57 protein-coding genes (1 of these 57 only partly in view) are annotated in these 57,671 nt (G+C 37.1%); 32 read left to right on the plus strand and 25 right to left on the minus strand.

Translation table 11 applies throughout. The annotated features are described in order from the left end of the window. Nucleotides 1-81: 81 nt before the first annotated feature. Together ABXZ36_RS05600 and ABXZ36_RS05605 are read left to right on the plus strand one after the other, a co-directional pair. The gene (locus tag ABXZ36_RS05600; protein WP_354614505.1) at nucleotides 82-222 is read left to right on the plus strand and encodes a hypothetical protein; all 141 of its coding nucleotides are present in this window, start codon (nucleotides 82-84) and stop codon (nucleotides 220-222) included. A 22-nt stretch (nucleotides 223-244) separates the two neighbouring features. Further along, entirely contained in the window at nucleotides 245-583 is a 339-nt protein-coding gene (locus ABXZ36_RS05605) for a tRNA-binding protein (RefSeq protein ID WP_354614506.1), read from the plus strand. 66 nt (nucleotides 584-649) lie between these two features. Here ABXZ36_RS05605 and ABXZ36_RS05610 read toward each other — a convergent pair whose 3' ends face one another. The 3 genes from ABXZ36_RS05610 to ABXZ36_RS05620 all read right to left on the minus strand — a co-directional run bounded on the left by ABXZ36_RS05610 (nucleotide 650) and on the right by ABXZ36_RS05620 (nucleotide 5,465). After that, complete coding sequence (locus ABXZ36_RS05610; protein WP_354614507.1) at nucleotides 650-3,169, minus strand: M14 family metallopeptidase; 2,520 nt, start codon at nucleotides 3,167-3,169, stop codon at nucleotides 650-652. A gap of 88 nt (nucleotides 3,170-3,257) precedes the next feature. After that, entirely contained in the window at nucleotides 3,258-3,629 is a 372-nt protein-coding gene (locus ABXZ36_RS05615) for a PUR family DNA/RNA-binding protein (RefSeq protein ID WP_354614508.1), read from the minus strand. A 78-nt stretch (nucleotides 3,630-3,707) separates the two neighbouring features. Beyond that, entirely contained in the window at nucleotides 3,708-5,465 is a 1,758-nt protein-coding gene (locus ABXZ36_RS05620; RefSeq protein ID WP_354614509.1) for an ABC transporter ATP-binding protein, read from the minus strand. A gap of 179 nt (nucleotides 5,466-5,644) precedes the next feature. Here ABXZ36_RS05620 and nusB point away from each other — a divergent pair, with 179 nt between their 5' ends. The 3 genes from nusB to yajC are packed head-to-tail and all read left to right on the plus strand — an operon-like array spanning nucleotide 5,645 to nucleotide 7,461. Next, entirely contained in the window at nucleotides 5,645-6,592 is a 948-nt protein-coding gene (nusB, locus tag ABXZ36_RS05625; protein WP_354614510.1) for a transcription antitermination factor NusB, read from the plus strand. A gap of 51 nt (nucleotides 6,593-6,643) precedes the next feature. Continuing rightward, on the plus strand, nucleotides 6,644-7,123 hold the full coding sequence (locus ABXZ36_RS05630) for a DUF1573 domain-containing protein (protein ID WP_354614511.1): 480 nt from the start codon (nucleotides 6,644-6,646) through the stop codon (nucleotides 7,121-7,123). Between the two features lie 8 nt (nucleotides 7,124-7,131). Then, complete coding sequence (gene yajC, locus ABXZ36_RS05635) at nucleotides 7,132-7,461, plus strand: preprotein translocase subunit YajC (RefSeq protein ID WP_354614512.1); 330 nt, start codon at nucleotides 7,132-7,134, stop codon at nucleotides 7,459-7,461. 132 nt (nucleotides 7,462-7,593) lie between these two features. Here the strand turns inward: yajC and ABXZ36_RS05640 are convergent, their stop codons facing one another. Further along, complete coding sequence (locus tag ABXZ36_RS05640) at nucleotides 7,594-8,127, minus strand: YdeI/OmpD-associated family protein (RefSeq protein WP_354614513.1); 534 nt, start codon at nucleotides 8,125-8,127, stop codon at nucleotides 7,594-7,596. Between the two features lies 1 nt (nucleotide 8,128). Continuing rightward, a complete protein-coding gene (gene pepT / locus ABXZ36_RS05645) occupies nucleotides 8,129-9,358 on the minus strand; it encodes a peptidase T (RefSeq protein WP_354614718.1) in 1,230 nt (409 codons plus the stop codon). A 171-nt stretch (nucleotides 9,359-9,529) separates the two neighbouring features. Between pepT and ABXZ36_RS05650 the strand changes: the two genes are divergently transcribed. Both ABXZ36_RS05650 and ABXZ36_RS05655 read left to right on the plus strand, forming a co-directional pair. Continuing rightward, a complete protein-coding gene (locus ABXZ36_RS05650) occupies nucleotides 9,530-9,949 on the plus strand; it encodes a hypothetical protein (protein ID WP_354614514.1) in 420 nt (139 codons plus the stop codon). Nucleotides 9,950-10,036: 87 nt separating this feature from the next. Continuing rightward, complete coding sequence (locus ABXZ36_RS05655) at nucleotides 10,037-11,077, plus strand: quinone-dependent dihydroorotate dehydrogenase (protein ID WP_354614515.1); 1,041 nt, start codon at nucleotides 10,037-10,039, stop codon at nucleotides 11,075-11,077. On the opposite strand, the gene ABXZ36_RS05660 is transcribed toward ABXZ36_RS05655, so the two are convergent. Beyond that, on the minus strand, nucleotides 11,055-11,495 hold the full coding sequence (locus tag ABXZ36_RS05660) for a Dabb family protein (protein WP_354614516.1): 441 nt from the start codon (nucleotides 11,493-11,495) through the stop codon (nucleotides 11,055-11,057). The genes ABXZ36_RS05655 and ABXZ36_RS05660 overlap by 23 nt on opposite strands. Nucleotides 11,496-11,570: 75 nt before the next feature. Between ABXZ36_RS05660 and ABXZ36_RS05665 the strand changes: the two genes are divergently transcribed. The 8 genes from ABXZ36_RS05665 to guaB all read left to right on the plus strand — a co-directional run bounded on the left by ABXZ36_RS05665 (nucleotide 11,571) and on the right by guaB (nucleotide 21,488). Then, a complete protein-coding gene (locus ABXZ36_RS05665; protein WP_354614518.1) occupies nucleotides 11,571-12,197 on the plus strand; it encodes a LysE family translocator in 627 nt (208 codons plus the stop codon). 32 nt (nucleotides 12,198-12,229) lie between these two features. Continuing rightward, complete coding sequence (locus ABXZ36_RS05670) at nucleotides 12,230-13,096, plus strand: hydroxymethylglutaryl-CoA lyase (protein WP_354614519.1); 867 nt, start codon at nucleotides 12,230-12,232, stop codon at nucleotides 13,094-13,096. A 122-nt stretch (nucleotides 13,097-13,218) separates the two neighbouring features. After that, the gene (locus ABXZ36_RS05675; RefSeq protein ID WP_354614520.1) at nucleotides 13,219-14,439 is read left to right on the plus strand and encodes a DUF4856 domain-containing protein; all 1,221 of its coding nucleotides are present in this window, start codon (nucleotides 13,219-13,221) and stop codon (nucleotides 14,437-14,439) included. Between the two features lie 100 nt (nucleotides 14,440-14,539). Further along, a complete protein-coding gene (locus tag ABXZ36_RS05680) occupies nucleotides 14,540-15,664 on the plus strand; it encodes an imelysin family protein (protein ID WP_354614521.1) in 1,125 nt (374 codons plus the stop codon). 3 nt (nucleotides 15,665-15,667) lie between these two features. Further along, nucleotides 15,668-17,035: an HTTM domain-containing protein gene (locus ABXZ36_RS05685; RefSeq protein WP_354614522.1), complete on the plus strand. Its 1,368-nt coding sequence runs from the start codon at nucleotides 15,668-15,670 to the stop codon at nucleotides 17,033-17,035. Continuing rightward, complete coding sequence (locus tag ABXZ36_RS05690; protein ID WP_354614523.1) at nucleotides 17,016-19,487, plus strand: TonB-dependent receptor domain-containing protein; 2,472 nt, start codon at nucleotides 17,016-17,018, stop codon at nucleotides 19,485-19,487. The genes ABXZ36_RS05685 and ABXZ36_RS05690 overlap by 20 nt, the downstream gene beginning before the upstream one ends. A 9-nt stretch (nucleotides 19,488-19,496) precedes the next feature. Further along, the gene (locus tag ABXZ36_RS05695; protein WP_354614524.1) at nucleotides 19,497-19,964 is read left to right on the plus strand and encodes a heme-binding domain-containing protein; all 468 of its coding nucleotides are present in this window, start codon (nucleotides 19,497-19,499) and stop codon (nucleotides 19,962-19,964) included. A gap of 51 nt (nucleotides 19,965-20,015) precedes the next feature. After that, nucleotides 20,016-21,488 carry an IMP dehydrogenase gene (guaB, locus tag ABXZ36_RS05700; protein ID WP_354614719.1) on the plus strand — a complete coding sequence of 491 codons (1,473 nt, stop codon included), beginning with the start codon at nucleotides 20,016-20,018 and terminating at the stop codon, nucleotides 21,486-21,488. 74 nt (nucleotides 21,489-21,562) lie between these two features. Here guaB and ABXZ36_RS05705 read toward each other — a convergent pair whose 3' ends face one another. Both ABXZ36_RS05705 and lysA read right to left on the minus strand, forming a co-directional pair. Further along, complete coding sequence (locus ABXZ36_RS05705) at nucleotides 21,563-22,096, minus strand: thioredoxin family protein (RefSeq protein WP_354614525.1); 534 nt, start codon at nucleotides 22,094-22,096, stop codon at nucleotides 21,563-21,565. Between the two features lie 61 nt (nucleotides 22,097-22,157). Next, on the minus strand, nucleotides 22,158-23,399 hold the full coding sequence (lysA, locus tag ABXZ36_RS05710; protein WP_354614526.1) for a diaminopimelate decarboxylase: 1,242 nt from the start codon (nucleotides 23,397-23,399) through the stop codon (nucleotides 22,158-22,160). Nucleotides 23,400-23,560: 161 nt separating this feature from the next. Here lysA and ABXZ36_RS05715 point away from each other — a divergent pair, with 161 nt between their 5' ends. The 3 genes from ABXZ36_RS05715 (at nucleotide 23,561) to ABXZ36_RS05725 (ending at nucleotide 26,034) form a co-directional block, all read left to right on the plus strand. Beyond that, nucleotides 23,561-24,199 (plus strand): LON peptidase substrate-binding domain-containing protein, encoded by a 639-nt coding sequence (locus ABXZ36_RS05715; RefSeq protein WP_354614527.1) that lies wholly within the window; start codon nucleotides 23,561-23,563, stop codon nucleotides 24,197-24,199. Between the two features lie 82 nt (nucleotides 24,200-24,281). Further along, nucleotides 24,282-25,475: an ADP-forming succinate--CoA ligase subunit beta gene (sucC, locus tag ABXZ36_RS05720; RefSeq protein WP_354614528.1), complete on the plus strand. Its 1,194-nt coding sequence runs from the start codon at nucleotides 24,282-24,284 to the stop codon at nucleotides 25,473-25,475. Between the two features lie 211 nt (nucleotides 25,476-25,686). Then, complete coding sequence (locus ABXZ36_RS05725; protein ID WP_354614529.1) at nucleotides 25,687-26,034, plus strand: hypothetical protein; 348 nt, start codon at nucleotides 25,687-25,689, stop codon at nucleotides 26,032-26,034. A gap of 42 nt (nucleotides 26,035-26,076) precedes the next feature. On the opposite strand, the gene ABXZ36_RS05730 is transcribed toward ABXZ36_RS05725, so the two are convergent. Next, entirely contained in the window at nucleotides 26,077-26,460 is a 384-nt protein-coding gene (locus tag ABXZ36_RS05730) for a DUF1456 family protein (protein WP_354614530.1), read from the minus strand. A gap of 145 nt (nucleotides 26,461-26,605) precedes the next feature. Between ABXZ36_RS05730 and ABXZ36_RS05735 the strand changes: the two genes are divergently transcribed. Both ABXZ36_RS05735 and ABXZ36_RS05740 read left to right on the plus strand, forming a co-directional pair. Beyond that, a complete protein-coding gene (locus ABXZ36_RS05735) occupies nucleotides 26,606-27,007 on the plus strand; it encodes a TerB family tellurite resistance protein (protein WP_354614531.1) in 402 nt (133 codons plus the stop codon). A 125-nt stretch (nucleotides 27,008-27,132) separates the two neighbouring features. After that, a complete protein-coding gene (locus ABXZ36_RS05740) occupies nucleotides 27,133-27,558 on the plus strand; it encodes an Hsp20/alpha crystallin family protein (protein ID WP_354614532.1) in 426 nt (141 codons plus the stop codon). Between the two features lie 152 nt (nucleotides 27,559-27,710). On the opposite strand, the gene uvrB is transcribed toward ABXZ36_RS05740, so the two are convergent. The 3 genes from uvrB to ABXZ36_RS05755 all read right to left on the minus strand — a co-directional run bounded on the left by uvrB (nucleotide 27,711) and on the right by ABXZ36_RS05755 (nucleotide 31,644). Then, nucleotides 27,711-29,699, minus strand: a complete 1,989-nt coding sequence (gene uvrB, locus ABXZ36_RS05745; protein ID WP_354614533.1) for an excinuclease ABC subunit UvrB — start codon at nucleotides 29,697-29,699, stop codon at nucleotides 27,711-27,713. A gap of 147 nt (nucleotides 29,700-29,846) precedes the next feature. Continuing rightward, on the minus strand, nucleotides 29,847-30,680 hold the full coding sequence (locus ABXZ36_RS05750) for an ABC transporter permease (RefSeq protein ID WP_354614534.1): 834 nt from the start codon (nucleotides 30,678-30,680) through the stop codon (nucleotides 29,847-29,849). 46 nt (nucleotides 30,681-30,726) lie between these two features. Beyond that, nucleotides 30,727-31,644: an ABC transporter ATP-binding protein gene (locus ABXZ36_RS05755; protein ID WP_354614535.1), complete on the minus strand. Its 918-nt coding sequence runs from the start codon at nucleotides 31,642-31,644 to the stop codon at nucleotides 30,727-30,729. A 92-nt stretch (nucleotides 31,645-31,736) separates the two neighbouring features. On the opposite strand from ABXZ36_RS05755, the gene ABXZ36_RS05760 reads away from it, so the two are divergent. Beyond that, the gene (locus ABXZ36_RS05760; protein WP_354614536.1) at nucleotides 31,737-32,816 is read left to right on the plus strand and encodes a hypothetical protein; all 1,080 of its coding nucleotides are present in this window, start codon (nucleotides 31,737-31,739) and stop codon (nucleotides 32,814-32,816) included. Between the two features lie 97 nt (nucleotides 32,817-32,913). Here the strand turns inward: ABXZ36_RS05760 and ABXZ36_RS05765 are convergent, their stop codons facing one another. From ABXZ36_RS05765 to ABXZ36_RS05790, 6 genes are all read right to left on the minus strand, one after another. Further along, a complete protein-coding gene (locus tag ABXZ36_RS05765; protein WP_354614537.1) occupies nucleotides 32,914-33,972 on the minus strand; it encodes a nucleoid-associated protein in 1,059 nt (352 codons plus the stop codon). Between the two features lie 95 nt (nucleotides 33,973-34,067). Next, entirely contained in the window at nucleotides 34,068-34,562 is a 495-nt protein-coding gene (locus tag ABXZ36_RS05770; RefSeq protein ID WP_354614538.1) for an IS1096 element passenger TnpR family protein, read from the minus strand. 27 nt (nucleotides 34,563-34,589) lie between these two features. Beyond that, nucleotides 34,590-35,624 (minus strand): COX15/CtaA family protein, encoded by a 1,035-nt coding sequence (locus ABXZ36_RS05775; RefSeq protein ID WP_354614539.1) that lies wholly within the window; start codon nucleotides 35,622-35,624, stop codon nucleotides 34,590-34,592. Nucleotides 35,625-35,745: 121 nt separating this feature from the next. Continuing rightward, nucleotides 35,746-37,170 (minus strand): CCA tRNA nucleotidyltransferase, encoded by a 1,425-nt coding sequence (locus tag ABXZ36_RS05780; protein ID WP_354614540.1) that lies wholly within the window; start codon nucleotides 37,168-37,170, stop codon nucleotides 35,746-35,748. A 1-nt stretch (nucleotide 37,171) separates the two neighbouring features. After that, on the minus strand, nucleotides 37,172-37,762 hold the full coding sequence (locus tag ABXZ36_RS05785) for an L-threonylcarbamoyladenylate synthase (RefSeq protein WP_354614541.1): 591 nt from the start codon (nucleotides 37,760-37,762) through the stop codon (nucleotides 37,172-37,174). Nucleotides 37,763-37,791: 29 nt separating this feature from the next. Continuing rightward, a complete protein-coding gene (locus ABXZ36_RS05790; RefSeq protein ID WP_354614542.1) occupies nucleotides 37,792-38,862 on the minus strand; it encodes a hypothetical protein in 1,071 nt (356 codons plus the stop codon). 96 nt (nucleotides 38,863-38,958) lie between these two features. Here ABXZ36_RS05790 and ABXZ36_RS05795 point away from each other — a divergent pair, with 96 nt between their 5' ends. Beyond that, nucleotides 38,959-39,780 carry a glycosyltransferase family 2 protein gene (locus ABXZ36_RS05795; RefSeq protein WP_354614543.1) on the plus strand — a complete coding sequence of 274 codons (822 nt, stop codon included), beginning with the start codon at nucleotides 38,959-38,961 and terminating at the stop codon, nucleotides 39,778-39,780. Here the strand turns inward: ABXZ36_RS05795 and ABXZ36_RS05800 are convergent. Both ABXZ36_RS05800 and ABXZ36_RS05805 read right to left on the minus strand, forming a co-directional pair. Continuing rightward, the gene (locus ABXZ36_RS05800; protein WP_354614544.1) at nucleotides 39,759-40,553 is read right to left on the minus strand and encodes a glycosyltransferase family 2 protein; all 795 of its coding nucleotides are present in this window, start codon (nucleotides 40,551-40,553) and stop codon (nucleotides 39,759-39,761) included. The two genes, ABXZ36_RS05795 and ABXZ36_RS05800, sit on opposite strands and share 22 nt — an antisense overlap. A gap of 97 nt (nucleotides 40,554-40,650) precedes the next feature. After that, nucleotides 40,651-41,466 (minus strand): 2,3,4,5-tetrahydropyridine-2,6-dicarboxylate N-succinyltransferase, encoded by an 816-nt coding sequence (locus tag ABXZ36_RS05805; RefSeq protein ID WP_354614545.1) that lies wholly within the window; start codon nucleotides 41,464-41,466, stop codon nucleotides 40,651-40,653. Between the two features lie 100 nt (nucleotides 41,467-41,566). Between ABXZ36_RS05805 and ruvX the strand changes: the two genes are divergently transcribed. The 5 genes from ruvX to ABXZ36_RS05830 all read left to right on the plus strand — a co-directional run bounded on the left by ruvX (nucleotide 41,567) and on the right by ABXZ36_RS05830 (nucleotide 47,277). Next, nucleotides 41,567-41,983: a Holliday junction resolvase RuvX gene (ruvX, locus tag ABXZ36_RS05810; RefSeq protein WP_354614546.1), complete on the plus strand. Its 417-nt coding sequence runs from the start codon at nucleotides 41,567-41,569 to the stop codon at nucleotides 41,981-41,983. Then, on the plus strand, nucleotides 41,983-42,666 hold the full coding sequence (locus tag ABXZ36_RS05815; RefSeq protein WP_354614547.1) for a DUF1919 domain-containing protein: 684 nt from the start codon (nucleotides 41,983-41,985) through the stop codon (nucleotides 42,664-42,666). The genes ruvX and ABXZ36_RS05815 overlap by 1 nt, the downstream gene beginning before the upstream one ends. 6 nt (nucleotides 42,667-42,672) lie before the next feature. After that, the gene (gene def, locus ABXZ36_RS05820) at nucleotides 42,673-43,263 is read left to right on the plus strand and encodes a peptide deformylase (protein ID WP_354614548.1); all 591 of its coding nucleotides are present in this window, start codon (nucleotides 42,673-42,675) and stop codon (nucleotides 43,261-43,263) included. A gap of 60 nt (nucleotides 43,264-43,323) precedes the next feature. Next, nucleotides 43,324-43,749, plus strand: a complete 426-nt coding sequence (locus ABXZ36_RS05825; protein WP_354614549.1) for a DUF5606 family protein — start codon at nucleotides 43,324-43,326, stop codon at nucleotides 43,747-43,749. Between the two features lie 111 nt (nucleotides 43,750-43,860). Next, nucleotides 43,861-47,277: an amidohydrolase family protein gene (locus tag ABXZ36_RS05830; RefSeq protein WP_354614550.1), complete on the plus strand. Its 3,417-nt coding sequence runs from the start codon at nucleotides 43,861-43,863 to the stop codon at nucleotides 47,275-47,277. 93 nt (nucleotides 47,278-47,370) lie between these two features. Here ABXZ36_RS05830 and ABXZ36_RS05835 read toward each other — a convergent pair whose 3' ends face one another. From ABXZ36_RS05835 to ABXZ36_RS05845, 3 genes are all read right to left on the minus strand, one after another. Continuing rightward, nucleotides 47,371-48,960, minus strand: a complete 1,590-nt coding sequence (locus tag ABXZ36_RS05835) for a beta-N-acetylhexosaminidase (RefSeq protein ID WP_354614551.1) — start codon at nucleotides 48,958-48,960, stop codon at nucleotides 47,371-47,373. A 27-nt stretch (nucleotides 48,961-48,987) separates the two neighbouring features. Next, on the minus strand, nucleotides 48,988-49,632 hold the full coding sequence (locus ABXZ36_RS05840) for a GDSL-type esterase/lipase family protein (RefSeq protein WP_354614552.1): 645 nt from the start codon (nucleotides 49,630-49,632) through the stop codon (nucleotides 48,988-48,990). 224 nt (nucleotides 49,633-49,856) lie between these two features. Beyond that, nucleotides 49,857-50,687, minus strand: a complete 831-nt coding sequence (locus ABXZ36_RS05845) for a sulfurtransferase (RefSeq protein WP_354614553.1) — start codon at nucleotides 50,685-50,687, stop codon at nucleotides 49,857-49,859. A 191-nt stretch (nucleotides 50,688-50,878) separates the two neighbouring features. Here ABXZ36_RS05845 and ABXZ36_RS05850 point away from each other — a divergent pair, with 191 nt between their 5' ends. Beyond that, a complete protein-coding gene (locus tag ABXZ36_RS05850; RefSeq protein ID WP_354614554.1) occupies nucleotides 50,879-51,523 on the plus strand; it encodes an SDR family oxidoreductase in 645 nt (214 codons plus the stop codon). 77 nt (nucleotides 51,524-51,600) lie between these two features. On the opposite strand, the gene ABXZ36_RS05855 is transcribed toward ABXZ36_RS05850, so the two are convergent. After that, on the minus strand, nucleotides 51,601-51,939 hold the full coding sequence (locus tag ABXZ36_RS05855) for a hypothetical protein (protein WP_354614555.1): 339 nt from the start codon (nucleotides 51,937-51,939) through the stop codon (nucleotides 51,601-51,603). Between the two features lie 127 nt (nucleotides 51,940-52,066). Here ABXZ36_RS05855 and mazG point away from each other — a divergent pair, with 127 nt between their 5' ends. Continuing rightward, nucleotides 52,067-52,840 (plus strand): nucleoside triphosphate pyrophosphohydrolase, encoded by a 774-nt coding sequence (gene mazG / locus ABXZ36_RS05860; RefSeq protein WP_354614556.1) that lies wholly within the window; start codon nucleotides 52,067-52,069, stop codon nucleotides 52,838-52,840. Nucleotides 52,841-52,914: 74 nt separating this feature from the next. Here the strand turns inward: mazG and ABXZ36_RS05865 are convergent, their stop codons facing one another. Further along, entirely contained in the window at nucleotides 52,915-55,410 is a 2,496-nt protein-coding gene (locus ABXZ36_RS05865) for a cation-translocating P-type ATPase (protein WP_354614557.1), read from the minus strand. Between the two features lie 218 nt (nucleotides 55,411-55,628). Here ABXZ36_RS05865 and ABXZ36_RS05870 point away from each other — a divergent pair, with 218 nt between their 5' ends. The 3 genes in view from ABXZ36_RS05870 to ABXZ36_RS05880 are tightly spaced (at most 16 nt apart) and all read left to right on the plus strand, a layout consistent with a single transcriptional unit that may run on beyond the window. Then, nucleotides 55,629-57,014 (plus strand): MATE family efflux transporter, encoded by a 1,386-nt coding sequence (locus tag ABXZ36_RS05870; protein WP_354614558.1) that lies wholly within the window; start codon nucleotides 55,629-55,631, stop codon nucleotides 57,012-57,014. A 16-nt stretch (nucleotides 57,015-57,030) separates the two neighbouring features. After that, nucleotides 57,031-57,258, plus strand: coding sequence for a DUF8828 family protein (locus ABXZ36_RS05875; protein WP_354614559.1), 228 nt, complete (start codon nucleotides 57,031-57,033; stop codon nucleotides 57,256-57,258). Between the two features lie 2 nt (nucleotides 57,259-57,260). Continuing rightward, a protein-coding gene (locus ABXZ36_RS05880; protein WP_354614560.1) for a phosphatase PAP2 family protein crosses the window boundary here: on the plus strand, nucleotides 57,261-57,671 show its 5' portion. The gene runs 165 nt beyond the window's last position; only the first 411 of its 576 coding nucleotides appear in the window; the start codon lies at nucleotides 57,261-57,263; its stop codon lies off the right edge, out of view.

The raw sequence follows: 57,671 nt of genomic DNA on the forward strand, positions 1-57,671 counted from the left end.
GAAGGTTATACAGAGAGTTTTAATCAGAGTGATGTGGGTATAGAGAATAAGAAAAAGATTTACCCTGCCTAGGATTTGAACGTGATTGCCTATTATCGTTTTGAAGGGGCAAGCAACCCTGATGATAATGTGGTGCTCTATGTTATTGAAACTTCCCGTGGCGAAAAAGGTCTGCTTTTGGATGCCTACGGGCCTATTCCGGTAATGTTTCAGATGAGATGATGCAAAAATTAAAAATAAAAGGATGAACGAAACCCTTACCTGGCCCGAATTCACTAAAGTGGATATGAGGGTAGGAACTATTTTAGAAGTATATGATTTTCCGGAGGCAAGAAAACCGGCCTATCAATTGCATATTGATTTTGGGAAGGAGCTTGGTGTTAAAAAGACCTCTGCCCAAATTACCAAACGATACCAAAAGGGTGATCTCTTAGGGCGTCAAATTATTGCAGTGGTAAATTTCCCCAAAAAACAGATTGCTAATTTCATGAGTGAATGTTTGATATTGGGTGCTGCAGAAGGAGAAGACGTTATTTTATTAAAACCTGACAGTGGGGTCCCGAACGGACTTAAGGTGTCGTAATAAAAAAAGCATCCACCAAGAGTAAATGCCTTTGGTGGATGCTATCTGATTTGTATTTAGGCTTTGCTACATGCTTTGTCCGAAGAAAATGGCATTCATTAGTAACTTATTGGTTCCATACCAAAATGCTCTAAAATTGGTGTTGTCCGTTAAAACAATGACCCTTCCTTGGCCCATTCTGTTCACCTGAAAGGGAACACTATTTTTAAGAAGCTTCAAATTTTCTTCAGAAATATAGCCGCTCAGTAAGGGGGTATTTGTGTATTGGATGGGATTGTTGTAGCTCTCCTTTGCAGGTTCTATATATACATTGGTATCCCTAAACATGGGTAATGTGTTGTTCTTATACCCAAAATTGATAGGGTGGGAGCGGTCCAATTTTGCTTCAAAAATTGCCCCACCAGTTTCTTGTGCCCCAAAGAATTTTTCTTTTTGTTCAAAGGATATGTTTTTGGCCAACAAAGAATCTTTCTTAAGGGTTAATTTGATGAGTTCATTTTTGTTAAACCATTCTACAGAATTTTTATAGCCAATAGCAGTACCGCCATTTTTTACCCATTCCTTTATTTTTTCTGCAATTTTTTTGTCTAAACTTCCACGTGCGCTCGGTACAATAATAGCGGTATATCTGCTCAGATCTACTCTAGAGAAATATTCTGTATCTATCTTGGTGATTTTCATGTCATAGCGCTGATCAAACAAATGCCATATTTCCCCAGCATCGTAAGGCGAAATCCCATCACCGACTAGGATAGCCACTTCTTGCTTCTTAATAGGATCAAAGTCGTTACTTCCCAAATCAATACCCTTTGTAAGTCCTGTGCCCACACCGGTTATTTTAAGTCTACTTTCTTGGGCGACTTCGTTCAAAAAGTCATAAAGGGCTTTTGCGTCCAATTCTTGATTTTGAACAGGTACCATAATCGTCCCGTAGTCATATTGCTTGCCTTCAACACTAAAAGGAGCTTTTGCTACCTTTGCTCTAATACCCTTATTTAAAATGGTGTTCAGTGCCTTCGGAGTATAATACTCGTTCCACTCGAATAGGTAGGCATAGTTGCTCATGGCATCTGCACCACCGGCTAAAGGGTTAAAATCAGTGATCTCAGGACCGGCATTAGTTAGTGAACTTAATTCAGAATAATCTACATTGAATGCCATTGGAAACGTCCATCCTGAAATGTCATAGAATAGACTATCCGTGAAACTCGTGCGTTTTTCGAACATAGCCTGAATTAGTCTATTGTTCTTTTGGTCCATAGGAATAACATAACTGTTCCCTTTTTTGTAAGAAATACCATTGATGGTTGCATCATTGGAAAGCTCATGGAATTTTATTTTCTGTCTCTTAAGAATTTCTGCTAGGTGCCAGGCTTTGTTAGCATCCTTGCTGTCGCCAAAAACAATGGCTTTAGTTTTGCTTTTCGCAGCATTAGCCCTTGTATCCTTATAAAAATCCCTTTGATAAGATAGAATTTTGGTTCGCATATTTTTAGCTGCTTCTATAGTGGAAAGGGCTGTAGTAAACTGATTTCGGATAGTAAAGGGAAAAGTCAGTAGACCATTATCGCTTTCTTGGATATGTCCTCTAGAGCTCCCTTGTTCAAATAATATTCCAATACTTCCTTGAACATCAGGGTAGGTAGATCCTTTACCATAATAGTAATCGTCGTAATTTTCTTCTGAATAGTAGAAAGAACCTATTTTATCCAATGCTTTCGCGTGATATGTTCCTATCTCTGCGGTAAGCTCTTGATTAATCTTTGGGGTTAATGGGTGTACACGTGTAGGTTCTCCTGGTTGAAAGAAGAAAGAAGAGTTAGTGCCCATTTCATGGTGGTCTGTAAGGATGTTAGGCATCCATTTGTGAAATGATTCTATGCGTGCGCGACTTTCTGGAAGTTGTACAGGCAACCAGTCTCTGTTCATATCAAACCAGTAGTGGTTTGTTCGCCCACCAGGCCATACTTCGTGATATTCCCTTTCGTTCCCATCGGGATTTAAGTTCTTACTCTTATTGGTATTGGCCCAATAGGCAAAACGCTGTAATCCGTCAGGATTAAAGGAAGGATCCATCAGTATTATTTCTTGATCTAATAATTCTTCGATAGCTGGTCCTTGTGCAGCGGCTAAATAATAGGCATAGGCTAGTCCGGCATTTGCCCCACTAGGCTCATTACCGTGGATAGAGAATCCTTGATATACTACAATGGGCATATTGTCCAAAGCGGCAGTATTTCCGTTATTATCTGTTAGTGCAATATGCGACTGCCTGATCTGTTCTAAATTAGCGTGATTTTTTGGAGAGGTAACAGTCAGTAATAATATAGGTCTTCCCTCATAGGTTTCTCCTCTATTTTCAATGGTGATACGATCACTGGCCTTTGCCAATGTTTGCATATAAAACATTAGCTTATCGTGGGTCACATGCCATTCCCCAACTTCATGGCCTATCACATCTGAAGGTTTTGGAATGTTGGGGTCGTAGGTTATGTTCTGTGGTAAATAGTAGTTTAAGTCTAGGGTTTCTTGAGCAGATGTAACTTGAATAATGGCTACGAATAGCAAGAGTAGTAGTTTTTTCATTTTAAGGTTTTGAATTAGTCAATTGTTAAAAATAAAAAACGGTCCTTAGAAATAGGGACCGTTAAGTTTTATTTAAGAAAAAAAGTAGTTATATGTCATCAAAATCCACATCGGTAAAATTATCCAATGGGGTTTCTACGTTATCCGTGTCCTGTTCTTCTTTTTTGAAATCCTTTTGATGTCTTTCAGAAATTACTTCAAGTCCTTTTTCATCCACAATGTACGCCATCATTTCATCTAAGATTTCTTTAAAAGCAGTAAAATCCTCTTTGTATAAGTAAATTTTGTGCTTTTTATAATGGAACGATCCATCGTCATGCGTAAATTTCTTACTCTCCGTAACAGTTAAATAATAATCTCCTGCCTTAGTACTTCTAACATCGAAAAAATAAGTTCTTCTGCCTGCTCTTAAAACTTTGGAATATATTTCTTCTTGATCCATTAAATCCTTTTCGCTCATTTCTTGTAGTGTCTAGTTACTCAATAACTTATTAGTCCATCAAAAATGGAAAAAAAAAGCAACACTAACAACATTTTTCTAGTTTTCTTTCTCGGATAGTTGATTGTGGTATAGCTCTTTGTAATACCCTTCTTTATTTATCAAAATATCATGTGTGCCCTCCTGTAATATCTTTCCTTCATCTAAGACAATGATTTTGTTTGCATTCTTAGCTGAGGATACTCTGTGGCTTACAATGATGGTTGTTCTATTGTGGGAGGCTTTTTTAAGGTTGTTCAAAATTTCTTCTTCTGTTTCTGTGTCCACAGCAGATAGGCAGTCATCAAACAAATAAATTTGTGGATCTTTCAATAAGGCGCGTGCTATAGATACCCTTTGTTTTTGTCCTCCACTCAAAGTAATGCCTCGTTCTCCAAGAACGGTATCATAGGTTTTGGAGAAGCCCATAATATTTTTGTGTACTACAGAATTTTTCGCCACTTGTATTATTTCTTCATCAGTGGCATCTTCCTTCCCAAACTTAATATTGTTTTTAATCGTATCTGAAAATAAGAAGGCGTCTTGAGGCACTGCACCAATGGATTTACGAAGGCTATTAAGGTTCAAATTTGTTATAGGAACATCATCTATCAAAATTTCTCCTGAGCTAACATCATTTAATCTTGCGATTAGATCTAAAATGGTAGATTTTCCAGATCCTGTTTTTCCAATGATAGCTACAGTTTCACCATTATTAATGGTAAAGGAAATATTTTTTAAAGCAGTGATATTGGTGTCATCGTAGGTAAAGGTAACGTCTTTGAAGGTTATTTTCCCTTGGATAGGGGTTTCCTCCTCCATTTCGTTTCTTATTTCTGGTTGAACTTTTAAGAATTCGTTAATCCTTTCTTGGGAAGCTTCGGCACTCTGCACAATGGAGGTTAGCCATCCAACTACTGCTACAGGCCAGGTCAGCATGTTCACATATATGATAAACTCAGCTATGATCCCCATGGATTCGATTTCACCGTTAATGTATTGTTGGCCCCCTATGTAAATCACAAAAATATTACTGATCCCAATAAGTAAAATCATTAATGGGAAAAACCATGCATTCACTTTTGCTAAGTCCATGCTTTTGTCCTTTCCTTCGTTTGCCAAACCTTCTAATTCTTTACTAACTTGCGGTTCCAAACCGTATGCTTTGATTACTGTAATCCCAGAGAAAGACTCTTGGGTGAAGGTGGATAAGGTGGACAAATATTGTTGTACTATGGTGCTTTTCTTATGGATGATCTTACTGATGTTATAGATAAGGATAGATAAGATGGGCAAGGGTAATAAGGTATAAAAAGCTAGGGTAGGTGCTTTTATGAACATAATAGGTAATAAACATGCAAATAGGGTTAGTGTCTGAATACCATACATAATGGCCGGTCCTGCATACATCCTTACCTGTGTAACATCTTCACTGATACGGCTCATTAAATCGCCCGTTCTATTTTTTTTATAGAAGCTAAGATTTAAATATTGATAGTGGTCGTAAACTTCATTTTTCAGGTCATATTCAATATACCTAGAAATGTTAATAATAGTCTGTCGCATTAAAAAGGTAAAAAAGCCGGAAAGCAGTGCAGCACCTATAATGATTAGAATGTATTGCAACAACTCTCCTTTCACCGCTTCCAAATTATTATGATCTCCGGTAAAGTAATCTTCCATGGCCTTGATGGATTTATTCACATAAGGAGGCATTACCAATGAAAAAATACGGGCAATGATCGTAATAATGACTCCCATGACTAGTTTGCCCCAATATTTTTTAAAATACTTATTAATATATTTTAGTTCTTTCATGTAGTTGGCCTTTGTAATAGACTATGTTTTGGTCACAGTTTGCAAAGATAGGTGTTTGGTGTAAAACCAAATGTTATAAAACTGATAAGATAAAGCAGTTTCGTCTAGGTGTAAATGGAAATATAACACTATTTTTGCGCCTTAAAAGTTTAATTAATCTTAGCTAAAGTTCTTTAAAAATGCTTACAAGAAGGCATATCAGGGTTAAAGTGATGCAAGGTATCTATGCCTTGACACAATCGCATAGTGATTCATTAGAAAAACAGGAAAAGTTTTTAAAAGTGAGTATTGAGAATATGTATTCCCTTTACCTGTTGTCTTTGGGCCTTCTAGTAGAGGTTCAGCAGATGGCAAAGGAGCAAGTGAAATTATCCTCTAAAAAATATTTGGCCAATGCTACCGATGTATTTCCCAATAAGGAAAAGTTCGTAAATAATGAATTGATGCTTCAATTGGCAAACAACGCTCCTTTAAAAGAGGAATTGGAGCGAAGAAAACTCAATAATTGGTATTTAAACGAAGAGTACGTTAAGATTATCTATCGAGAAATTGTCGCAAGCGAATCCTACCAAAAATATATGTCCGTTGCGTCTACATCTTATCAAGCGGACAAAGAACTAGTCATTGATCTTTTTAGGAATGTAATAGCTCCCAATGAAAAAATATATGATCACTTTGAAGACGATAAGCTTACCTGGGTAGATGATATCCCTATCGTAAATACATTTATTTTGAAGCAGTTAAAGAAGGTGACGGCGGATAAGCCCAATTCATATTTCTTGCCTCAATTGGTGCAGGATGAAGATGATCTTGATTTCGCAAAGAAATTATTGGTTAAGACTTTGTTGAACAATGAAGTATTGGTAAAGGAAATTGAAGGTAAAACTCCAAATTGGGATAAAGATCGTATTGCCGATGTGGATGCCATTCTTTTAAAAATGGCTATTTGTGAGTTGTTACACTTCCCTTCCATTCCGGAAAGAGTGACCATTAATGAGTACTTGGAGATAGCCAAAGAGTACTCTACACCAAAGAGTAGTATTTTTATCAATGGAATATTAGATAATCTTGTAAAAGACTATAAGGCCGATGGAAAACTTAAAAAAGTCGGTAGAGGTTTGTTATAAAAGAATATTCCTTAATTTTGAATCATTAAACAACAAAAACAATTTATTAAAATGAAAAGAACAGTCCTTACCTTAAGCTTAGTCTCCGCACTAGCTTTATTTTCTTGCAAAGAAAAAGCGTCCACTAAAATAAATGCTGAAAATGTAGAAGTTGCAGCAGAGAGAGATACAGCGGCAAAAAGCCTACCTGTGATTAGTTTTGATAAATCTGAGCATGATTTTGGTGCAATAGAACAAGGTACTCCTCAAGAGACTATTTTTACGTTTACCAATACTGGAGATGCACCATTGATTATCACAGATGCAAAAAGTAGCTGTGGATGTACAGTTCCAGAATTTCCAAAAAACACACCTATAGCTCCAGGTGAAACTGGACAAATGTTAGTAAAGTTTAACGGTTCTGGTCAAAACCAAGTAACCAAGACCATTACAGTTACTGCGAACACTGCCAAAGGATCTGAGATCTTGAGAATACAGGCATTCGTAAATCCAAAAGGAGCTCCTGGAGCTGCAATTCCATTAAAGAAATAATTTAAAATATGTTAGAACAATATCCATTTCTTCCTCTTATATTAATTTTTGTAGTCGCCTATTTTTTTATGATACGGCCTCAAATGAAAAGACAAAAAGATGAGAAGAAATTTGCAGAACAATTAAAAAAAGGAGATAAAGTAATTACCAAAAGTGGTATGCACGGAAAGATTATGGAATTGAATGATAATGATTTTTCATGTATTTTAGAAACCATGGCTGGTAAGATCAAATTTGACCGTTCTTCCATTTCAATGGAGATGAGTAAAAAGTTAAATGCTCCGGAACCAGAGAAAAAGATAGACAAAAAGATAGAGAAAAAGATAGAGAAAAAGTAAGTTTACATTCTCACTAATTACGTAAAAAACACCGAAGGATATCCTTCGGTGTTTTTTTTATGTGATGCCCTACCTACTTTCTATAAATATCATGGAGTCCAATGCTTTGTAAAATTAGTTCTATGCTTTTTTCTAGCCTCGAGAGTTTAGTTTTTCTAGTTGGACAGTGGAAATATATTCGTAATATTCTTTTTGTTTGTATGGGGTTAAAAGTTTGAATTGTTTTTTTGCTTCAAGATTACCCATCAAGGCTTCTTTGAGCCATTCTGGCATTTTTAATTCAGCAACTTTTTGTTCAGATAGGACCTTGCCTGTTTTTCGGTTGCCAATCGCTTCCTCCATATAAGATAGCACTTGTCCTTTATCTATCTCTTCTATAGTATTGAATTTCCAATGTCTCATAGCTTTCGTTTTTCCTTCCTGGGCATTTTCCAGGACTCCTTTTGGATCTTTAAGATATACCCCATTAAAAAACCAGATTCCAAAATGTTCCTTAAAGGCCATAATTCCAAGTACATTTTTGTTTTTGATCGTGTAAACAGGAGCTCCCCATTTTAAAGTTTCAATCAGGTCCGTTTGTTTGGCCAAACTTCGCAATAGGACAATGCCTTCTTTGAAAGGTTGCTTTTTATTGTAGAACACTTCAATTTTTCGAAGATCATCCATTTCAACTGTTTTTTGTAGCGTTCAATTCGCATATTTTAACAATAACCTCTATCGCTTTTTGCATGCTTTCCACAGGCACGTATTCATATTTTCCATGAAAATTATGCCCACCAGCAAATATATTGGGGCAAGGAAGTCCCATGTAGCTTAATTGGGAACCATCTGTCCCCCCTCGTATGGGTTTTATTATTGGTGCAATACCAACCGAAAGCATGGCTTCTTTTGCTAATTCCACAATATGTAAAACGGGCTCTACTTTTTCCTTCATATTGTAATATTGATCGTTTATTTCCAAGGATAGGCAGTCACTATAAAGGGTATTTAATTTTGATGCGATGGCCTGAAGATCAGATTTGCGTTTTTCAAAAAGTTTTCTGTCGTGATCCCTAATAATTAACTCAAGGGTTGTTGATTCTATTTCTCCATGTATATGGTGAACATGGAAAAAACCTTCCCTACCTGTTGTTTTTTGGGGAACTTCTTCAGTGGGTAATAGACTTATAAATTCATGGGCAATCAAAATGGCGTTCACCATTTTTCCTTTGGCATAACCAGGATGTACACTTTTTCCTTGGATAGTGATTTTAGCTTCTGCAGCATTGAAATTTTCGTATTCTAATTCCCCAATTTGGCTTCCGTCCATGGTATAGGCCCAATCCGCACCAAATTCGGCAACATCAAACTTATGAGCACCTCGGCCTATCTCCTCGTCAGGAGTAAAACCAACCCTTATCTTGCCATGTTTTATCTCAGGGTGGTTGATGAGGTATTCCATTGCCGTAACAATTTCTGTTACTCCTGCCTTATCATCTGCTCCCAAAAGGGTAGTGCCATCGGTAGTGATAAGGGTTTGTCCTTCATATAACAGCAGATCATCAAAATAGGAAGGAGACAACACAATCCCTTTTTCCTTGTTCAATAGAATGTCTTCGCCGTTGTAATTACGAACAATTTGTGGCTTAACGTTAGTGGCAGTAAAATCTGGAGAAGTATCAAAATGGGAAATAAAACCAATAGTGGGGACTTGTTTTTCAATATTGCTCGGTAAGGTGGCCATGATATATGCATTTTCATCAATGGTAACATTCTCCATCCCGACCTCTTTTAATTCCTCAACCAGCTTTTTGGCTAGATTCCATTGCTTGGAAGTGCTAGGGGTAGCATTGGAAGTTGAGTCGCTCTGGGTGTCTATGGTCACATAACTAATAAATCTGTCAATAATATGCTGCATGGTTTTTTTGTTCAAAAATACAATTTTGTCGGAGTGGAAATGTTGTCCTAACCAATATTAGTCCATAGTCCCCTATTTGGTTCTAGTAGATGTTTAATAAATTATAAACAATCCATCTACTTTAGAATACTGTTTATATCTTAGCAACTCAATTTAATAGTAGTAAAGAAGATGTGTTTAAAAGATTGTAAAATAGTAATCTTACTTTTCTTATTATCTTCTATGGGTATGGCCCAAGAATGTACCTTGGGAATTGGAGGAAAGGACGTGGAGAACATCATACAAGTATTTCAGCTGAATTCGGAGCAGGTGACTTTATTGGATGAGCTGAGGAAGGCCTTAGATGCGGAGACCACTCCTTTAGAGGAACAGGCAAAGGAATTGTTGGATACCCATCCGCAGAGCACGCCAGAGGAATTAACTGAACTAGCCGCAAAATTTAAGGTCTTGGAACGTAAAATAGTTCAAATTTCAAGATCGTATGATCAAAAGCTTTTAGCCCTTTTTAATCAGAAGCAATTCCAAAGGTATGTTGAATTGTGTGCTGAAGTTGCTAGGACTCCTTTGAAAATTGAAGCTGTCCCTGAATAACTTTTAGCACGTTGTTAATAAATTGGTGCTGATATCACTTACTACAAGTTATGAGTTCGTATTTTTGTTGAAATTTTCAAGGAATTCATGTACAAAATCATCCTAAGACCCTTATTTTTTCTGTTTGATCCTGAAATGGTCCATCATTTTTCATTCACAATGATCAAGTTATTTTCCAAACTTGGTTTTTCGGGATTGTTCAGATCACTTTATGTTTTGGAAGATCCAAGATTGGAGCGCGAAGTTTTTGGATTAAAGTTTAAAAATCCAGTGGGATTAGCAGCAGGATTTGATAAGAATGCCGTGCTCTACAATGAGTTGGCAAATTTTGGATTTGGTTTTGTAGAGATTGGCACACTAACCCCCAAACCACAAGATGGAAATCCTAAGAAAAGGCTCTTTCGTCTCAAGGAGGATAAGGCAATTATAAATAGAATGGGCTTTAACAACCTAGGCGTATTCGGTGCCGTTGAACAGTTAAAGAAAAAGCATAAGGTCCTTATTGGCGGGAATATTGGAAAAAATAAGATCACCTCAAATAAAGATGCGGTTAAGGATTATTTGATTTGTTTTGATGCTCTTTTCGACCATGTAGATTATTTTGTGGCAAATGTAAGCTCCCCAAATACTCCCGGGTTAAGGGAATTGCAAGATAAAGAGCCATTAACAGCTCTGCTTAAAGAATTGAAGAAGGAAAACACCAAACTAGCCTCTAAAAAGGAAGTAAAGGAAAGACCAATCCTTTTAAAAATAGCACCAGATCTTACGGATAGTCAGTTATTAGATATTATACAGATCGTTGCCGATACCAAAATAGATGGTATCATTGCCACCAATACCACTGTTGATAGGGAAAATTTAAAATCACATCTTACCCTATCAGAAGAAGCGGGAGGATTAAGTGGAAAACCCTTAACCAACAGGAGTACGGAAGTTATCCGATTCCTATCTGAAAAAAGCAATAAAGCCTTTCCAATTATTGGAGTAGGGGGCATACATTCAGGAGAAGACGCCTTAGAAAAACTAGAAGCAGGGGCAGATCTTGTTCAGGTATGGACAGGTTTTGTGTATGAAGGACCCGGTTTAGCAAAGAAAATAAACAAAGCTATTTTAAAGGCACAACTGTAAAGTCTAATGTCCAGTAATCAACCACTAATACATCTCTAAGATGTGGGGTAAGTGCTGTACCAAAGGCCTTATGGTCGGGATGAGGAAGATAAATGGCACGGTCCTCTTCTGATTTAAAAGTTAAAAAGTAACAGTGGGTAAATCCCTTGTTAAGTCCTTCAGGGCTATTATTCAACCCCCATTCATAGGAATGGATTGCGTTTATTTTGCTAGGGAGGGCGTTAAAAGCGGCTTCAATTTTGGAGATATCGGATTTGGAAGTACCCTTTTTAAATTTAAAAAGCACAACGTGCCTTAAAACACTGTCCTGCGATTGTCTGTGGTTTATTTCTAAGGATTGACTCATTTTAGTTGGGACGGTAAAGCTAAGTGCTACAATTAGTATTACTGCAATAGGAACAAAATATAGAACTTTCATTTTTTTTGTTCAAGATAGAAAAATTACAAGTACTATGTTACATAATTTGTATTTTGGAATGTATAAAATAAACTATTGAACTACGATATTATATATGCCTTTACCTTGGCAACAGCCGCTTTAGCAGTTTTACCTGGCCCAGATAATATATATGTTTTGATGCAAAGCATCACGCATGGAAAAAAATATGGCTTGGCCACAGTTGCTGGTTTAATGTCTGGTTGTCTGGTGCATACTACCTTATTGGCTTTTGGAGTTTCTGCTATAATCAAAGAAAGTGATGCCATATTTTTCTCCATTAAATTGTTGGGGGCACTTTATTTGTTCTTTTTGGCGTACAAGGTTTTTAATAGTAAACCTGAAATTCAAATTGGGGAATCAGACATTCCAAAAAAGGGTTTACTGCAGTTGTTTAGAAGAGGATTTATCATGAACGTTCTTAATCCTAAGGTTACCATCTTTTTTTTGGCCTTCTTCCCTGGATTTTTATTTAGTAACGAACTTAGTACTGTTGTTCAATTTTATGTATTGGGCTTGCTATTTATATTCGTATCATTTATCATTTTTGGGCTTATTGCCATTCTTTCAGGAACAATTTCAGATTACATTACCAAGCATTCTGGAGTGGGGTGTTTTTTAAAATGGTTGCAGATTATTGTATTTACAGGGATAGGGGTTTATATCTTATTTTCCGATAAATAATAGTAATTTTGAATTTATCATAAATACTATTCATGTCCGAAAAGGTCAAACTCATAGAATGTCCCAGAGATGCTATGCAGGGAATAAAAGCTTTTATCCCTACAGAGCACAAAATTAAGTATTTACAAGCACTGTTGCGTTGCGGTTTTGACACCATTGATTTTGGTAGTTTTGTTTCCCCAAATGCTATCCCGCAAATGGCAGATACTGCAGAAGTTTTAGCTGGATTGGATCTGTCCAGATCGCAAAGCAAGTTGTTGGCTATTGTCGCCAATTTTAGGGGAGCTGAGGATGCGTGTCAGCATGATGCTATAGATTACTTGGGATATCCATTTTCAATCTCCGAAAATTTCCAGATGCGAAATACCCATAAGACCATTGCCGAATCTGTTAGAACACTGGAAGAAATTTTGAGTTTGGCCAAGGCGACTAATAAGGAAGTGGTTACCTATATTTCTATGGGTTTTGGAAATCCTTACGGCGATCCTTGGGATGTTGATATCGTTGGAGAATGGACAGAAATATTGGCAGGTATGGGCGTGAAGATATTATCGCTTTCTGATACGGTTGGTAGTTCAACCCCTGAGGTAATTGACCATTTGTTTTCTAATTTGATCCCCAAATACCCGGAAATTGAATTTGGTGCCCATTTACATACCACCCCTAATAGATGGCACGAAAAAGTAGATGCGGCCTATAAAGCAGGATGTCGCAGGTTCGATGGCGCTATACAAGGCTTTGGTGGATGTCCCATGGCTAAGGATGAGTTGACAGGCAATATGCCTACCGAAAAAATGTTATCCTATTTCACTAAGGAAAAAGTGGATACTAATGTAAATTGGATGACATTTGAAGCTACCTACAACAAGGCTACCGAATTATTCTCTTTATATCATTGATTTTTATTTCATTATGTTTTTTATTTAGATTTAATATAAATAAACTTTTTTTATTCTAAAGTACATATTATATTTGCATTCGCAAATTATGTTTATCCAATCTAAATAAGAATAATTTTATAATGAAAAAATATTTTATCCCTCTGTCTTTTGTAGTTATGGCTTTAATGACTGCATGTAGTTCTGATGAAAACAATGTTATTGACGAAAATTCCACTATCCAAAACCCAACAAGCTATACATTTCAAAGAAATAGTCAAAATACGGTTGATTTTAGTGGCCAGTCTACTAGATTGGTAATGGGAGGAGAGTTAGCATCAGGACTTATTAGTCCTGAAAAAACAGCAGGGGCATTGTTGGCTATGTTCGCTCATGAAGAAGGGGAGAATAATTTTACTCTGGCCTCACTTAATGCTTCCAATAAGAATTTGAGGAGCAAAACGGCGGCATCATTAGATTATTTTTCTACCAATGCTACTAACCAGGCATTGATTCGTGCAGACTTCGAAAATTGGATCAATTTTCAAGTAGATGAGGTGTTTCCAAATTGGAACAGTGCTGCCGCTGCAGGGGTTTCTGGACAACTGGAGGATGGTTCCTCAACCCGTTATGTTAATTCCATGGGATTGGAATACGATCAAATGGTTATTAAAGGTCTTATTGGTGCATTGGTAGTTGACCAAACATTGAACAATTATTTGAGTCCTGCAGTATTGGACGAGGGAGACAATCGTGCCAACAATGATTTGGCCATTACAGTTGAGGGTAAGAGCTATACAGCAATGGAGCATTTTTGGGATGAGGCCTATGGCTATGTTTTTGGACTCAATGCAGATCCTGCTAATCCTAATGCAGATTTAGGAGCGGACAGTTTCTTAAACAAATATATTGGAAGAGTAGAGGGTGATGAGGATTTTGCCGGAATTGCCAATACTATATTTGATGCATTTAAATTGGGTAGGGCTGCTATTGTTGCAGGTGATTACGAATTGCGCAATGCTCAATCAGAAATTATCAAAAAGAAAATTTCAGAAATTGTTGGTATTCGAGCGGTATACTACTTACAGCAATCTAAAGCCTCCTTAATACAGGAGGTTCCTGCCTATGGAACTGCCTTTCATGATCTATCAGAGGGTTATGGATTTATTTATAGTTTACAGTTTACCAAGAACCCTATTAGTGATGCACCTTATTTTTCTAAGGAGGAGGTAGATGTCTTACTTATAGATTTAATAGATGATGGAGCTAATGGACTCTGGGATGTGCAAATAAGCACGTTAGATAATATTTCTGTTGCCATTGCCGATAGATTTGAATTTACTTTGGAACAGGCTGCAGAGTAAATAGGGAACCCAAAAAAAAGGAATAAAAAATATCTTTTTGTTTAAATATAAAAGAGTCCTTTTGTAATTTTGCTTTAATTAGAATAAATAAAAATAAGCTATGAAGAAAGTCGTATTGATTACCTTGTGTGTTGTTCTTTTTTGGGCATGCTCTTCTGATGGTACGGATGACATACAAAAATCTAATCCCACTGAGGTTAGTTTTGATAGAGGGGCCATGCTCTCCAATTGGGCAGATAATATTATTATTCCTTCTTATGAGGCATTTTCGGTAGAAATGACTAACCTTAATGTTGCTTTTGTTCAGTTTAAAGAGGATCGTTCTGCCGCCAATTTAGAGTTCTTCAGGGCTTCTTGGCTAGATACTTATAAAATGTGGCAGCGTGTGTCCATGTTTGAGATAGGGCCAGCAGAAAGCGCAGGGTTACGTTTAAACATGAATATCTATCCTACAAACACCCAGAAAATAGATGATTACCTTGTTTCGGGCAATTATGATCTATCACTTTCTTCGAACAGAGATGCCAAAGGCTTTCCTGCCTTGGATTATTTGATCAATGGTTTAGGAGAAACGGATACCGATATTGTTGCCAGATTTGCAACCTCTGATGAGAATGGACTCTTATCATATACAGAAGCTGTGCTATTGGATATGACAACACTGTCCAATTCTGTGTTAGAAGGTTGGAAAAATGGGTATAGGGACGTTTTTGTTTCCAATGATGGGGCATCATCCACAGCTTCGGTTGACCGTTACGTAAACGATTATATTTTTTATTTCGAGAAGTTTCTTAGAGCCGGTAAAATGGGGATACCACTTGGAGTTTTTTCAGGAAGTACGCTACCTAAAAATTTAGAGGCCTACTATAAAAGTGATGTTTCCAAAGAACTTTTCTTGGAAGGACTAGCGGCAGTGCAGGACTTTTTTAATGGAAAATATTTTGGCTCAACAACCACAGGAGAAAGTTTGGCAAGCTATTTGGATGTTTTAAATTCGGTAAAGGATGGAGAGGATTTGAATGCGGTCATTAATGCCCAGTTTAATATCGCAAGGGAAGCGGTTACTGGTCTTTCTTCATTTAGGATAGAAATTGAGAATAACAACCCTCCAACACTAATGTTAAGTGCTTATGATGAAGTACAAAGGGCTGTGCCTTTATTGAAGGTAGACATGGTTTCTGCCATGAGCATAAGTGTTGATTTTGTAGACGCTGATGGTGATTAGTAGATGAAAAACCGAATTCAACAGCTTCTTATTCAACAAGTAGAGGCCGCCCCCTTGGCGGTCTTTCGCATTTTCTTTGGCATTATGATGTTGTTGAGCATTATCCGTTTCTGGAGTTATGGATGGATTGAAAAACTATATATCAAACCAAAGTTTTTCTTTTCTTACTACGGTTTCGAATGGGTTAAACCTTTTGGGCAATATACCTACCTATTATTTGTTATTTGTGCTTTAGCCGCAGTTTTCGTTGCCCTAGGTTATAAGTATAGATTGGCCATTATTATCTTCTTTATAACCTTTACTTATATAGAATTGATGGACAAGACCACCTATTTGAATCATTATTATTTTATTAGCCTTTTGTCCTTTTTAATGATATTTCTTCCTGCTAATGTTTATTATTCCTTGGATGCTTATAAGAATCCCAAAAAGGCGTTTCAATATGTTCCGGCATGGAGTATCAATAGCATTAAAGTTTTGTTAACCATTGTTTACTTTTATGCCGGTTTGGCCAAGCTAAATTCAGATTGGCTGGTGCACGCTATGCCCCTTAAAATATGGTTGCCCTCAAAGTTTGATATTCCTCTACTGGGTAATTTTATGCACTTGGAATGGGTACATTATGCTTTTAGTTATGGCGGTGCGCTATACGATTTGGCCATTCCTTTTTTGTTATTTTTTAGGCGAACAAGAACAGTAGCCTTCCTTTTTGTAGTTATTTTTCATATCCTCACCAGGGTCCTTTTTCCCATAGGAATGTTTCCATATATCATGATTGTTTCGGCCCTTATCTTTTTAGATTCAGGGTTGCACCGAAATATTCTAAGTGGCCTAAGTAAGGTGCTGAACGTAAATAACAATCATTTTGATACCCAACGGGTTTACAAACCTACTTCCTTGTTAAAAGTAAAAGCTGTAAAGGTCGTTTTAGGCTGTTTCTTTATCATACAATTGCTTCTTCCATTCCGATATTTTGCCTACCCTGGAGAGCTTTTCTGGACGGAGGAAGGGTATCGATTTTCATGGCGTGTAATGCTTATGGAAAAATCTGGCTATGCCCAATTCAAAGTAGTCGATGGTCAATCGGGTAAATGGTTTTATGTAGATAACACAGATTTCCTCTCGGCTTTTCAAGAAAAGCAAATGTCGTTTCAACCAGATTTTATTTTGGAATATGCCCACTTTTTGGAAAACCATTTTACCAAAGACGGTTTTAAGGACATAGCTATTTATGTGGATTGTCAGGTAGCATTGAATGGTAGGTTAAGCAACACCTTTATAGATCCAACTATAGATCTGACCCAACAAAAAGAATCATTTCAACATAAAACATGGATAAAACTTTTTAAAGATGAGATTAAAGGATTTTAATATTACCTTATGTTTACTTTTCTTTTTTCAATGGTCGCAAGCCCAATTTGCATTGAGGGGAACCATAAAAAACAACGAAAATAATGTTGTTCCAGATACAGAGGTGTATCTCAAGGAATTGGAAAAGTTCGCTAGGGCCAATTCGGATGGAAATTATGTCATCAATAATATTACCCCAGGGCGCTATCAACTTGTTGTATTCGCCTACGGATATAAGGTTTGGGAAGAAAAAGTTCAAATCTCGACAGACACTACCATAGACATTTTGCTGGAATCTTTATCCGAGGAACTCTCTGAAGTTGTGGTTACCCAACAGCGGGAAAGGATATTTGCTTTAAAACAATTAAAGAAGGTGGAGGGTACCGCCATCTATGCAGGCAAAAAGACAGAGGTAATACTTTTAGAAGGCTTAGTAGCTAATTTGGCGGCCAATAATGCCCGCCAGGTCTACGGGCAAGTAGTAGGACTAAACATCTATGATAATGGAGATGCAGGCTTACAGCTGAACATAGGCGGTAGGGGGTTGGATCCCAATCGTACGGCTAATTTTAACACCCGGCAAAATGGGTATGATATCAGTGCGGATGTTTTGGGATATCCCGAAAGTTATTACACGCCTCCGGCAGAAGCACTTCAGGAAATACAAGTGGTCCGGGGAGCGGCTTCATTGCAATATGGCACTCAGTTTGGTGGTTTGGTTAATTTTAAGTTCAAAACACCTGAACCAGATAAGAAAATAGCTTGGGTCAGTAGGCAGACCTTGGGCTCTTATGATCTAAGAACTAGTTTTAATAGTCTCAGTGGTACCCTGGGCAAGTTTAGCTACTACACCTATTTTAATTATAAGGAGGGAAATGGCTTTAGGGCCAATAGCAGTTTTGGCAGCCGTAATTACTTCGCCCACCTTGGGTATCAATTCAATAATAGGACAAAAGTAACTCTAGAGACCACGTTATTGAATTATTTGGCCCAACAGCCCGGTGGTTTGACGGATGCACAATTTTTGGAAGACCCTACCTTTAGTAACAGAACCCGAAATTGGTTCGATGTGGATTGGAAATTATTTTCCCTGAGGTTAGACCATGCTTTCTCCGATTACACTAATTTGAGCTTGAACCTTTTTGGTTTGAATGCCTCAAGGAAAGCTTTGGGATTTAGAACCAATCGTGTTTCCCAACCAGATGACCTTTCTGAACCAAGAGAGCTTTTGGTAGACAACTTTAGGAACTGGGGTGCCGAGTTGAGAGTATTGAGCCGCTATTCTTTGGGAGAAAACGAATCTGCTTTGTTGCTAGGAGGTAAAATCTATAATACGAATAATGACCAAAGACAAGGGCCTGGCAGCAATGCCTCTAATGCCGATTTTTCTTTTGCCGATGATACCTTTCCCAATTATGAAAGACAGGCTGCATTTGATTTCCCTAATTTTAACCTAGCCCTTTTTGGAGAAAATGTCTTCAATATAAGTGATGATTTTAATTTGACACCTGGTTTTCGTTTAGAACATATCAAAACTGAAAGCATAGGTAGTTATCGGAATGTTGTGCTGGATTTAGCTGGTAACCCATTATTGAATGAGGAGATAGCAGATAATCGCACTTTTGATAGAACCTTTTTATTGATGGGATTGGGAGCTTCTTATAAATTAAGTTCTTCTGGGGAACTTTATGGCAATTTTTCCCAGAATTACCGTTCGGTGACTTTCAGTGATATCAGGGTGGTAAATCCTTCCTTTCAAGTAGATCAGAACATTAGTGATGAGAAGGGTTTTACAGCAGATATTGGATTCCGTGGCAGACTAAAGGATAAATTATCTTACGATTTAGGTGCTTTTACATTGCTATATGACAATAGGCTGGGAGAGGTTTTGAAAAATGAGACACGTACCAATGCTCTAGGCGAAGAGGTAGAGACAGGACGTATTGTCCGTTTTAGGGGAAATATAGGCACGGCTTTGATGTACGGTTTTGAAGGTTTTGCAGATTGGAGCCTTAAGGAAACGTTTCTACCGAGTTTAACTAAAATGAAATTGAATTACTTTTTAAATCTCGCCTTGACAGCCTCAGAATACATTAGCTCAGAAGAAAACAATGTGGAGGGAAATCAAGTGGAATTTATACCTAAAGTAAACTTAAAAACAGGGTTTCGTTTTGGTTATGGAAATCTTTTGGGAAGCCTCCAATATTCTTATTTGTCCAATCAATTTACAGATGCCACCAACGCTCCCCAAGATGTGAATGACAATCAAAGGGGTATTGAGGGAGCTATTCCGGCTTACGATATATTGGATGCCTCTTTCTCTTACACGTTAAAAAAATGGCGTTTAGAGGCTGGTGTAAATAATGTTTTGAACAATACCTACTTCACCCGAAGGGCAACCGGATACCCAGGTCCTGGAATACTTCCGGCCGAGCCCCGAACAGCATATGTAACTTTACAATTAACGCTTTAATAGGATCCTATGAAAATATTCAAAAAAACATTGTTAGTTCTTTTGCTTGCCTTAGTGCTCATTCAATTTTATCGTCCCGAAAAGAATGTTGCCGAATATCGAGATGTAGCCTCTTTTGAAGCAGAGACCAAGCCAAGTTTAGAAATTAAGTCCATTTTAGAAAACAATTGTTATGATTGCCACACTAATAAGACAAAATATCCTTGGTATGCAGAAATTGCTCCAATTTCTTATGTAATAGCCGATCATGTGGAAGAAGGAAGCGAACATTTCAATGTTTCCAAATGGGAATCCTATAATCGCAAGAAAAAGGATCACAAATTGGATGAGTTGATGGAAGAGGTTGAGGAGGGGGAAATGCCAATAAAGGAGTATTCGCTTATCCATGGAGATATGACCAAGGAAGAAAAAGAAGCGTTGATAAATTGGGCAAAACAGGCACGCGAAAATTATTTGGTTGGAGATGATATTCAATAATATAACCAATAAAAATCATTACATTTGCACGCAATTATATATTTAGTTGCTATGCAAGCTCATCTTGACAAAATTATTGGAGAAGGATTGACCTACGATGACGTACTACTCGTCCCAGCATATTCCGAAGTTCTTCCCAGGGAAGTAAATATTCAAACGAAATTCACTAGAAATATTACGATTAATGTGCCCATTGTATCCGCTGCTATGGATACAGTAACAGAATCCAAAATGGCTATTGCTATGGCCCAAGAAGGAGGTATAGGCGTGCTGCATAAAAACATGAGTATAGAGCAGCAAGCCATGAAGGTGAGAAAAGTGAAGCGTGCCGAAAGTGGTATGATCATAGACCCGGTTACCCTGCCATTGAATTCTGTGGTTGGTGATGCGAAAGCGAACATGAAGGAACATAGTATTGGGGGTATTCCTATCATTGATGATAATGGTAAATTAATAGGTATCGTTACCAATAGGGATCTGCGTTTTGAGAAAGATAATGACAGGCCCATATCTGAAGTTATGACTTCAGAGAATTTGGTCACTGTGGCCGAAGGAACCAGCTTGGAACAAGCAGAGGATATTTTGCAGCAACATAAAATTGAAAAGTTACCCGTAGTCAATAAGGACTATAAATTGGTGGGATTAATTACCTTTAGGGATATTACAAAACTTACTCAAAAACCAATGGCCAATAAAGACCAATACGGTCGATTAAGGGTAGCTGCCGCCTTAGGGGTGACCGCTGACGCTGTAGAAAGAGCAGAGGCTTTGGTAAATGCAGGGGTGGATGCCGTTGTTATTGATACGGCACATGGGCACACCCAAGGTGTTGTTCGTGTTTTAAAAGAAGTAAAGAAGAGATTTCCAGATTTAGATGTTATCGTAGGTAACATTGCTACCGGGGAAGCCGCGAAATTTTTGGTTGCAGCAGGTGCTGATGCGGTAAAAGTTGGAATAGGACCTGGTTCTATATGTACAACTAGAGTAGTTGCTGGAGTTGGATTTCCTCAATTTTCAGCGGTATTGGAAGTCGCTGCAGCCATAAAGGGTAGTGGTGTTCCTGTAATTGCCGATGGTGGAATCAGATATACAGGAGATATTCCAAAAGCTATTGCTGCCGGTGCAGATTGCGTGATGTTGGGATCACTTTTGGCAGGAACAAAAGAATCTCCTGGAGAAACCATTATTTACGAAGGAAGAAAATTCAAATCTTACCGGGGCATGGGATCGGTAGAGGCCATGAAACAAGGAAGTAAGGATAGGTATTTTCAAGATGTAGAGGATGATATCAAAAAATTAGTTCCTGAAGGAATTGTAGGTCGTGTTCCTTACAAAGGGGATTTGTTTGAAAGCATTCACCAATTTGTAGGAGGTCTGCGCGCAGGAATGGGATATTGTGGTGCTAAGGATATTGCGACATTGCAGGAAACAGGTAGGTTTGTTAAAATCACGGCTAGTGGAATTAATGAGAGCCACCCACATGATGTTACGATTACAAAAGAATCTCCAAATTACAGTAGATAATTGAAATAGGAGCATTACATAAAAAAGAAAGCCCAAAACATTGTTTTGGGCTTTCTTTTTTATTTTTCAATTAATTATTTGCTTTGACCCGTATAGGTGTTCCAATCTTTTTCTTTATAAATATTGTCACCAAAATATTGGGCGATGTTTAAAAATGGCTCTGGCTTTTGGTATCCAGGAACTGGGGATAACATATTTAGTTGTTCGTCTAAGAAAATGGTAGTTGGATAACTTAATTTGCCCTGCATTAAAGCCGCTGCAAATTCGTGATACCCAGTTCTTCCCTGTGGGACAAACTTATATGTTTTACCTTTAAATTCAATAGGGTCTTTGCCTTCCCCATCCATCTTAACCATATAAAATGTCTTGGCCATATACGCTGCAACAGTGGGATTCTGAAAAGTATCCTTATCCATTTTTTTACACCATCCACACCAATCAGTATAGACATCTATGAAGATTTTCTTTGGTTTTTTATCGGTTTGTGCCTTTTTTACAGCTACATCCCAAGAAATCCATTCCACCTCTTGGGCCGTTATGGAAACCGAAAAAGATGCTACAGCTATGAATAGCAAGAGTTTGGCGTTAAAGAATTTATATAAGTTCATTCGAGTAATTTTTTGTCCTTATTCCAATAAGTATACCAAATGTAACGTAAATTACGAATGTTTATTTTACGGTAGCCTTTTCCTTTTTAGTATTGAAGATGTCTTTGGCATCTACTTGGTTCCTAATTAGGTCTTCAAAAGTTTCACGTTCTCTAATTAATATTGCCTTTCCTTTATGCCATAATACTTCAGCAGGTCTAAATCTGGAATTGTAGTTGCTTGCCATGGTATAGCAATAGGCTCCTGCATTTTTGAAGCACAAGATATCTCCTTCGGAGATCTCATTTATTCTACGGTTACTGGCAAAAGTATCTGTTTCACATATGTATCCCACAACAGAATAATAGCGTTCCCTTCCTTGTGGATTGGATATATTCAGAATAGAGTGTGTGGCTCCGTATAACATTGGACGTATCAAATGGTTGAATCCTGAATCAACACTGGCAAAAACAGTAGAAGTGGTTTGTTTTACCACATTTACCTTGGCCAAGAAATAACCAGCTTCGCTAACTAAAAATTTACCAGGTTCAAATGCTAAGGTCAATTCCTTTCCGTATTCTTTGCAAAATAGATTGAATTTTTCAGTTAATTTCTGTCCAAGTTCCTCAATGTTGGTTTCTATGTCCCCATCCTTGTAGGGAACTTTAAATCCACTTCCGAAATCTATAAAATCTAGATTTCTGAAGTTCTTTGCTGTTTCAAAAAGAATTTCAGAAGCGTATAAGAAGACATCAATATCCAAAATATCACTGCCTGTATGCATATGTATTCCGTTGATATTCATTTTAGTGAGATCAACAATTCTTAACAAATGAGGAATTTGATGAATACTGATGCCAAATTTGGAATCGATATGTCCAACAGAAATATTGGAGTTTCCTCCTGCCATCACATGTGGATTAATACGAATGCAAACAGGAATATTTGGGTGTTTGCTTCCAAACTGCTCCAAAATGGAAAGGTTGTCTATATTTATGCGGGCTCCTAACGCAGCTACCTCTTCGATCTCTTCCAAAGAAACACCGTTAGGCGTATAAATGATTGACTCGGGCTTAAACCCAGCTAGTAATCCCAGTTTTACCTCTTGTATGGAAACGGTGTCCAGACCACTGCCTAAACTGTTCATTAATCTTAGAATGGTAACGTTGGATAATGCCTTAGCGGCATAGTTTAGTTGCAAATGCTTAACACCCTTAAAGGCGTTTGTAAGTCTATTGAACTGGGATATGATTTTTTCTGAATCATAAACGTATACTGGATCTCCAAATGTTTTTGCTATATCTAATAAGTCGGAGTGCTTCATAACCTGAATATTTTGCACAAAGCTAATGTACTTCAAGGATGTGGACAAGAAATACAATAACTTTTTGAAAAATACAACAAATTGTTATATATATAACAATATAAAATAGCACTTTTTTTTGTCTCTGTAGCTTACAACCTTTATTTTTAATAAAAAATATTATGAAACTCCCAATGTTCCCACTGCAATCCGTTTTCTTCCCAGGTGAAAGAGTGGCCCTTCACATTTTTGAAGAACGGTACATGCAATTAATTCAAGATTGTTTGGCAGAGGCTATCAATTTTGGTATTCCCGTATATATAGATAATACCGTGGCCTATGGTACGGAGATGCAGTTGGTTGAAATTGTACACACATATCCCAATGGAGAAATGGATATTGTTTGTAATGCCAAAAGGGTGTTTAAAGTGATGACATTTGATGATGAGTTAGATGAAAAACTTTATGCAGGGGGAATTGTGTCATTTGTAGATTACGTGGAAGATGGACTGCCAATGCAGCGTGAGGCAGTAACAAATTTTATTAAGATACTGTACCAATTAATGGATATTCCTTTTGATCATATTTACAAGGGAGATCTATCCTTGTATAAACTCATCCATAAGATCGGCCTTACGTTGCAGCAAGAGTTTCACTTGTTGAAAATGACACATGAAAGCGAGAGGTTACTATATATAAGATCACATCTGACCACTACTACCGAGGTTTTGAAACAAGTAAACCAGATGAAAGATGTCATTGAGATGAACGGACATTTTAAAAATTTTGATCCCTTAGATTTTAAGGATTTTAAAATATAATACATCGATGTTTTCTTTTTCATTAGGGTAATTACCTAGGGTTTCCTATTTTTGCTGTTGAACAAAAAGATACCCTTTACATATGAATCTTCACGAATATCAAGGAAAAGAAATTTTAGCAAGTTTTGGTGTACGTATCCAACGTGGAATCGTGGCACACAATGCAGCGGAAGCCGTTGAGGCAGCAAAACAACTTACCGAGGAAACTGGTACAGGTTGGCATGTGATTAAAGCACAAGTGCACGCTGGTGGACGAGGTAAAGGTGGTGGTGTAAAACTTGCCAAAAACTTGAGAGAAGTAGAAGAAATAGCAGGAAAAATAATAGGGATGAACCTTGTTACTCCTCAAACCTCAGCAGAAGGTAAAAAAGTACACCAAGTATTGGTTGCAGAGGATGTTTACTATCCTGGAGCAAGTGAAACTTCTGAATTTTATGTATCCGTTCTTTTGAACAGAGGTACTGCAAGAAATATGATTATGTATTCTACCGAAGGTGGAATGGATATTGAAGAGGTAGCTGAAAAAACGCCTCACTTGATTTTTACAGAAGAAATAGATCCTGCTGTTGGCTTAATGCCATTTCAAGCTAGGAAAATAGCCTTTAATCTTGGGCTTTCTGGAAATGCTTTTAAGGAGATGACCAAATTTGTCACTTCTTTGTATAAAGCTTATGTGGAAAGTGACTCCAATATGTTTGAAATTAATCCAGTGCTTAAGACCTCTGATGATAAGATCATGGCTGTAGATGCCAAGCTGTCCATTGATGATAATGCATTGTACAGAAGAAAGCAGTACGCAGAGATGCGCGATTTAAGGGAAGAGAACCCTATCGAGGTTGAAGCTAGGGCTGTAGGCCTTAACTATGTTGATCTTGATGGAAATGTTGGATGTATGGTGAACGGTGCAGGTTTGGCAATGGCCACCATGGATTTAATTAAAATGGCCGGTGGTGAACCTGCTAACTTCTTGGATGTGGGAGGTACCGCAGATGCCAAACGTGTCGAGGAAGCTTTCCGTATCATTCTAAAGGATGACAATGTAAAAGCTATCCTAATCAATATCTTTGGAGGTATTGTTCGATGTGACAGGGTTGCACAAGGTATTGTAGATGCCTACAAGAATATGGGAGATTCGATAAAGGTGCCTATAATAGTTCGTTTACAAGGCACAAATGCAGAATTGGCTAAAGAAATCATAGATAATTCAGGATTGGCCGTAGATTCAGCGGTTCAGTTCCAAGAGGCGGCAGATAAGGTAAAAGCTGTTCTGGCATAAGTATTCTTTTTATAATATATTGAAGGGCCATGTTGTAAAACATGGCCCTTTTGTTGTTTTCAAGTTTTTTAATGCTATTATTTTCATTGCTTCTGATCTTGATTGAAATACAATTTTGATGTTCATTGAAATAAAATGACGGATATGTGTAACATTTTTTATTTAGGATCGTCTTTCTTTTAAATCATCATTAATCAATAATCAAAAAGTCATGAGAAAAATCAGTTTAATTTTGATAGCTGCAATGCTATTTTCCATCGGTAATGTTTTCGCGAATGATCCTAGCTTGGTATCCAATACCAATGTGGATCCAGAAAAAAAATTGACTCTTCAAATAGGAGAGTTGATGAAAGAAAATTCATTTGCCAATGAAGGATATGACCTGTTGGCTCAAGTACGGTTTACCTTGAATAAGGAAAGTGAAATTGTAGTTTTGTCGGTTGCTACTCAAGATGAACTCTTAGAGTCTTTCGTTAAGAGTAGATTGAATTATGAGAAAGTAAGTGTGAACGGCTTCGAGGAAGGTCAAATTTACGTCGTACAAGTAAGGATCAGTTAAGGACTTGTCAGTAGAATTAGCAAAAAAAGATCCTGAATTAATTCAGGATTTTTTTTTGTTTTTATACTTTACATAACTGATATCCGGAATGTTCTCTTTCTTCGGTCCTTTATAGGCAGGTTTTGAGGGGGGTTCTGGGATTGGTTTGGTCGGCTGGGATTCTACTGTTTTAGCGTTGTAAATGACTTCTTTGGGAATTTTTGGATTTTCCTTTGTTCCTCTAAGGTGTATCACCAGGCCATTTAGAAAATTACGCAATATTTGATCTCCGCATTCTACATATTTTGGGTGGTCCTCTTTTCGGAAAAGGGCGCCTATTTCGCTTTTTGAAATTTTAAAATCTACCAACTTCAAGATTTCAACTATTTCGTCATCACGGAGCATTAGTGCCACTCTGAGTTTCTTAAAGATGTCGTTATTGGTCATGAAATATTAATTTTTTGCAAGGTACTACAAATAAGTTTTATGGTGTTTGTCCAATAATATTTTGCTTTGTTTTATACGAAAGGCGTCATTTTTTTAGTTATGAAAGGTGTTGTTATTCAGTAAACTAGTTCTAAAACAGAAATGTATGAGCACTTTTGAAGAAAAATTGAGCATTCTCTCTGAAATGATAGCATTTGCAAGAGTAGACCATTCAGTTAAAACGGAAGAATATAATTTTTTACTTAACGTAGCAAATCAGTTAGGGGTAGATAAACAAACCTTTGATTCCTTGTTTGGTAAAACTGCTATGCCTGTATTTTTGAAGTCAGAGGCTGAAAGAATACTTCAGTTCCACAGATTAGTTTTGTTAATGAATGTAGATAGTTCCGATTCCTCCTTGGAAGTGGCTCTTTTGCACAATATAGGATTGGGAATGGGTTTGCCGCCATCCGCAATTGAACAAGTGCTTACTATCATGCATAGATATCCTGACAAAATTATTCCTCCAGAGATTCTCATTAACATATTTAAAATCCACTATAATTGATAAAAGCGACATTATGTCGCTTTTTGTTTGAGATAAAATGACAAAATGTCGTTTTTTATGTATTGGTACATATTTTGATTTTAGACTAAAAAAGCACTAAAAGTCTAATTAAAATATTGATAATCATGAGCACAATTAAAAGAAATAACCCACTTTTTCCTTCTTTAATGAATGAAATTTTTAAACCGGATTGGTTTGGAGGTTTAGACAATTACAACAGCGCAGTTCCAGCTGTGAACATTAAAGAAAGTGAGACTAATTTTGAGTTGGAATTAGCTGTTCCAGGTAGAAAGAAGGAAGATTTTAACATAGAAATGGAACACGATGTCCTTACTGTTTCTTCAGAGATCAAGCACGAAGAGAATGTGTCAGAAGAACAGTTCACAAGAAGAGAATTTACGTATTCTTCCTTTAAAAGGGCATTTACTTTGCCAGACACCGTTGATTCTGAGAATATTAATGCATCTTATAAAGATGGGATTTTGAAATTTATTCTTCCAAAAAAGGAAGAGGCCTTGCCAAAAGCAAAAAGAATGATTGAGATTGCTTAAATAACTTTAGGTTGGTTTAGTTAGTTTGTTTCTAAAGGCACCATGTTCATCCTTGGTGCCTTTTTAATTGTGAAAAGAGAACTGTTTAGAATAAGAAAGACAAGGAAATTGGTATGATTGATTAATTTCTTGAGTTATCCCTGTGTCTTTAATTATTCCTGTTCTTGTAGCATTTTTATCTCATCCCTTAATTTGGCTGCCTGCATAAAATCCAGTTCCTTGGCTGCTTTTTCCATGGCCTTTCTTTTGTCTCTAATGATTTGGTCCTTCTGCTCTGTAGTTATATATTTTAGATCTGGTTCTGCAGCCCTCATTTCTTCTTTTTCAAAATGGTAGGCAGAGACAGAGTTTTTTGTAAGAGCATTATCCAAACTTTTGTTCAGTGCCATGGGCACTAGGTTGTGTTCGGTATTGTAGGCTATTTGTTTTTCCCTTCTATAATTGGTTTCATCTATCGTTTTTTGCATACTGTTCGTAATCTTGTCTGCATACATAATAGCACGACCATTAAGATTTCTGGCTGCCCTTCCAACGGTCTGTGTTAAAGATCTAGCACTACGGAGGAATCCTTCTTTATCGGCATCTAGGATGGCTACTAAGGATACTTCAGGTAAATCCAATCCTTCCCTTAAAAGATTTACACCAATAAGTACATCAAAAACACCTTTACGCAGATCCTGCATGATTTCCACCCGTTCTAAAGTATCCACATCGCTATGGATATAGCGACATCTCACATTGATCCTGGTTAGGTATTTGGCTAGTTCCTCTGCCATACGTTTGGTCAATGTCGTCACTAAGGTCCTTTCATCTTTTTCTACCCGTAGTTGTATCTCTTCCACAAGATCATCGATCTGGTTTTGGCTGGGACGTATTTCAATAATTGGATCCAATAGCCCTGTAGGGCGAATGACCTGTTCTACATACACCCCTTGACTTAATTTTAACTCGTAGTCTGCTGGTGTGGCACTTACATAAATGGTCTGGTTCTGTAAGGCCTCAAATTCTTCAAATTTTAAAGGCCTGTTGTCCATGGCGGCAGGTAATCTAAATCCATAATCCACCAAGTTGACCTTTCTAGAGCGGTCCCCACCGTACATGGCATGTACCTGAGGTAAGGTAACGTGACTTTCATCTATCACCATTAAATAGTCATCAGGAAAATAATCTAGTAGGCAGAAAGGCCTGGTACCCGCTTGCCGTCCGTCCAAATATCGGGAGTAGTTTTCAATACCAGAGCAATAGCCCAATTCCCTGATCATCTCCAAATCAAAATTGGTTCGTTCTTCCAAGCGTTTGGCCTCCAGCGGTTTCCCAATTTCTTGGAAATAGGCGATCTGCTTCATGAGATCATCTTGGATCTGATGAATGGCATTCTGCAGGATATCAGGGGAGGTGACGAACATATTTGCAGGGTAAATATTTAGATTTTCATATACCTCCACCACCTTGTTCTTAAAAGGATCAAATGCTTCTATTTCCTCTATCTCATCACCAAAAAAGTGAATTCTAAAGGCGAAGTCTGCATAACTGGGGAATACATCTACAACATCTCCCTTTACCCTGAAATTACCGTTCCTGAAATCGGCTGTGGTTCTGGAATATAGACTCTGCACGAGTTGATGTAAAAATTTTGTCCTAGAAATAACCTGGTCCTTATGGATGGCAATAACATTTTTCTGAAATTCTACCGGGTTTCCTATACCGTACAAACAAGAGACTGAAGCCACTACCAAAACATCTCTACGACCTGAAAGTAGGGAGGAGGTAGTACTTAATCGCAGCTTTTCTATGTCTTCATTAATGGAGAGATCTTTTTCAATATAAGTACCAGAAGTAGGAATATATGCCTCTGGTTGATAATAATCGTAATACGAAACAAAGTACTCTACGGCATTCTCTGGAAAGAATTGTTTGAATTCCGAATACAGCTGGGCTGCCAAAGTTTTGTTATGTGCCAAAACCAAAGTAGGCTTTTGAACAGCTTCGACAACATTGGCAACAGTAAATGTTTTTCCAGATCCTGTTACCCCTAAAAGTGTTTGATACTGTTCTTTGGAATCAATTCCTTCTACCAATTCCTGTATGGCCTTGGGCTGATCTCCGGTAGGTTTAAATTCCGATACTACTTTGAATTTCATCTTGTAAAATTACGAAAGAAGGATGGTTAATTCTGTCGAAGAGAACTAATTTTAACGTATAGTTTGTAAGCTAAAGGATTTTTAAAAAACTTGCCTAAGAGAAAAGATTTTATCCAAATGTATTGAAAGGCTTTTCTTTTCCTAGAATTATAAATCTCGCTTTTTCAATAGGGCGTAGGATCCATATATAAAACAAGCGGTCCAGAACAGCACTATGAGTATTTCATACCAGTGCACTACATAGTCCATATTAAATTTCTCACCAATCTGTTTGGCCACAGATTGGACGGCACCCAGTCTGGAGAATGGTTCTTTTACTAAATTGGACATGGATTCCAAAGGAAGAAAATCCATTACTTTATCGGATGCATCTTTGCCGATAAGTCCCCAAACGAGAAAACGGATTCCTAAATTTTCAAAAATAGCCCAGAGAATTAAAAAGCCTAAGGCGAAGGCAGACCGTTTCACTAAAATGCCTAAAAAGAGACAAAAGGAAAAGAAGCCTACTAATTTTATAAAAAAGGCAAATAAATATTCTAACTCTGAAAAAATGATAGAAACTTCATTATAATCTGAATAGACGAGACCCAAAATCAAAGATACCACAAAGACAAAAATGGTAGAAACTAGAGAAAAGGAAATAACCGTTAAGAATTTTGATAGTACAAACTCTTTTTTAGAGAGCCCGTCGATAAGGTTTTGTTTGATTGTTTTGTTGCTATATTCATTCGCCATCATCGACACTATGACTATAGCTAGGAATAATTTAAAGATGGCGGTGATATAAGTGTTGAAATGCCAGATATATGGAAAATTGAAGATTCCCTGTTCTGCCAGATGAAACTTAACCGGACCAATATCAAATTTTACTGCTGCTATTAACGCAATGGAGGTAAGAAGTATAAAATAGGAAATGATCAGAGCCTTACTGGCTCTATTGTTCCACAGTTTAATAAATTCTATTTCTAACAATCTTTTCATAATCAAGTCAGTTGATTTAATGCAAATGGTAGTTGGTGTTTTTTCTTTACTTGGTATTGGCTAACGCTGGTGTGTTTTTTGTTAAGGCTAAAAACTGTTCCTCAAGGCTTTCTTTTCTTTTTACCATATGGGACAGCACAATACCTTTTTTGAAAAGTTGTTTGTTCAGTTCTTCGGGAGCAAGATCTTCAGATAGAAATGCAGTGATTAAGCCATTTTCTTCTTTAATAGCGTTAAAATGGGAATCTAGTCTTAAATAATCATTCAAGGCTTTTAAGTCAGTTGTTTTAAGCTCAAAAAAGCCATGACTTCCCAACATACCGTCCACAGGTCCTGAATATAGCTTTTCTCCCTTTCTTAGGATGACAACATGGCTGCAAACCTTTTCAACTTCATCTAACAAATGTGACGCTAATAGGATGGTGGTTCCTTGAGAAGCTATTTCTTTGATGATTTGTCTTATTTGATGTATCCCTTGGGGGTCTAAACCATTCGTAGGTTCATCCAATATTAATATTTCTGGATCATTCAAAAGGGCCGAAGCAATCGCTAAGCGTTGTTTCATACCTAAGGAATAGGTTTGGAACTTGCTGTTTTTTCGATCTAAGAGACCTACCATTTCAAGTTTTTCCTCTATTTTATCCGTGCTGACATTTTTTATTCTACACACCAGCTTTAGGTTTTGAGCTGCCGTCATGTACGGATAAAAATTTGGACGCTCTATGATTGCCCCAACCTTCTTTAGGGCGTCATGTGTGGAAACACCTCCGTTGAACCATTCAAAAGAACCGCTGGATTTATTAACAACGTTTAATACAATTCCCAAGGTTGTTGATTTTCCGCTTCCATTGGGGCCTAAAATTCCGTAAACATTTCCTTTTTCAATGGTAAATGATAGGTCGTTTACAGCGGTGAGATGTCCAAATTTTTTTGTCAAATGGCTTACAGAGAGTATGGTTTCCAAAATCGGTTTGGTTTTTGCATTGTTTATAGTAACTTGACGAAGAAATCCCTAATTTGTTACAATAAAACATCCCTAAAAATTATAAGCCTAGTATGTCGGAACGATTAATGTCAAAGAAGAAGCCAGCTTTTCCCATATGTGATAAGTTAGATGCCTATTTACATCACTATAGTAGAAAAATAGAAATCCCTATTTTTTACGACGATCTATTGCGCTTCAATGGATCTGTTGTGGTTTATGATAAAAACGAGGTGGATACTTTGTGGATTAGGGTTTACTACTCGGAGTACGAACGTCAAGAAATAGATTTAAGTTTAAAAAAAGTCTATTCCATTCTGCATTCAGATGGGAATGAGAATATTATGCAATATTTAAATGTGGACGGGGTCGACTATTGTACGTTTGGGAATTCTAAGCCATTTCGTATAAAAATTAGGAATATACTAAATGATAATTTCACGTATTTCTACATAAAGAAAACGGATGCCTCTAGAGTTTATGGCTTGGAATTAGAGCATATGCTATCCCCTTATAATCTCAATTTTTTAGTGTATAAGGATACGTTGATAGAAGAACATATAGCTGGGATTCCAGGAGATGTATTTATCAAGGAAATGTTGCCAAATTGTACAGAATCCGAGAAGGCTCAATTGGCGAAGGAATTTGTGAAATTCAATGAAAGATGCATGATTCGTCTGCTTGGAGATATGCGTTCTTACAATTATGTGATCGTGCCTACCCATGATTTTGATCACGTGGTTTATAAGATTAGGGCAATAGACTTTGATCAGCAGTGTTTTGAAGGAAAACTGAAAGTTTATCGTCCACAATTTTTTAAAGAAAATTTTGAGATGGTAGAAATGGTGCGTAAGAAATTACAGAATCACTCTATAGATCAATATAAAATAGAGGAACGCTCCATTGTGGCAAAAAGGATACTTAGTTCTGGGAAAAGAATTAAAAAACTGGTGGCCATCTGCAAGACGGATAAGATTTCCAACCCGGAAAATGTAAAGATGTTGCGTGAACAAATCTATGAAATCACGTATGATCCAAAGTTAAAATCATGCAGAACCATGGGGCAGGTGCTGAGTAATGCATTGGAATTTGTCAAAAGAAATTATGAAGATGTAAGTATGAAACAGATATTGGAAAACAGAATACGAGTGTAGAAATTCTGAATTAAATAAAGTTTGCATAAATAACAGAAAGGGTGCCTACTAAGTAGGCACCCTTTCTGTTATTTAAAATATACCTAGATAAAATCTCCTAACTTTTTTGTTCTTTATTGAAATAAACCAAATAGTAGTACATCTGTCGTTCTTCATCCCAACCTTTTTCAACAAATTTCTCAGCCGACTCAGGGTTGATAAAATCTAATTTTATTTGGATATTGGTATCTAGATTGATTACATTTTTAATTTTCCTTCTCGCATCTGAAACGGCCTTATTTGCAATATCAAAATTAGATACATCTTCTATACTGTATTTAGGTCCTTTCTCTACTTTATAGTTTTTGAACTCTGGTATAAGATCTGGGTTACCCATTACTTCATTCAAGAAATTAGTTTCTTCAAAAGCATCATTTTTTGCAAAATGGTTTACTGCTCTATTCATAAACAGAACCTCTTGTTGTTTGTCCTCGGCTGGTAACACAACATCCTTGGCGAAATTCTGACAAAATTTTAAATAGTTTTTAGTCTTAAAATTATCATCGGACAAGGGCTCTACACCCAAGAAGTTTTCTAGCCAATATTTAGTGTCATACCTATTGCTGTCTACTGAGAGAATTTTAAAGCCTTCCTCTTTTTCTGTATTGAAAATAAGACATCCTTTGTCTAACTTGTTGATGTTGATTCCTTGTTGTATGATAATATCTAAATTGTTCCCCTTTTCTTCAAATTGAAGGAAATCGTTTTTCAGCTCACTTTTAAAAACCCCAATGGCATGTACCTTTTTATTATCTAAAAGTAAATCGGTCAGGTAGGCAATATAAATTTCTCCGCTCTTTATATGTGGGTGATTTGATTGTTCAAACAGATAGGTGGCAATCTTTTTAGAATTGGCATGTGCACAGCTAGGATCATTAAAAACTTCGGAAATAATTTTATAAATTTCATTGAATTCCAAATCCACCTCATCCCTGAACTTAAAATAGTTTTCTTCTTTTTCCCTAAAAGGCTTAAAGAAATATTCCTTTAAAAGACCTGTAGTTTCATCATTCAGGGCAAAAGGTTCTGATGACAAAAAAACCCCTTCTCCTTTGTTCTTATTTCCAACACGGTGCAAGGAGATGCTCTCAATTTGGGTAGCGTATAGATTAATCATATGTTGTCTATATAGAAGTAGTTTATTCCTCTAATTAAGGAAAGGTATGTATTAAGTCAGTGATTGTATTTATTATTTTGGAAAAGGATTAAAACTTAGTTCCAATTTTCATCAAAATCCAAATCTTCATAATTGTCTAGGGTGTCATCAAAATCGAACATTGGATCAGATTCAAAATTCTTCTCTGGAGGGGAATCAGGTAATTCACCAAAACTGAACAACACATTTGGATAGGCCCTACCATCTTCTTTTTCTACGATATCGGCCAATTCAACAAAAAAGGTCCACATGCTTAAAAAGTCATAGACATAAATTAGTTTAGGCGTGTTTTCTGTAAGTAGATTCTCTATCTGTGTTTCTTGCATGGAACGCAATTCAGAACCATCGTCTCCCATATCAGAAAGTGCAATTTCCTCTTCTTGGTTCCATTCATCATCGCAGGTGTAAAAGGAGGCCATTTCACTACCCAAAAACCCAAAGGATTGGGTTATGGTATTGTGAAATTCTTCAAGTGTTCTATTTCCTTCTATTTCGATATCCCTAAAGACATCATCTTCCGCATCTAGAATTACTCGTATCTTATAAATCATTATAATAGCTTTTAACAAAGGGCAAAGTTACAAAGTTTTCAACGTTTTACCTGCTTTTGTTGCTTCCAAAACCAAATAGAATTGTACCCCGGACAAAAGGGCAGCTAACATTAAGTGGATGGGTTGACTTCCAAAAGGGAAATCTACATATACCATGAGGATCCCAGAAAAAACCTCTAATAATATGAGAGCCATGACCCAAGTGATTTTTGGATATCCGAGTTTTAAGTTAAATACGCGATAGATTATAAACGCATTAAGAAGAACCACCAAGATAGAAAATGACCGGTGTATATAAAATATAAGAGTGGGATCCTGAAGCCACAAATCCTTGGCAGACTCGCCAAAAACATCTATTTGTTCATCCACAAATTGTCTTACCTGTGTTCCCATAATAATTTGTACCATCGTAATGCCTAATGCTAACGCCAAAAGTTTTGTCAAGGTCTTATTAGCCTTATTATTGTTTATTTTGGTTCCTGAAATATGAATAAGATAGAGTAGTGCTGCCACAATAACTAATGCCATTACCATATGAATCGTAATTTTTGATGGTAGCAATACAGAATATACAACTGTGGCTCCAAGCCAGGCCTGAAATCCCATTCCAAATACAACAAGCCATGATAAAATTGGGACTAATTTGTTTTTTTTCCAATGGCTAAAAGAAATTGCGGCCAGGACTAGTGTCGCTAATCCGGCCAAAGCACCCAAAAGTCTGTTGATGAATTCTATCCAAGTATGTAAGGGGTTAAAAATGGCATAATCGTGTTTTGTGTATGTCTCCCAATTATTTTCAGTGTACCTATTTGGCGTTTTAAAATCGTCTTTTGCTACCTTTAAATTTTCGTTCACAATAATGACCTGACCTTTTTTGAAAACCTTATAGGGTTGCCATTGAAGATCTATACTATTTGTTGGAGGAATGTAATATCCAAAACATTTTGGCCAATCTGGACAACCCATTCCACTACCCGTCATGCGTACAACTGTACCGGCTATGATGACCAAATAAACCAAGGCCAAGGCTATTTTTGCTATTTTTCTAAAATACTTGTGCATAGTAACAATTAAGAATGTACAAAATTACTATAGTTTTGTTTGTTGTTTAATATTATTATGTTATTATTCAACAAAAATTTCAATAAAGAAAACAAGAAAGACTTACTGTAGGGTTATTGTATTACCCATTCTTTAGGCCCATCTTCTTGCCTTTTTGAATCATAAATAGTTTAGCAGCCTCATATTCATTTGGGATTTCTCCTTCTAGGATGGCTTCCTTAATGGCATCTTTAATGGTTCCAATTTCTTTCGAAGGTTTGAGTCCAAAAGTTTCCATAATTTCCTCTCCACTTACCGGGGGTTGAAAATTTCGTACGTGGTCTCGTTCTTCAACTTCTACTATTTTTTGACGTACAATTTTAAAATTATTCTTATACTGTTTTTGTTTCTTAGGATTTTTGGTTGTGATATCGGCTTCACATAGGGTCATAAGATCCTCAACATGATCACCGGCATCAAAAACAAGGCGGCGTACGGCTGAATCGGTTACAAAGTCTTCTGAAAGCACAATAGGTCTAGAACTCATTAGAACCATTTTTTGAACAAATTTCATTTTATCGTTCAAAGGAAGACGTAACCTTTTGAATAATTTATAGGTCATTTTAGATCCGACAAACTCGTGCCCGTGAAAGGTCCACCCAACTTTTTTATCGAATTTTTTTGTTGGTGCCTTTCCAATATCATGTAATAGCGCAGCCCATCGTAACCAAACATTATCGGTATGCTTGGAAATATTGTCCACAACCTCTAGGGTATGCCAAAAGTTATCTTTGTGGCGCTGGCCCTCAATTTCTTCAATCCCTTGAAGGGCAGTTAATTCGGGTAGGATATATTCCATTAACCCTGTCTTGTGCAAGAGACCAAGTCCTAATGAAGGGGTTGAGCTCGAAAGAATTTTGTTGAGTTCGTCAACAATACGCTCTTTTGAAATAATCAGAATACGCTCTTTGTTTTCCTCAATGGCATTTAAGGATTCTGGATAGATCGTAAATTTTAGCTGAGAGGCAAATCTGATAGCACGCATCATACGAAGAGGATCATCGGAATAGGTGATATCGGGATCAAGAGGGGTACGTATCAACTTGTTTTCCAAATCTAAAACACCTTCAAACGGGTCTAATAAAGTACCGTAATCATCCTCATTTAAGGAAATAGCCAAGGCATTTATAGTAAAATCTCGTCTTTTTTGATCGTCTTCTAGAGTTCCATCCTCTACAACAGGTTTTCTACTGTCGTGATGATAACTTTCCTTTCTGGCACCTACAAACTCTAATTCAATGCCATTATTTTTTATCATTGCCGTCCCAAAATTTTTGAAAACGGTAATCTCTGGTTTTCCAGACAATTTACTTGCTACTTTTTTTGCCAGCTCTATGCCACTTCCAACTGCAACGATATCTATGTCTTTGGGAGTTCCTCGTTGTAGAAGATAGTCCCTCACATATCCTCCAATGACATAACATTTGATGTCTAATTCTTTGGCAGCTTCAGCTAAAACGTTAAATATGGGGTCTTGTAATGCTTTTCTGTGGTTCTGATGCGTCATTTTATTCTCGGATCACTTTTACAATTCCATCATTGCCGAGTTTAATTATGGATGAGGGAGTGCTTTTCTCTTTATCGCGGACCAAATTTACTACATAGTCAACACCTTTTAAAATCTCAGGGCTTATTTCTTTGAAACTTGTAGGGATGGGTTCGCCTGCAAGATTTGCAGAGGTAGAAACTAATGGTTTTTTTAATTTTTGAATAAGGTATTGGCAGAACTTGTCCGATGCTACGCGAATGGCTAAGGTATCATCTTCGGCAACGAGGTTTTTTGCCACTCCTTTAGGATGGTCATACACGATGGTGGTGGGCTTGGTAGCTAAATCTATGATATCATAAGCAACATCGGGTACTTTTTGAATGTGTTGCTCTAGCATAAAGTCATTGGATACCAAACAGATCATCGTTTTGGTATTAGCTCTTTTCTTTAAAGCATATATTTTTGAGACCGCCTCGGCATTGGTGGCATCGCAACCAATGCCCCAAATGGTATCAGTTGGGTAAACGATTATGCCACCATTGGCAAGTACTTCTAAACATTTATTTAATTCATCTCCGAAATTTTCAGAAGGAGTTGTTTTTGTAGCCATTATTTTTGGGATTGTTTTTTTTGAGTTAATTAGTTAATATGTTTTAAATAGTTATCTTTTTGAAAGGTATAGTCCCACTTAGGGTTTTTATAAATACTTTTTTTCAAAAGTCTATCTTCTAATAAATCGTTTATAATTTTTTCTAGGTCCGCCTTATCATTATAGAAAATGGAGTTTTCTTCTAAGTCGCTTATAACTTTAAATTTAATATGGCTTAAGAGAGGCTTTCTATATGAAAATGCCAGATTATAGGCGCCGGTGATTTTATATTTGAGATAACTATCAGTTTTTATATCTACTGGAGACATAATATAATCTGAATTAGCGATGAAAGAATGAAATTTTTCATTTTCTATGAACGAATCAAATAGTATAAAATTTTCCTTCAATTTTAATTCTTCTATTCTTGTGAAAAATTGAATGACTTCTTCTTTTGTTTTGTTTGCCTTTCCCAGAATAATGAACTTGACCCGGCCATCGTTTATGTTTTGTGCTACATCAATTAGCAAATCATAATCTCTTCTTTTGTAATCAAGTTCACCTGGAATACAAATCCAGAGGTCCTCCTTACAAGCTTTTAATTTTTGAATTTCATGAGTTGGAAAAAATATTGGATAATAGCTTTCAAAGGAAATAGTTTGATCTTTAGTTGGTATTACATCCAAAAGAAAATCATTAATCACAAAATACTTTTTAATATTTTGGCTGATTAGTTTTTGTGAAAAACTATGATTTAATTTTTTTAGATTGTGAATGGTTCCATAACATTTCACACCCTTTTTAGAGAGTAGGTAAGTTAATAGAATGATTTCTTTTCTGGAACTAGCCGTATTAAAAATCACTTTCTTGAAATTTTCCCTTACCAAAAATTTGTATAGCTTAGCAAACTGTTGAATGTTCTTTAAAAATGAATTGGATGAATCAAAATTATAGATTTCCAAATGATCTATAAGCAATTCGTATGATGAGATCTGATTGCGTAGTTTTGGATGAATGACTAGTGTGATGCAATAATCCGCATCCTTTAAAAATTTCACCTGGCTGTAAATGCATTCCTCATGTGAGGTAGTCAATTCAATTAAGGCAATGTTCTTGGACATTGAAAAGTAGTTATTTGTCGTTATTTTATGCTTATTTTGATAGGCATTACCATGTTCCAAAGTTATCAAAATTAAGTAGTATTAATACCATTTTTAATGATTAAGCCTAAGATTTCTATAATTGTAAGCACCTATAATTCCGAGGATTGGCTCAGAAAAGTCTTATGGGGTTTTAATTGTCAGACCTTTAAGGACTTTGAGGTGGTTATCGCGGATGACGGCTCTGGACCTAAAACCAAAGAATTAATCGAGCAAATGGGAAAAGAAGTTTTTTACCCCATTGTACACATATGGCAAGAGGATGACGGATTTCAAAAGTCCAGAATATTGAATAAAGCCGTGGTGGCATGTATTACAGAATATATTATCATGACTGATGGTGATTGTATTCCCCGTGAAGATTTTGTGGAAGTACATTATATCAATAAGGCCGATGGCTTTTTTATATCGGGAGGGTATTATATGTTGCCAATGAATATCTCCAAAATAATAAGTAAGGAGGATATAGATAAGCAAAACTGTTTTAACATTCATTGGTTGAAATCCAAGGGCATATCAAAGACCTTTAAAAACAATAAACTTACCGCTAAAGGATTGGTCTCAAAATTGTTTAACAAACTTACTCCTACTAATGCAAGTTGGAATGGTCATAATTCCTCTGGATGGAAAGAGGATATTTTAGAAGTCAACGGTTTTGATGAGCGAATGCAGTATGGGGGGCAGGACCGAGAGCTGGGGGAGCGATTGTTTAATCTAGGGATGAGGTCTAAGCAGTTAAGATACAGCGCTGTATGTGTTCATTTGGACCATAAGAGGGGTTATAAAACACCAGAGTCAATAGCCAAAAATGTAGCCATTCGGAAAGAGATTAAAAAGAAGAGAAGTCACTGGACATCTTATGGCATAATCAAGAAGTAAGCCAGCTCATTTTTTTTTTCTAACTGCTTCAACTCCTTGTAGCGTTCATAATCTCCAAGTGCATTTAGATAACAGATGATGATTCCCTTTTTACCATCCAAAATACCTAAGCGGATAATATAATGGTTAAAGAATTTCCAAGTAGGTTTTAGGATTAAAAGAAAATAATTAAATTTCTTTTCTTTATAAAATCCCTCTTTGGCTTTTAATCGGCCATATTTGAGCATTTTACTTTTATAATCCTCGTAATTTTTATAACAATAGTGAATCAGTTGCTCCTTTAAAATACCAGAGGTTCCTTCAACATCTAGGGTTTCATGTACAATTTTCTTATCCGAAAATTGAGTTTTACTTTTTCGGAACAATCTGTAGTTTTTATCCGTTTGCCATCCGCTAAAATGTAATGGATTATTCTGAAACATAAACTTTCTGTAAAACCAAAAAGCTACATGCTCACTCTCGCTATTTACAGTGTCGATTATTTCCTTTTGCAAATTGGTTGTTACAAATTCATCGGCATCTAAAAAAAGTACCCAATCGTTAGTGGCTTGTTTAAGGGTAAATGTTTTTTGAGCGGTAAAGTTTTCAAAAGGATTTTGAATCACCTTAATCTTCGGGTGATCACATAGATATTCATAAGTGCCATCGTTACTAAATGAGTCTACCACAATAATTTCATCAGCAAATTCAACGGATTGGACACATTTTTCGATGTATCCAATCTCATTGTATGTTATAATTAATGCGGTGATTTTTTCTTTTGGACTACTCATAAAAGTTGATAACGTAATAAAACTTCAATGTTCTCACAAAAGTATAACAAAAAAAAGAAGGAAAAATTATATAATGTTATAAAATTCTTACAATTTTCTATACAGCTACACTGTACTCCCTTAAAGCTTCGTTCAAAGAAGTTTTCTTATTGGTACTCTCTTTTCTTTGACCAATGATTAAAGCACAAGGCACTTGATATTCCCCGGCAGGAAATTTTTTGGTATAACTTCCTGGGATAACAACGGACCTTGCAGGCACATAGCCTTTGCGCTCTACAGGGATATCTCCGGTGACGTCAATGATCTTTGTGGATGCCGTTAGTACCACATTCGCGCCAAGTACGGCTTCAGTACCCACACGAACTCCTTCTACAACTATGCAACGAGAGCCTATGAATGCATTATCCTCTATAATAACAGGTGCTGCCTGTAGCGGTTCCAGTACGCCTCCAATACCTACTCCTCCACTCAAATGAACGTTTTTTCCAATTTGGGCGCAACTACCCACGGTGGCCCATGTATCAACCATAGTGCCTTCATCTACGTAAGCACCAATGTTAACATAACTCGGCATTAATATGGTCCCCGCTGAAATATAGGCTCCATGGCGAGCAACCGCATTTGGTACTACCCGGATGCCTTTTTCTGCATATCCCTTTTTAAGTGGCATCTTATCGTGATATTCAAAAATACCGACCTCAAAAGTTTCCATTTTTTGAATGGGAAAGTAAAGCACCACAGCTTTTTTTACCCATTCGTTAATCTGCCACCCATCCGCCGTTGGCTCCGCACAACGGAGTTTACCGTTATCTATCAAATCGATAATCTGTCTTATGGTTGCCTGGGTCTTTTCGTCTTTCAGTAATTCTCGGTCATCCCAAGCTTTCTCTATGATATGTCTTAATTCTGTCATTTTAGATCAATTTTGAAACAAATATAAACGCTAGGTGGTAATAAACCTTCCAAATTTATAGTTATAACATTTTATGCTTATTTTTGCCAAAAATATTACTGTGGCTCGGATAGTTGCATTGGATTTTGGAAAGGTAAGAACAGGTATAGCAGTCACGGATGAGCTACAGCTTATTGCCTCCGGTTTAGAAACCGTTGAAACGAAAAGATTGTTGGACTTTCTAAAAAATTATGTTCAGAAGGAAAAGGTAGAAAAGTTTGTCGTTGGTGAACCAAAACAAATGGACAATACCCCATCGGAATCAGAAGCTCTCATCAAACCTTTTCTTCTTAAATTAACCGTAGCTTTTCCAGAAATCCCTGTTGTTAGACATGATGAAAGATTCACTTCAAAAATGGCGTTTCAAACCATGATAGATAGTGGATTAAAGAAAAAGCAACGAAAGAACAAGGCTTTAGTAGACGAAATAAGTGCAACTATTATTTTGCAGGCATACCTACAAAAAACTACTTATTAATGTTGGTAGACTTTGAAATATGGATCAAAAGGAAGGCTCAACAGTACTTTGAGGGCTTTTATAGTGCTAGGGATATTGCAAGGCTGAAGAAAAAGGATTTTGTAATCATTAGCCGTAATTGTTGGGGAGGCCAAATTTATCAGTGGTTAAAATTACCCTATAACACGCCCTTTGTAGGATTGTTTATTTATACGCCATGTTACATCAAAATTCTTAAAAACTTTGATTATTACATGAATATTGAACTTAAATTCATTGAAGAATCTAGATATTCGAAATACCCTACAAATTATCCGATTGGGGTTTTGGATGATGTTGAAATTCATTTCAAGCATTATGCGGATAAAGATGAGGCATGGGATAAGTGGAGCAGAAGAAAGGAACGAATGTTTGAAAACAAGGATATTGATAATTATTATTTCTCTATATGCAGTTGGCGAGGTCTATCAAATGAACATTTAAATGAATTTTACGCCCTACCCTTTAAACATAAACTTTCTTTTGGTCGTAATGACTTTTTAGAAGGAAAGGAGGAGCGACATATAAAATTATATACCGATAAGAATGCCACCACGACCACTGTGCCTAATGGGAAAAAGCTTTTCAAATTAACGTTCCTTTATTTAGATGTTGTGGCGTGGTTGAATACTGGAAAGATATACAGAACAAGATTTAAAGATTAAGAATACATGATTTTACCGATTGTAGCCTATGGCGATCCCGTTTTAAGAAAAGTGGGGACTGATATTGATAAAGAGTACCCCGGTCTATCAACCTTGATAGATAATATGTGGGAAACCATGTACCATGCCCATGGGGTGGGGTTGGCGGCTCCCCAAATAGGGCTGTCTATACGAATATTTATGGTGGACGCAATGCCTTTTGCGGATGATGAAGATTTAACGGCACAGGAACAAATACAATTAAAGGATTTTAAGCGGGTTTTTATAAATGCCAAGATCTTAGAAGAAACTGGCAAGGAATGGGCATTCAATGAAGGATGTCTTAGTATTCCTGATGTAAGGGAAGATGTAGTCCGAAAAGATACTATAAAAATACGTTTTTTGGATGAAAATTTCAAGTCTCATGAAGAAACGTATAACGGCTTGTTGGCCCGTGTTATTCAGCATGAGTATGATCACATTGAAGGAATTTTGTTCACCGATAAATTATCGTCCTTAAAAAAACGCTTGATTAAAAGTAGATTAGCCAATATTTCTAAAGGAAAAATCAATGTTGATTATAGAATGCGCTTCCCTGATTTGAAAAAAGCACGTTAAAGTAATTCATTTATTAGAGTAAAAGTATAATATTTGTCCCCACAAATTTAAAAGTAGGAAATGAGTTTAGATAAAATTTTATCCATAGGAGGAAAACCAGGACTTTATAAATTGTTGACGCAAACCCGATCTGGATTTGTTGCCGAATCGTTATTGGATGGCAAGAAGATTACGGTTGGTTTTAAAAATAATGTCAGTGTGCTTTCTGAAATAGCCATATATACTCTTGAAGAGGAAGTGCCTTTAAGAGAAGTTTTTCAAAATATCCAAAAAAAGGAAGATGGTGGAATGACCTCTGTTGGACATAAGGATGATAAGTTAAAATTAGAAGAATATTTCTTTGAAGTATTGCCTAATTATGATGAAGACCGCGTGTATATGAGCGATATTAAAAAAGTGGTCCAATGGTACAATATCTTGCTTGAGCAAGGTATTACAGATTTTGCAGCAAAGCAGGAAAAGGAAGAGACCAAGGAAAAGAAGTAAATCATCCTTTTAATTAAATATGAAGCCTTCATTTAAGAAGGCTTTTTTTGTCGGGTATAATCATGGAATTATTAATTATCTTTAGGCGACTAATTTTTTAACCTATACTCAATGGGATTCCGATTCAATTATCACTTTGCAGCATTACTACTATTTTTAGGCCTTTTTTATGGGAATGCCCAACAAACAAATTCAGAGAATGATACACTTAAGAAGGCTACTAAAGAGCTTCCCTTGGAGCCTGAACGTACAATCTCCTTTACAACCGATAAAGGAACATGGATTTCCTTAGATGTCAGTCCAGATGGCAAGTCGATCGTTTTTGATCTTATGGGCGATATTTATCTAATGCCCATTACAGGTGGTAAGGCCTCGGTCATAACCAAAGGATTGGCATACGACGTTCATCCTAGATTTAGTCCGGATGGAAAGTCTTTGGTTTTCATTTCGGACAAAAGTGGATCAGATAATATTTGGACCATGGATATTGCCACTAAAAAAGATACGCAGCTGAGTAAAGAAAAAAAGGAAAATTTCTTTGCAGCAGAATGGACTCCAGACGGACAATATATCATAGGGTCTAAAGGCAGGAGAAATCCTAAATTACATATTTATCATAAGGACGGTGGCAAAGGAAACGAGTTGATTTCTGAACCTAAAGAACTAAAGACCATAGACCCGGCCATAGCGGCAGACGGTAAGTTGGTGTACTTTTCACAACGTAAAAATGCATGGAACTACAACGCACAATTACCTCAATATCAGATTGGAACGTATGACATGGTTGATGGGGATGTTGCTACGATATCCTCTAGATATGGTTCTGCATTTACACCAACCTTATCCGATAATGGGCAGTGGATGGTTTATGGTACAAGATTCGAAGAGGAAACCGGCCTGGTACTTAGAAATCTTAAATCAGGGGAGGAGCAATGGTTAGCCTATCCTGTACAACGTGATGAACAGGAATCCATTGCGCCTTTAGGAGTTTTACCTGCTATGTCTTTTACTCCAGATAGTAAGAATTTGATTGCCTCCTATGGCGGTAAAATCTACGCTATTTCCTTGGAAAATAATGTAGCAAAAGAAATCCCTTTTCAAGTAGACGTGAAGTTGGATCTTGGTCCAAGATTGGAATTTAAATATCCTATTGAAGATACAGCAGAAGCCATGGTCACCCAAATCAGGGATGCCAAACCTTCACCGGATGGCAGTAGATTAGCTTTTACAGCCCTCAATAGACTTTATATTATGGATTTGGCCAATGGAACGCCTAAAAGGATTACAAGTAATGATTTTACAGAAGCCCAGCCATCCTGGTCACCCGATGGAAAACACCTAGTCTTTACAACTTGGAGCACTGGAGGCGGTCACCTTTATAAAGCCAATTTGGATGGTCGTATTAAAGTTGAACAATTAACGAAAGAACCCGGTATTTATACCAATCCATCTTGGTCGTATAATTCCAATAGGATTGCATTCAATAGTGGATCGGCTCAAAATTATGATGATGCCATTAGCACTTTTTCAGATAGTGCCCAAGAAGATTTGGTCTGGATTTCATCGGCTGGCGGGAATATTAATTTTATAGATAAATCTAAAGACCGTACGTATCCGCATTTCACAAAAGTAGATGATCGTATCTATTTATTTGACAGTAAAAAAGGATTGATATCCATACGTTGGGATGGTTCAGATGAAAAATCCCATTTGGAGTTAAAGGGAATTGAGACCTACGGCTCCTCCGATGTCTTTGGAAAGGATCACAATGAAGACCATTATCTTCCATCCATTATGCCTGCCTCAGAGGAGGGGTGGAGAGCAGAGGATAAGGCTTCAAAAGCTGCTCAAATTCTTATATCTCCAGATGGTACCACCGCTCTGGCGAAAATTAACAATGACATCTATTCAGTAATCATTCCTAGATATGGAAAAACTCCTTCAATATCGGTTGCAAAACCCCAGGAGGCAGCCTTTCCAGCTATGAAACTTACTGTTATGGGAGGAGAATTTCCCGTCTGGAGTTCTGATAGTAAAATGGCACATTGGTCTTTGGGAGCCAGTCATTTTGTATATGATCTTGAAGCAGGGAAAAAGTTTAATGATAGTCTTGCAGCTTCCAAAAAAAAGGAAAAAGAATTAAAGGATCTTGAAAAGAAAGAGGATTCAACCAAGGTTGATAAAGCAAAAGGGGAAGACGCTAAGAAGGATCCAAAATTTAAGGCTAAAGAATATAAAATCAAGGTTTCTTACAAAAAGGATATTCCTAAAGGGACTTTATTATTGAAGGGCGGACGAATTATTACCATGAAAGGGGATGAGGTCATTGAAAATGGGGATATTCTAGTTGAAAACAATCGCATAAAACAGATTGGGGCTTCAGGAAGTTTTGCTGTTCCTTCCGGAACAAAAATCATAGACGTTACCGGTAAAACCCTAACCCCTGGTTTTGTGGATACCCATGCTCATATGTGGCCCAATTGGAATGTCCATAAAAGTCAGGTTTGGATGTATTCAGCCAACCTTGCGTACGGGGTAACTACGACAAGAGATCCTCAAACAGCAACCACAGACGTACTAACGTATTCCGATATGGTAGAAGCTGGAGTGCTTCACGGACCGAGGGTGTACAGCACAGGACCAGGGGTGGGTTACTGGTCTTATCAAATTGAAAGCTTAGAGCATGCCAAAGATGTTTTAAGACAGTACAGTGAGTACTACAATACGAAGAGTATTAAAATGTACCTAGTAGGCAATAGGCAGCAGCGCCAATGGATCATCATGGCAGCTAAAGAGCTTCAATTGATGCCGACAACAGAGGGTGGCCTTGATTTTAAGTTAAACATGACCCAATTATTGGACGGATATCCTGGACACGAACATTCTCTGCCCATTTATCCCATTTACCAAGATGTCGTAAAGACCATAGCTGATTCTAAAATGGCTGTAACACCAACCTTATTAGTTTCCTATGGAGGACCTTGGGCAGAAAATTACTACTATGCCACCGAAGATGTTTGGGATGACCAAAAGCTTCAATATTTTACCCCTTATGAAGAGTTAGCTAGTAAATCGAGGAGAAGACCGGGATGGTTTATGGAAGAAGAACACGTCTTTAAAAAACATGCCGAATTTATGAAAGATCTTGTAGCTGCAGGAGGATTGGCAGGAATTGGAAGCCATGGTCAGTTGCAAGGTTTGGGATACCATTGGGAACTATGGTCCGTGGCAAGTGGAGGAATGAAAAATCATGAAGCCCTTAAGGTGGCAACGATTCTAGGTGCTACGGCTTTAGGGTTAGATGGAGATTTAGGAACACTTGAAACAGGAAAGTTGGCAGATATTCTAATCCTGTCAAAAAATCCATTGGAGGATATCAGAAATACCAATTCGATGGAGCATGTTGTAAAAAATGGCAAAGTGTACAACGCCAATAATTTGGACGAAGTTTGGCCAATAGAAAAAAAGGCTGAAGTGTTTGATTGGCAGACCAAAAAGCCAATAGGAATACCTGGTATTGAAAAATAGTGGAAGTATATATTCATAAAAAAGCCCTCGTTCATGAGGGCTTTTTTTATAGTATAAGCATCAATCTAATCTTTTTTCTTTATTGGTTCGCTGCTAATTTTTCCAGTCAATTTTTGGAGATGGATAATACTTTACGTTCATTTGATCTAAAAAAGGGGCTTGGTTACCCAAGCGTACCCTATAATTTTCCCAATCCCTATTTTCTTCAGTGGTCCAACCCAATTCTGAATACCCAATAATTCTTGGGAAGGCCAAATATTCCAATTCTTCCATTGTACTTATGGTTTCCGACCATAAAGGGGCTTCAATGCCAAGAATATCTTTTGAACCTATTCCTTTAAGGTACTTATCAGGGTTCCATTGGTATGCGCTATCAACGGGGATATATGCAGCCCAGTGCAGTCCAAATTTTGAAAGCGTATCGTATTGCATGTCTAAATACACTTTTTTGGCAGGAGATAAAATAATTTTACTCCCTTTTTTTATGGCAGATAGTGCATTTGATTCATTGCTCCAATGTTGTCCTATGGTTGTTGAATCTATATCAGACTGTGCAATCTCATCCCATCCGATCATTTTCTTCCCATATTTTTGTACGATCTTTTCTACTTTATCCACAAAAAGGATATAATCTCTTTTTTTGGTAACATGGCTCTCATCACCTCCTATATGAAAATAGGGTCCTGGAGTCATTTCCGAAATCTCCCTGATGACATCATCTATAAAGGCGTAGACAGTATCTTTTCTAGCATCAAAAGTGCTAAAGCCAACATGTGTTCCAGAGTAAGGTTTAAGTGCTTTTCCATTCCCGTTTAAGATAGGATACGAGACCGAAGCCGCATTGGTGTGGCCTGGCATATCAATTTCTGGGACAATTGTAATATGACGTACTGCGGCATAGCTTACAAGATCTTTATAATCATCTTGGGTGTAAAAGCCACCCTCACCGCCACCTACTTCACTTTTTCCACCAACCTCTGTCAATTTCGGCCATGATTTTATTTCAATTCGCCATCCTTGATCATCAGAAAGATGCAAATGCAGAACATTTATTTTATAATAGGCCAAAAGGTCCAAATATTTTTTCACATCCTCAACGCCAAAAAAATGTCTTGCTACATCTAGCATGGCTCCCCTATAAGCATAATTTGGATGGTCCCATATTTTCCCCGTAGGGATTAACCACATTTTGTGATTTGTTAGTGTATCATTACTAGTTTCAGGTATAATTTGCCTCAGGGTCTGTATACCTCTGAAGGCACCTTCTGCCGTTTTGGAATTTATAATCACAGAATCTTTGGTGATATACAATTGATAGGATTCATTGCTTGCCAGGTCCAAATTATCGGATTGGTTAATATAAATAATACGTTCTACAGTTTCTGAGACCGACTCATTCACAGGTACTGAAAGATTGATTTTTTCTTTAATTTTATCGGACAGAAATTTACCAACTTCTGGAAATCCGATTGAATTTTGAGAGGTGAAGATGGCTGTATGTTTGTCCAGACCAAATGCACCATTGGTCGGTATAATTTTGAAGGGCTTGGGAATCATATTTTCCGATGCCAGATCAGTATTAGGAAATTGTATACTATGTTTTACTTTTTTTTCCTGACAAGCAACTAGGGTAATAGTACCTAAAAGCAATAAAAGGGATTTGGTCAAGTATGATTTGATCATAGAATTAAGTGTTGTTCAGATTATGGATTATTTAACATGTTCCATGATAACGGAAAGCCATAGGTCGTATCCCTTGGAATTCATATGGAGACCGTCTCTTAAAAAAATGTCGCGTCTAACCTTATTTTTGTTTAACATAGCATCCCAAACATTGGCATACCTAATTGTGTAATCTCTTTTGCTTAGTTGTTCAAACCCTCGGTTCAATTTTTTGTATTTATTTCTTTGGCGCCACCGGGCTATACTTGGTTTGGCAGAAATCAAAATAATTTCCGTTTTGGGATCATTAGCTTTGATACGATCAATAATAGCCCTAGTGTTTTTAAGGATATCCTTTGTTTGTACTTTAGCCACTATATCATTGTCCCCTTCGTAGATAAATACTTTTTTGGGTTTATATTTAAGGATAAGTTCGTTAGTGTAAAGCAATAAGTCTGATGACTTGGACCCTCCGAAGCCAGAATTTATGACTTGATATTCTGGAAAGGCATCATTAATATTAGTCCACATGCGTATACTAGAACTACCAGTAAAAACAAAGGTTGTTTTGGAGGGATCCCAAAGTCTGTCATATTTTTTTTGAATGGATATCACTTCATCTTGGAAGGGACCACTTTGCTGGGCATGACCAAAAAACAGAAATAAAAATGTACAGAAAATTATATATTTCAAAGCAAAATTTAAATTAGTTGGTTTTTTATAGCATAAAAGTATCAAATTATTCGATTCATTGTTATAGGTATTTTAAGAGGTACTTATCTATTTGTCAATGTTTTATATTTGTTTGTCCCAAGCCTTCTGCAACGGAACTTTCGTAGAATAGTTTAAGCCAACTGTCCGATGGTAGCATATAGACATATTATTTTAAACTAGCATGGAATTAACCGGGGCTTGTTTCATGTTGCGATAGGAACATCATTTAGTTGGCCCCATTCCGTCCAGGAGCCGTCGTAGACCGCTGTTGTGTTTTTTTGAACCAATTGGCTAGCGAGGAGAATAATACAAGCTGTAAGACCGGAACCACAGGTGAATACTAGGGAACGGTCTTTCAATTGTAAATTCTCAAAAATTAGTTTTAAATCTTCCTTTGGGAGAAATTGTCCATCTTTAAGCACTTCGGTAAAGGGGAGGTTTAAAGAACCAGGGATATGTCCCCCCTTGAGATCTTTTCTTGGTTCTGGTTCTATACCACAAAAACGGCCAGCAGATCGAGCATCTATCACTAAAGCTACGTTTTGATCAATATTTTTTAAAATTTGCGCTGCGTTCTTCACCATGCTAGGTCTAAACTTAGCGCTAAATGTTCCTTTAGAATACGTTGATTTCTGAATAGGCTCGGTTGGAAATCCCTGTTCTATCCATTTGGGTAGTCCTCCATCTAGTACGGCAACACTTTCATGGCCCATAGCTTTGAACATCCACCACACCCTAGGACTAGAATAAACACCCAAATTATCACAAACAATAATAAGGCTATCTGCATTGATTCCTAGATCTTGGCAAGCAGCTGTAAAAGAAGCTTCTTCGGGCAACATATTGGGAAGGCTGTTTCCCTTATCTGAAAATGAATTTTTCAAATCAAAAAATCGGGCATTTATAATTTGAACATCTCCCAAGTTAGAGCTCTTACCAGATTTGTTTTCGGACATACTCGCATCCAAAATAATCAGATTAGGATCGTTTAGGTGACTTTTCAACCAATCCGTGGAGACTAGAGGTGATATCATGTTGCTTTCTTTTGCACTAAAATAAGAATTTTCTGGACCTTTATGGTTTTATCCTTGTCATTTAGTTTGTCAATATTTAGTTCTGTTTGTACAAAACATAATTTCTTGTTAAAGCAAGGCTTTATGGGTTAATAGCGCGTTAAACAAGCTTGCAAATTTGGGTCCTTATACCTTATCAATTATCTTTAAGTATGGAAAATGTATTGATAGCAGGTGCCAATGGTACCACAGGAAAATTAATAGTAAACCTTTTAAAAGAATCACAATATTTTAGACCTATTGCGATGGTCCGTAAGAAAGACCAAATGGAACAATTTGAAAGTATGGGGGTTAAAACTATATTGGCCGATTTAGAGAAAGATTTGGTGCATACCATGGAAGATATAGACAAAGTAATATTTGCTGCGGGTTCTGGTGGTAAAAAAGTAGTTGAAGTAGACCAAGAGGGAGCAAAAAGACTTATTGATGTAGCTATAATGGCACATGTCAAAAAATTTATCATGCTGAGCTCTATTGGTGCAGACCAACCAGAGAAAGCCGATACGTTACAAGATTATTTGCAAGCTAAGAAAAATGCTGATGAACACTTAAGGCACAGTGGTCTGAATTATACTATTGTGAGACCAGGATCTTTGAAGAATGAAAAAGGAATAGGCAAGATAGATTTAGCCAAAAGCTTGGATAAAAAAGGGGATATAAGTCGTCAAGATGTAGCTCAGACTTTGGTAAGGGTACTACATGATACTAGGGCCAATGCCACCACTTTCGAAATATTGGAAGGTGAAACTCTCATAGGAGAGGCAATTAAAACAGTATCTGTTGCTGAGGCCGAATAAGTTTATAAAGATTGAGTTAGTTGGAAAATCCCTCCTAAGATAACGTTCTTGGGGGATTTTTTTTGATATCCATGTTTCTAAAATAGGATGCGAATTAATACTAACCCCAAGCCAATAATAAATAGTGTGGTAAATATTACTTTGTTGTATTTGGCCAACCAATTTGGGAGAAAAATATCAAAATTATCTTTTTTGGAATCGGAGTGTTTTCTAGCTAAAATTGTCAAAGGACAGTACATTTTAAAAATCAGTAATACAATGCCCTCGCCGATCACCAGCCCTATACAGATCCAAGTAAGGACATTTATGGTATTGGTAATTCCAGAATAAAGGACATAGAAAATTATGATCACAAAAAATAGCCAGATCAGAGTATGGCTTATTCTAATGGCTAGAAGCATATTTTCCTTTCTCATGGGATTACCTTTATTTCAATGAAATTGTTGTATTCGTTGTCATTCACTGAATTATCTTCCACTAAAATAACATATAAATCATATATGGCTTTTAGGTCAGATTTGTATTTTTACAAAAATTAGTTTTATGAATTCGAGAGCCTCCCAATTACAAGCCTTTGACCGTTTATTGACCATTATGGACGAGCTTCGAGCTAAATGTCCATGGGACCAAAAGCAAACAATGCAAACGTTGAGGCACCTTACCATTGAGGAAACCTATGAATTAGGTGATGCCATTTTGGATAATGACCTTGAAGAAGTAAAAAAGGAGCTGGGGGATGTCTTATTGCATATTGTTTTTTACGCTAAGATTGGAAGTGAGTCCAATTCTTTCGATATGGCAGATGTGGCCAATAATATCTGTGAAAAGTTGATTAACAGGCACCCTCATATATATGGGGATGTAGTGGTCGCCAATGAGGAAGAAGTAAAGCAGAATTGGGAACGGATCAAATTAAAAGAGGGTAAAAAAAGTGTTTTGGAAGGCGTACCCACTAGTCTTCCTGCCTTGGTTAAATCTAACCGTATTCAGGACAAAGTTGCCGGAGTGGGTTTTGATTGGGAAAAACCAGAACAGGTTTGGGAAAAAGTCCAAGAGGAGTTGGGAGAATTCCAAGATGAGGTAAGAGCAGGAAATACCGATGCTATGGAAGCCGAATTTGGGGATGTGTTATTTTCCATGGTGAATTATGCTAGGTTCTTGAATATTAATCCTGAAAATGCATTGGAACGTACCAATAAAAAATTCATTAAAAGATTTCAATATTTGGAAGAGAAGGCCAAAGAACAGGGAAAGGCACTAAAAGATATGACCCTTGCTGAAATGGATGTTTTTTGGGAGGAGGCTAAAAAACTATGAAACTAGATGTAGCTGAGGTAATTCATCAAGATGGTTATACGTCCAATGATATCTTTAAATTATAACATAACCCCCTAAAGGACTCGTTTGATCCCCTTTACCAGTTCATACCATATCACGGATATAAACCCAATTCCAATACTGGTCCATAACTCATTGCTGGTGAGACTTTCAAATTGAAAAAATGTGGTAAAGGGATCAATATATAGCAAGACACCAGTAAGCGCTATGGTAACGCCAATGATAAGTCCCACTAAATTATTCTTGTATTTCAAAGTGGTAAGGGCCGAAAAGTAAAAAGATCTGTTCACCAAGGTTAGGAAAATGTTGGCGGATATCAAGGTAGTGAAGACCATAGCTCTAGTTGTATTTTCATTTAAATGATAGGAGACGGCTAATTGGTATACCGACAAGGTCCCTGCCGTAATCGCCAACCCCTGAATAACACTTGTCATTAATTCCCTCCAACTAAAAAAGGTTTTTGAAAAAGGCCGTGGTTTTTGAATCATGGTATTTTTTTCCATAGGTTCATTTTCATAGATAATGGAACAAGTGGGGCCCATTATCAATTCTAAGAGTATCACATGAACAGGGGTGAAGATGTTGGGATACAACCAGCCAAGGGCCAAAGGAATAAAAACTGTAAGTATAATCGGGATGTGAATTGAAATCACATACTGAATTGCCTTTTTTAGGTTAGTATAAATTTTTCTTCCCATCGCAATGGCATCCACCATCTTGGCAAGGTCATCATCGACCAATATAAGGGAGGCAGCTTGTTTTGCGATTTCAGACCCTTTATTTCCCATGGCCACCCCAATATGTGCAGCTTTTAAGGCAGGGCCGTCGTTGACACCATCACCGGTCATTACCACAACCTCATTGTTAGCTTTTAATGCATTTATGATTCGCATTTTAGCATCAGGAAACATACGGGTGAAAATTTGTGTTTCCTTTACACACTCCTGTAATTCATCATCCTTTAATTTCATTAACTCTTCTCCGGAAATGCTTTTTTCATATCCTCTAAAGTTGACCTGTTTGGCAATAGCCTCAGTAGTCTCTGCATTATCGCCTGTTACTATTTTCACGGTAATCCCTGCTTCGTGAAAATGTTCAAAAACCGAAGCTATATTTTCTTTAGGAGGATCGTAAAAGGCTACGAGCCCCTTGTAGTGGAATTTGAATTCCTGTTGTCTCATCGGATAATTGTCTCCATTAAATTTAGCCTCTGCGACACCTAGGATACGATAGCCATTTTTTGCCAATTCACCAATGGTTTTAGAAATAGTATTTTTTTGAAGATCGTTAAGGTTGGATATGTGTATAAAAGCTTCAGGGGCACCTTTAGCCGCTATGATACGCTTCCCAGACGCATTCTCAAAAAGATGAGTCATCAAGGGTGGCTGGCCCCCTAAGGGATACTCATGAACCATATTGTAGTCTGGCCTTTCGTCCACAGCAAAGTTTTGAGCATAAGATTCATGCAACGCCAACTCCATAGGATCAAATGGAATGGGTTCACTGGCCCACATGGCAAGCCTTATCAATTCCTTTTCTTCTGTAGATAATTCTTGTTCTGGATTGGAGATTTTTCCTGAATCTAAAATATAGAGGCGGGCCAAACTCATTTTATTTTGGGTGATGGTACCCGTTTTATCAGTACAGATTACCGTGGCACTCCCCAGAGATTCTACCGTTTTCATTTGTTTGACCACAACTCCCAACTTCATTAACCGCCAAGCACCCAAGGCCATAAACGTGGTAAAGGCCACAGGAATCTCCTCGGGCAAAATACTCATGGCAAGGGTCAGCGCTTTAAGTAAACTGTCAAGAAGGTCGAACGACTCAATATAGTTGATACCCCAAACGACCAAGAAAACGAGAGCGCCCCAGAAAACCATTTTTTTTACGAAATTCCCTATTTGTAGCTCAAGTGGGGTCTTCTCACTTTCAATATCCTCAATGCTTTTTCCGATTTTACCAAGAACAGTTTTGTTCCCTATGGCGGTAATAGTAGCTATTGCCAAACCGCTAGCCACTGTGGTGCCTAGATAAATGTCATTATCTTCTTTTGTAGCATCTTTGTATACGGATAAGGATTCTCCAGTAAGAATGGATTCATTTACCGAAAAATCGTTGGAATGTATGATGGTGCCATCTGCCGGAATAGTACTTCCCTCATCTACAATAAGGCTGTCCCCAATAACAAGTTCCTCACTCTTAATCTCTAGGACTTCCCCATTTCTGTAGACCTTGGAATGTGGTTGGGTAAAATCTTTAAGTTTTTTAAGGGCATCACGACTTCTAGAGTCCTGATAAAGGGAAATGGAGGCTACCATCACGATGGCAATAGCTAAGAAAATCCCATCCCCATAATCTCCGCTGACAAAGTAAATTATAGAGGCGACCAAAAGTAAAATCACCATTGGTTCTTTGGCGAGGCCTTTTAAGGCGTCGATAAATCTATTTTCTTTTTTGAAAACTAATTTGTTCTGTCCATAAGATGCCCTTGATTGGAGTACTTGTTCATCAGTTAAACCTTTAATCTCAAAATTATCAATGGACATTTAAGTTTAATTAGTGTTTTTGCCGTTAAGTCTTCCTAAATTAATCAAATTATGGCAGTTTTGGTGAATCTTAAATTAAATAGGGCAGCGCAGTAGATTGATAAATGAAATTTTGTGTATGGTAATCCAGAAGTATATCTGAGCGCTACAATTATATATTAGATTTCTTAGGAAGAAAACAATGGTAACTTCTATATTTGCACTTTTAAAATGAGGCTTTGTTTAAGCAGTACACTAAAGAATTTCGCTATAATTTACAGTTGTCCTACCCAGTTATTTTAGGGATGCTGGGACATACGTTCGTAGCCTTTGCGGATAATATTATGGTGGGCCAGTTAGGTACTGCAGAGTTGGCCGCAGTCTCTTTGGGCAATAGCTTTATTTTTATCGCTATGTCGCTAGGAATCGGATTTTCTACGGCTATTACTCCTCTGGTCGCAGAAGCAGATGGGGCTGGAAATAAAGAAGTTGGAAAGAGTGCCTTAAAACACGGATTGGTACTTTGCACTGGATTGGGGTTGTCCTTATTTGGATTGATCATGTTGTCAAAACCGCTGATGTATTTGATGGAGCAGCCGCCAGAAGTTGTTGAATTGTCCATGCCCTATTTGGATTTGGTAGCCTTTTCTTTAGTTCCGTTGATTATTTTTCAAGCCTTCAAACAATTTTCTGAAGGGCTTTCACAGACCAAATATCCAATGTATGCAGCGGTAATTGCTAATATCTTGAATATTATACTTAACTATTTATTGATTTTTGGTTCTTTTGGTTTTCCAAAAATGGGAATCGTTGGTGCGGCCTTGGGAACTTTGATATCGAGAATCATCATGGTCATTTATATATGGTTACTACTAAAAAATAAAAAGAAATTTCATGATTATGTTACGGGATTTAACTTCAGGAACCTGGAAAAAAAAGTCATGAAAAAAATTATAGACCTTGGGTTTCCATCTGCCCTACAGATGTTCTTTGAAGTGGCCATTTTTACAGCCGCCATCTGGTTGAGTGGTGTATTGGGAAAAAATTCACAGGCTGCCAATCAAATTGCGTTGAATTTATCAAGTATGACGTTTATGGTAGGGATAGGACTTGGAGTGGCGGCCATGATACGTGTTGCCAACCAAAAGGGATTGAGGAATTTTCAGGATCTTAGGCGGATAGCCATTTCCATCTTCTTTTTGACATTTTTATTGGAAATCGTTTTTGCGGCCTTGTTCCTTTTGTTCAAAGATTGGCTACCAACTATGTATTTGGATGTCAATGATCTTGCCAACAGCGCGGATAATACCGAGGTGATCATAATGGCTGCAGAGCTCATATTTGTGGCGGCATTTTTTCAGATTTCAGACGGATTACAGGTGGTTGTGTTGGGCGCATTGCGCGGTCTACAGGATGTAAAGATCCCCACGATTATCACGTTTATCGCTTATTGGATTATAGGCTTTCCCGTTAGTTTATACTTGGGATTGTATACGCCGTTGCGGAGCACTGGGATATGGATTGGACTGTTGGCGGGCTTAACTGCCTCTGCAATAATGTTGTATATTCGATTTAACTATATGACCAAAAAGTTGCTAGGTAATACACTAAAATCGATTAATTAGATAAACTATATAAACTATGGATTTTCCTAAATTTTTACTGGGTGACAATACTGATTACCCATCTGCCATATTTGTTATTCATACAGAGTATCCTAGATTTATCATCAATTTGGAAGATGATGAAGTAGAGTGGTTAGAGGATTTTACCAAAGAAGATGAACAAGACTTGGAAGCTGAGGCGGAAACCTTAATAGAGCAGGCTACTGCTTTTTATGATAGGGAAATTTCTAGATATGTAGACTAGTAGTGATGGAACAACTGGTACAAATAGATAAGCAGCTATTCTTGTTTCTCAATGCCATGGGTAGCACTACCTGGGATGGCTTTTGGTTGTTCATGACGAATAAATTCAGTTCCATACCGCTATACCTATTTTTACTAATTACTTCTTATAAGAGCTTTGGACTAAAAAAGACACTGTTAATCTTAGTCACAGTGGCATTGCTCATTACGGTAACCGATCAATTGGGTAATTTTTTCAAATACGGGGTTCAGCGTTTACGACCTTGTTACGATCCGGAACTGACTGGAATGGTCCGCTTGGTTAAAAGCAGTTGTGGGGGCAAATTTGGCTATTTTTCTGCCCACGCGGCAAACTCATTTGCGTTGGCTTTTTTCTTCACCAGATTGTTGGCTTTTAAATATAAATATATTGGC

This window comes from Sediminicola arcticus, assembly GCF_040566695.1.
Classification (GTDB): domain Bacteria; phylum Bacteroidota; class Bacteroidia; order Flavobacteriales; family Flavobacteriaceae; genus Sediminicola; species Sediminicola arcticus.

Bases quoted from the DNA above. Each gene is read 5' to 3' on its own strand.
- ABXZ36_RS05725 (WP_354614529.1), top strand. From the start codon at position 25,687: ATGAGAAAAATCAGTTTAATTTTGATAGCTGCAATGCTATTTTCCATC.
- ABXZ36_RS05865 (WP_354614557.1), bottom strand. From the start codon at position 55,410: ATGTCCATTGATAATTTTGAGATTAAAGGTTTAACTGATGAACAAGTA.
- yajC (WP_354614512.1), top strand. From the start codon at position 7,132: ATGTTAGAACAATATCCATTTCTTCCTCTTATATTAATTTTTGTAGTC.
- pepT (WP_354614718.1), bottom strand. From the start codon at position 9,358: ATGCAGCATATTATTGACAGATTTATTAGTTATGTGACCATAGACACC.
- ABXZ36_RS05610 (WP_354614507.1), bottom strand. From the start codon at position 3,169: ATGAAAAAACTACTACTCTTGCTATTCGTAGCCATTATTCAAGTTACA.
- nusB (WP_354614510.1), top strand. From the start codon at position 5,645: ATGCTTACAAGAAGGCATATCAGGGTTAAAGTGATGCAAGGTATCTAT.
- ABXZ36_RS05730 (WP_354614530.1), bottom strand. From the start codon at position 26,460: ATGACCAATAACGACATCTTTAAGAAACTCAGAGTGGCACTAATGCTC.
- ABXZ36_RS05805 (WP_354614545.1), bottom strand. From the start codon at position 41,466: ATGACAGAATTAAGACATATCATAGAGAAAGCTTGGGATGACCGAGAA.
- ABXZ36_RS05740 (WP_354614532.1), top strand. From the start codon at position 27,133: ATGAGCACAATTAAAAGAAATAACCCACTTTTTCCTTCTTTAATGAAT.
- ABXZ36_RS05685 (WP_354614522.1), top strand. From the start codon at position 15,668: ATGAAAAACCGAATTCAACAGCTTCTTATTCAACAAGTAGAGGCCGCC.
- guaB (WP_354614719.1), top strand. From the start codon at position 20,016: ATGCAAGCTCATCTTGACAAAATTATTGGAGAAGGATTGACCTACGAT.
- ABXZ36_RS05795 (WP_354614543.1), top strand. From the start codon at position 38,959: ATGATTAAGCCTAAGATTTCTATAATTGTAAGCACCTATAATTCCGAG.
- ABXZ36_RS05845 (WP_354614553.1), bottom strand. From the start codon at position 50,687: ATGATATCACCTCTAGTCTCCACGGATTGGTTGAAAAGTCACCTAAAC.
- ABXZ36_RS05770 (WP_354614538.1), bottom strand. From the start codon at position 34,562: ATGATTTATAAGATACGAGTAATTCTAGATGCGGAAGATGATGTCTTT.
- ABXZ36_RS05715 (WP_354614527.1), top strand. From the start codon at position 23,561: ATGAAACTCCCAATGTTCCCACTGCAATCCGTTTTCTTCCCAGGTGAA.
- def (WP_354614548.1), top strand. From the start codon at position 42,673: ATGATTTTACCGATTGTAGCCTATGGCGATCCCGTTTTAAGAAAAGTG.
- ABXZ36_RS05695 (WP_354614524.1), top strand. From the start codon at position 19,497: ATGAAAATATTCAAAAAAACATTGTTAGTTCTTTTGCTTGCCTTAGTG.
- ABXZ36_RS05780 (WP_354614540.1), bottom strand. From the start codon at position 37,170: ATGACGCATCAGAACCACAGAAAAGCATTACAAGACCCCATATTTAAC.
- mazG (WP_354614556.1), top strand. From the start codon at position 52,067: ATGAATTCGAGAGCCTCCCAATTACAAGCCTTTGACCGTTTATTGACC.
- ABXZ36_RS05655 (WP_354614515.1), top strand. From the start codon at position 10,037: ATGTACAAAATCATCCTAAGACCCTTATTTTTTCTGTTTGATCCTGAA.
- ABXZ36_RS05765 (WP_354614537.1), bottom strand. From the start codon at position 33,972: ATGATTAATCTATACGCTACCCAAATTGAGAGCATCTCCTTGCACCGT.
- ABXZ36_RS05680 (WP_354614521.1), top strand. From the start codon at position 14,540: ATGAAGAAAGTCGTATTGATTACCTTGTGTGTTGTTCTTTTTTGGGCA.
- ABXZ36_RS05830 (WP_354614550.1), top strand. From the start codon at position 43,861: ATGGGATTCCGATTCAATTATCACTTTGCAGCATTACTACTATTTTTA.
- ABXZ36_RS05675 (WP_354614520.1), top strand. From the start codon at position 13,219: ATGAAAAAATATTTTATCCCTCTGTCTTTTGTAGTTATGGCTTTAATG.
- ABXZ36_RS05605 (WP_354614506.1), top strand. From the start codon at position 245: ATGAACGAAACCCTTACCTGGCCCGAATTCACTAAAGTGGATATGAGG.
- ABXZ36_RS05850 (WP_354614554.1), top strand. From the start codon at position 50,879: ATGGAAAATGTATTGATAGCAGGTGCCAATGGTACCACAGGAAAATTA.
- ABXZ36_RS05775 (WP_354614539.1), bottom strand. From the start codon at position 35,624: ATGCACAAGTATTTTAGAAAAATAGCAAAAATAGCCTTGGCCTTGGTT.
- uvrB (WP_354614533.1), bottom strand. From the start codon at position 29,699: ATGAAATTCAAAGTAGTATCGGAATTTAAACCTACCGGAGATCAGCCC.
- ABXZ36_RS05650 (WP_354614514.1), top strand. From the start codon at position 9,530: ATGTGTTTAAAAGATTGTAAAATAGTAATCTTACTTTTCTTATTATCT.
- ABXZ36_RS05800 (WP_354614544.1), bottom strand. From the start codon at position 40,553: ATGAGTAGTCCAAAAGAAAAAATCACCGCATTAATTATAACATACAAT.
- ABXZ36_RS05875 (WP_354614559.1), top strand. From the start codon at position 57,031: ATGGATTTTCCTAAATTTTTACTGGGTGACAATACTGATTACCCATCT.
- lysA (WP_354614526.1), bottom strand. From the start codon at position 23,399: ATGAAGCACTCCGACTTATTAGATATAGCAAAAACATTTGGAGATCCA.
- ABXZ36_RS05855 (WP_354614555.1), bottom strand. From the start codon at position 51,939: ATGAGAAAGGAAAATATGCTTCTAGCCATTAGAATAAGCCATACTCTG.
- ABXZ36_RS05760 (WP_354614536.1), top strand. From the start codon at position 31,737: ATGTCGGAACGATTAATGTCAAAGAAGAAGCCAGCTTTTCCCATATGT.
- ABXZ36_RS05785 (WP_354614541.1), bottom strand. From the start codon at position 37,762: ATGGCTACAAAAACAACTCCTTCTGAAAATTTCGGAGATGAATTAAAT.
- ABXZ36_RS05735 (WP_354614531.1), top strand. From the start codon at position 26,606: ATGAGCACTTTTGAAGAAAAATTGAGCATTCTCTCTGAAATGATAGCA.
- ABXZ36_RS05705 (WP_354614525.1), bottom strand. From the start codon at position 22,096: ATGAACTTATATAAATTCTTTAACGCCAAACTCTTGCTATTCATAGCT.
- ABXZ36_RS05660 (WP_354614516.1), bottom strand. From the start codon at position 11,495: ATGAAAGTTCTATATTTTGTTCCTATTGCAGTAATACTAATTGTAGCA.
- ABXZ36_RS05825 (WP_354614549.1), top strand. From the start codon at position 43,324: ATGAGTTTAGATAAAATTTTATCCATAGGAGGAAAACCAGGACTTTAT.
- ABXZ36_RS05670 (WP_354614519.1), top strand. From the start codon at position 12,230: ATGTCCGAAAAGGTCAAACTCATAGAATGTCCCAGAGATGCTATGCAG.
- ABXZ36_RS05640 (WP_354614513.1), bottom strand. From the start codon at position 8,127: ATGGATGATCTTCGAAAAATTGAAGTGTTCTACAATAAAAAGCAACCT.
- ABXZ36_RS05615 (WP_354614508.1), bottom strand. From the start codon at position 3,629: ATGAGCGAAAAGGATTTAATGGATCAAGAAGAAATATATTCCAAAGTT.
- ABXZ36_RS05835 (WP_354614551.1), bottom strand. From the start codon at position 48,960: ATGATCAAATCATACTTGACCAAATCCCTTTTATTGCTTTTAGGTACT.
- ABXZ36_RS05630 (WP_354614511.1), top strand. From the start codon at position 6,644: ATGAAAAGAACAGTCCTTACCTTAAGCTTAGTCTCCGCACTAGCTTTA.
- sucC (WP_354614528.1), top strand. From the start codon at position 24,282: ATGAATCTTCACGAATATCAAGGAAAAGAAATTTTAGCAAGTTTTGGT.
- ABXZ36_RS05815 (WP_354614547.1), top strand. From the start codon at position 41,983: ATGTTGGTAGACTTTGAAATATGGATCAAAAGGAAGGCTCAACAGTAC.
- ABXZ36_RS05690 (WP_354614523.1), top strand. From the start codon at position 17,016: ATGAGATTAAAGGATTTTAATATTACCTTATGTTTACTTTTCTTTTTT.
- ABXZ36_RS05620 (WP_354614509.1), bottom strand. From the start codon at position 5,465: ATGAAAGAACTAAAATATATTAATAAGTATTTTAAAAAATATTGGGGC.
- ABXZ36_RS05750 (WP_354614534.1), bottom strand. From the start codon at position 30,680: ATGAAAAGATTGTTAGAAATAGAATTTATTAAACTGTGGAACAATAGA.
- ABXZ36_RS05790 (WP_354614542.1), bottom strand. From the start codon at position 38,862: ATGTCCAAGAACATTGCCTTAATTGAATTGACTACCTCACATGAGGAA.